The organism is Phocaeicola fibrisolvens, assembly GCF_025567125.1.
GTDB lineage: Bacteria > Bacteroidota > Bacteroidia > Bacteroidales > Bacteroidaceae > Phocaeicola > Phocaeicola fibrisolvens.
Genome location: NZ_JAOQJI010000013.1, coordinates 1 through 57,671 on the forward strand (window position 1 = coordinate 1; position 57,671 = coordinate 57,671).

Below are 57,671 nucleotides of genomic sequence, written 5' to 3' on the forward strand. Positions count from 1 at the left end.
TTTTTTTGAGGAAAATCCAAACGACTTCAATCTGATATGAAACGACAGAGGCCATCTCAATTCATTTTGAGACGGCCTCTTTTGATTTAATACTATTTGAATTGGTAAAAAAGTAAATTTTTCTGTCTTTTTTTTCTCAACCTTTATGGATGAAATCCGTTAATATAAAGGATATCTATTTTTTCACATAAAGATGATGAAGTACAAGTTGAGAAGAAGAATGCCATTGGGATGGTTTTGGCTCCTGCTTCCGTGGTGGGGAGTTTCGTGTGTGGACAGTCGTTACGACCTGGATAAGGATATCGATATGACAATAAATGTGGGAGGGGAGTACCTGACCTTTCCTGTAGGAAGTACGGATACAACTTTCTTGAGCAAGCTGATTTCCTTGGAAGAGGATGGCATGCTGCAGGTGGATGCGGTTACCCGCGTGTATCACCTCACCCATTATGGCTGGCTGAATGTGAAACCGATTACGGTTTCGCAAGTGACTCTCGGAGAAATTGTAACGGGGTTGCTTCCCAAGGAAATCGTCCAACCGGCAACTTCTTCCGAAATGGAATGTAGGGCAGATGTGTCGTCTGCCGGTTATTTTGAAGTAACGGCTAGAGGGGTAGACAATGCGTTAAAGGAATTGGGGGCATTGCGGACAAAGGTTCCGACGGAGTTGAAACTGACGTTCAATTTTGAAAGGTTGGGGCTGGATTACCGTCAGGTGAAAGCTGAAAAGCTCACTGTTGAATTTCCGGATTTTGTGGAATTTGAAGAAGGACAGGAAGGATTGTCTGGCAACCGATTGAGTCTGGATGGCCTTGTCTTGTCGGCGTACGGGGCATCGTTCTCACGTACTTTGAAGGTGACTGGCTACCGATTTGGAAATGCTGTCGGTCAAGGAGTTTCGCCGGATGAGGAACGGAACATGCGCATAGAAGGTCGTCTGTCGATGACTGGTTCCGTGGTTACTACAGGTACAATGGGGCATGGTTCGCTGGTTTTGGTACCTAATATAGCTTTGGGAGAAATGAAGATGGATTATGTGACGGGGGTAATCCAACCGGAAATAGATACAGATGTGGCTCGTATTAAATTAGAGGGCCTTCCGGATTTCCTGAGAAATGAATCTACCCATTTGGATATTACCAATCCGGTAATAGTCTTCAAAGTGGATAATCCTTTGCAGACGGAGGTGGAAATAGACGGTGTGTTTATACCGGGAAAAGGAGAGGTGGAACTGATGGAAAGAAGTGTTTTTGTGGGGCGTGGATATAATAAACAGCCTTTGTTGCTGTTTCCCGGTGAAAATGTCATTGCATTGTCGCGACTGGGACAGAGTGCTGTAAAAGGGGCGGTCAATGTAAAGGTGGAAGATATGAATGATTTGCTGGGGGTGGTCCCCGATTTTATTGATGTCATTTTGACCCCGGTAGTTAGAAATGAGGCTTATTATGAAGTGGAGTTGGGACGGAAATATGAGTTGCCGGCAAGTTATGATGTGGATATCCCATTAAGCTTTGAGCATGATTTGCAGATTGTATATACAGATTCTATTCGGAACTTGCATAAGGATTTGAAGGATCTCAATAAATTGAACTTAAAGCAGGTGAATCTGATCTTGTCGGTCCGAAATGCCATACCTTTGAGGTTGCAGTTGAGTCCGGAAAATGTACAGTTGAAAGATGTGTATGGTGAAGAACTGGCGGGCGTTGTCAAGCAAATGGAAGAAGACGAGCGATATGTGGCAGAAAGTACCGATGGAGAAACCCCTGCTGACAGTGAGATTATTTTAAGGCTACAGGCCGAGGACAAGGCATTCTTGTCCAAATTGGACCGGATTTGCTTTCGAATGACGGGTGTCTCAGGCAGTGCTACGGGAGTACCTTTGAAAGATACAAAATGGTTGAAAGTGACAAATCTGAAAGTGTCGGTTCCAGGAGGTGTGAATGTGGATTTGAATTGATAACGAACGAGGAAAAGAAAACAAATGAAGAGAATCTTTTTGTGTGCGATATTGTCTGGAGGAATTGTTTTTGTAGGCAAGAATGAAGTGATGGCGCAGTCTCAGATGAATCGTGCTGCTTACTTTTTAGAAGGAATTTCTGTTCGTCATGAATTGAATCCGGCATGGATGAGTGAAAAAGGATATGTCAGTATGCCCGGATTGGGGAATTTGTCGGTCGGCGCTCAGGGAACAGCCGGAATCGGTGATTTTCTGTTTGTGAAGTCAAATGGAGGCTTGATGACTTTCATGCACGAGGAAGTAGACCGGAAAGCGTTTTTAAACGGGTTACCCAAACGAGTAAAAATAGGATTGGAGCTGAACGAAAGTCTCTTGTCGGCAGGGTTTTATGCATGGGGAGGATTTAATACGTTGGGGCTGTCGATAAAAAGTCATGCCAATGTCTCTGTTCCCGATCAGCTGTTCCGGTTTATGAAAAATGGAGTGGATATTCCCGAAGGAAGCCATTACAGTGTGGACAACCTGCATTTGATGACTGTCAATTATGCGGAAATTGCGCTGGGACATGCTCGGCAGATTAACGAAAAATGGACGGTAGGTGTGAAGACCAAGTTGCTGGTAGGACTGGCCAGGGCTACAGTAAAAATAGATCATTTGGATATTGAGGCTACTCCGTATGCGTGGAAGATTACGCCTTCGGGGGCACAGGCTTATGTCTCGGCAAAAGGGTTGTCTGTTCCTACGCGGGGAGAGACAGGGCATTATGATTCGAGTGATTATGAACTGGATGCCAATGGAAACCGCACGGACAAATTGAAACCGGGGGCCGGACAACTGATTTCGTATGATGACTTGAGTTTTGAATCCCGGAAGATGCGACCTACGGGAGTAGGATTGGCATTCGATGGGGGAGCTACCTTTCGATGGAATGAAAACTGGACTTTTTCGGCCGCTCTCTTGGATGTGGGTTTCATTCGTTGGGAAAACACCGTGAAAGCGGGCATGAACCATGCTTTTGAATTTGAGGGCTTTCATGAGATACCCATCAAATCGGAACAGGGAGGTGAAGACCCGAATGCTATCGGACAACAAGGTGCACGGGTCGGGGATGATTTGAAGCAGATGGCTAAATTTACCAAAGAGGGAGAAGGTTTGAAACAGACTACGGCACTGGCGGCTACCCTGCATTGGGGGGCTGAATATACCTTGCCGGTTTACCGTCATCTGAAAATGGGCTTCCTTTCTACTTCTCGTTTTCAGGGCCGTCATTCTTGGACAGAAGCACGTATCTCTGCCAATGTATCGCCTTTGTCTTGGTTTGAAGCTTCTTTGAACTACGCACTTTCTAATTTTGGTTCCAGCACAGGACTGATGTTGAATTTCCATCCAGAAGGTTTCAATTTCTTTGTGGCTGCAGATGTGCCAATGGGAAAATATACACCGAAGTATTGGATTCCGATAAACCGTTTCTCTGCAAACGTGAATCTGGGCATTAATTTTTCTTTTGGTCCGAAACATAAACCTTAATATCATTGTATGGAGGTTCAGTCCTTTACATCCTCTTTGGGATATATTATTTTGATTTCCTAAGATATAAAAAGTGAGGGAGACGGCTCAGTTTGGGCTGAGCGAAGTTTGGGCTTGCCCGATTTTTTTGCAGACACAAAAAAGGCCATCTCAAATTATATTTCAATTTGAGACAGCCTCTTCTGGAGTCGTTATCCATTCTTTATTTTTGTACTTTCAAGGAGAACTTCTTGAAGTAAACTTGAGTCTCCTGTCCGGATTTATGGGTCAGACGGACATACTTCAAGGAGGTGTCAGTCGGGATGGAAGCAGTGATTTCCGTTTTTTCGGCTGCCTGTGACAGAGGAACGACCTGCCACTCCTGACCGTCACGGCTCACTTCCAGCGTGAATTGCGGAGCTACTCCCGGGGTACCTAAGTCCATGGTCAGGGCCTCGAAGTGTACCGGTTGGTCTACGGCAATCTGTAGCATGGCACCGGCTGGCCATTTGATGACCTCATTGGATGGTGACACATTCACGTTCTGATGGCGGGCGCGTACTACCTGATTCTTCAGTTGAGGTACATCACTGGTCAGCGTGTAAGGGTTGTATTCGGCCTTGGTTTCCAAGTGGGTTTTATATTGTGCATTATAGGCACTGGTTACTTGCGTGTATACTTGGTTCAAAGTAGGTAGCAGGATGAGGCTTCCCACTTTCACTCCCGGCTGGTATGGGTTTTGGTTTTCAGTCATATCCAGTTCATACATCTGCGTTTGCAAGGCGCGGGCACGGTCGTAATAGGTCTTGAAAGCAGTGTCTTTTCCATCCAGTGCTTTGACCATTTGTAGTACACACTGGCCGTATTCACCGAGTAGCTTACCTTGTTTCAGCCAAGGACGCATCTCGTGGATGAGGGCGGGATTTTCGTTGTCGGCCAAAAGTATATCGCAGGCCGTTTCCAGGCGCATACATTCCCGGAGCACACTGTCAATCGCCTCGGTATGGTGCATATCTTGTGCTAGTGCTTTCAGCATCGGCTGCAGAGGAACACTCTCGTCGCGGCGGAATCCATGCCCGTTAGGTCCTAAATCTGAACAGTGTGTGGCAAAGGTTTCCAAATAGGCGGATTTCTGGGGCAGCAGGTTCTGAATGGCGTGCTTCCATGACGGGATGCTGTCGTAAGTGTCCAGGTTCCAGGTGTAGTCGGCTACGCTGTACAACGCAATTTTGGAAGATTCCGCGTGTTCCATCGGGTTGGATACGAAGCCGGACATATCGTCCTGGATACCTTTGGCATTGCCGTATACTGGCCCTAGGAGCAGATGATCGCGCACATAGTCGTTTACCGGGAAGTTCCACCAGATATAGGCTTTACGCTTGATGAGCGGGTTGATCCAGTCCAGCGTCGGTTTGTCGATGCAGGCAATCACCCGGTCGCCGGTCCACATGACATGGATGCTGGGATTGAGTTTCTCTCCCAAGGTAGTCAGATACCCACCTTTCACGTTCGACCAACTCTTGTTGTATTCCGTAGGACACATCACCAGAGGGCTCACATCGTGTTTCTTCTGGATAAAATGGTTGTCAATGTAGTTCAGCAGTTCAGCTTGGCGTACGGGCTCTGTACCGTCGCCTGAAATATCGTCGAAGAACACGGCAAAGGAGCGTACTCCCAACTGGTACATGGCTTCGAATTTCTGAATCAGGGCATCGCGGTCGGCATCTGTCCATTTAATGTCCTTTCCCGGATGAATGGCCCATACGAAGTTCACTTCGTGGCGGGTAGCCTGCTCGATGAGCTCATGAATCTGAGCCGCTTCCTTTTCCGGATAAGGCTTTCGCCAATTGGGGGAAGAGTGATACGGGTCGTCTTTCGGGCCATAGATATACGTATTCATTTTGTTCTTTCCGTAGAATTCGATTTGGTGCATACGGGCTTCGTGGCTCCAGGGAGTTCCGTAGAATCCCTCCACCACACCACGGAAGGCAATGTCGGGATAGTCCTGAATGGTACAAATGCTCAAATCGCCTTGACGTACCATCTGTGATAAGGTCTGCACGCCGTAGAAGGTACCTCGTGCATCTGCACCGGCAATCACGATACTGTTGTCGTTCACTTCTATAAAATAACCTTCTTTGTGCGATGGAATTTTTTTTGCATATTTCTTAATAGCTTCATCGCCTTTCTTGCCGAGAATAATTTTGAATTCGGTCTTTCTCTGTTTGTTGGGGAGAAACTGTTGCAGGGCTTCGACGGCATGCGGGCAGCTGCCTTCGCTCAGGATGAGCTGGTAAGATTGCGGTACGACTATGGTTTTTCCCTGTTTGTCCGATTTAAACTCTTGGACCTTGGGCTGAAGCAAACTGGCATCGGTTTGTGCCAGAATAGGTGTGGTACCCAAAACCATGTAGAATAAAGGAAGTAAATAATGTTTCATGGATTTTATTAGATATTGGGATAATAAATGAGATTGCAAACATACATAAATTGGAGCATCCTTACAAAAAACTGTATAAAAAAAGGAAGAGGCTGTTCAACTGAAAAGCTCCTTCCTTTTGTTCGTATTATTTTATTGTATTCGTTCAAGTAGGCTTTGATGTATTTTTTATTCCCGAAGTGTACCCTTTTTCCTTAAGCAGGAATTGTTTTTTTCTGATTCAGCAGTGTGGGGCTTATCCAAACAATTCCCGGAAAGCTTCTTCCACTTTTCTGACCGGCACAAGTTCTATTTTGATTTTCTTGCGGTCAATGCCTGAAAGGTTGTGCTTGGGGATAAGCATCCGCTGGAATCCCAGTTTTTCGGCTTCACTGATGCGCTGTTCGATGCGGTTGACCGGACGGATTTCTCCACTCAGGCCTACTTCGCCTGCCATGCAAACTCCCGTTTCAATTTCAGAATCCATGTTGCTGGAAAGAATGGCACTGATGACGGCCAGGTCGATGGCCGGGTCGTTGACCTTCAGTCCTCCGGCAATGTTCAGGAACACGTCTTTCTGTGCCAGTTTGAAGCCGACCCGCTTTTCCAGTACGGCCAGTAGCATGTTCATGCGTCGGAGGTCGAAGCCGGTGGCAGAACGTTGCGGCATACCGTAGGCTGCCGTGCTGACCAATGCCTGGACTTCAATCAGGAAAGGGCGTACGCCTTCCACGGCTCCGGCGATGGCTACCCCGCTCATGCCCTCATGATCTTGGGTAAGTAGTAGCTCGGATGGGTTGCTCACTTGCCGTAGTCCGTCCTGCCGCATCTCGTAGATACCCAGCTCGGCAGTACTTCCGAAGCGGTTCTTGATGCTGCGTAGGATGCGGTACATGTAGTGCTGGTCTCCTTCGAATTGCAGCACCGTATCCACGATGTGTTCCAGTACCTTTGGTCCGGCAATGCTGCCTTCTTTGTTGATGTGTCCGATGAGGATGACAGGGGTACCGGTTTCTTTGGCAAACTTCAAGAGAGAGGCAGTACATTCTCTTACCTGTACGATGCTGCCGGGAGAGGAATCAATGTTTTCGGTAGAAATGGTTTGGATGGAGTCGATAATGACCAAGTCGGGAGCGGCATTTTTGATATGGGTGAAGATTTGTTCCAATGAAGTCTCACAGGCTATCAGCAGATTTTCATTCTCTGGATGAGGGATACGGACGGCCCGGAGTTTGAGCTGACGGGCGCTTTCTTCGCCGGATACATAAAGAATCTTTTTGTGGGCAAGCCGGAGTACGGTCTGAAGTACCAGGGTAGATTTGCCGATACCGGGCTCTCCGCCAATCAGAGTCAGAGAGCCTTGCACAAGTCCTCCTCCCAATACCCGGTTGAGTTCCTCGTCGCCCATGTCAATCCGCTGTTCCTCATCGGATGCGATATCTTTGAGAGGCTGAGGTTTGGAACGTACCGATTCAATGCCGTGCGCCACATGCTTGGCCACGGGGGCTTCTTTCCGGACCACTTCTTCTACAAATGTGTTCCACTGTCCGCAAGAGGGACATTTCCCGGCCCATTTCGGGGATTCTTGTCCGCAATTCGTGCAGACATATACTGTTTTTTCTTTTGCCATATTTGTCACACTAATTTCAGACAAAGGTACGAAAACTTATGTTTATTTCTGATTCTGCCAAAAAAATATCATTTAAATGTGCGTTTGTAGAAAAATGTTGTTATATTTGCCAGCAGAAAAACAATAATCTATGACTGAACGCTGTCTTCATATCATCTTGTTGAAGGGGCATGGGTATATGCCTTTTATTACTTCTGCCACAGGGATGACCCCTAGGGGGTAAAGGATAGTATGTTTGGTGTTTCTACGTGATACACGTCTGCGGATGCAGACAATTCAATTATTTTATTCATTCAACTTTAATTTAATTTATTGTTCCCATTCGGAAGGTGCAAGTTGCAACTGTCTCATGGGAATGAACCGGACTGTATGGGTTCGGATATAAAAAATAATGATAATCTATGAAAGTATTGAAATTCGGCGGCACATCCGTAGGTTCCGTCAATAGCATGTTAAGCGTGAAGCGTATTGTAGAAGGAGTGGATGACAAAGTGATTGTAGTTGTTTCCGCATTGGGAGGCATTACCGACAAGTTGATTTGTACTTCGAAAATGGCTGCTTCGGGCGATGATTCTTATGAAAAGGAAATGAAAGAAATCGTGAATCGCCATATAGAAATGGTGTACACGGTCATTCCGGCAGGAAGAGGCAGGGAATTGCTTCTGGATTTGGTGAATGAACTGCTAAGCGAATTGAAGGATATTTTTCAGGGGATTTATTTGATTCGGGATCTTTCTCCCAAGACTTCGGCTACTATTGTGAGCTATGGAGAACGGCTGTCTTCCATTATCGTAGCTACCTTGATTCAAGGAGCTGTGTGGTTCGACTCCCGTACATTTATCAAGACAGAGAAAAAACATAACAAGCATATTCTGGATTCGGAACTTACCAATCAGCTGGTACGTGAGACATTCAGCGAAATTCCAGACGTATCCGTCGTGCCGGGATTTATTTCGACCGACAAGAATACCGGTGAGGTCACCAACCTGGGACGGGGTGGTTCGGATTATACGGCTTCTATCATTGCGGCAGCATTGGATGCGGACATTTTGGAAATTTGGACGGATGTGGATGGCTTTATGACAGCCGATCCGAAGGTTATCAGTACGGCTTATCCGATTAAGGAGCTGAGCTATGTGGAAGCCATGGAGTTGTGCAACTTCGGGGCGAAGGTGGTGTATCCACCGACCATTTATCCGGTGTGTCACAAGAATATTCCGATTCTGATTAAGAATACGTTCAATCCGGAGGCACCAGGTACTATCGTCAAGCAGGATGCAGACCATTCTTCCAAGCCTATCAAGGGTATTTCGTCCATCAACGATACTTGCCTGATTACCATGACCGGTCTGGGTATGGTGGGCGTGATTGGAGTCAATCACCGTATTTTTAAGACCTTGGCAGAGAATGGCATCAGTGTGTTCCTCGTTTCGCAGGCTTCTTCCGAGAACTCTACTTCCATCGGAGTAAGAAATGAAGATGCAGAACTGGCTTGTGAAGTATTGAATGAGGAATTTGCCAAAGAAATAGAAATGGGAGAAATTTCTCCGATGAAGGCAGAAGGCAATTTGGCCACTGTAGCCATTGTGGGTGAGAATATGAAGCATACACCGGGTATTGCCGGTAAACTGTTCGGTACCTTGGGACGAAACGGCATCAATGTCATTGCCTGTGCGCAGGGAGCTTCGGAAACCAATATCTCTTTTGTGGTAGACGGTGCTTCTTTACGGAAAACATTGAACGTGATTCACGATTCGTTCTTTCTGTCAGAATACCAGGTCTTGAATTTGTTTATTTGTGGCACAGGAACAGTGGGTTCCAGCCTGATAGAGCAGATTCATGGTCAGCAGGAGAAATTGAAACAGGAACGGGGATTGAAACTGCATGTGGTAGGAATTGCCAACGGACATAAGGCGTTGTTTACCCGTGCAGGAATTGATTTGGAGCATTTCAGGGAGGAATTGGATGAAAAAGGTTCTCCTTCATCTCCGCAGGTGCTCCGGGATGAGATTGTAGGGATGAATATCTTCAATTCGGTATTTGTGGATTGTACTGCCAGTCCGGATATCGCGGCCCTCTACAAGGACTTGTTGAGTCACAACGTATCGGTAGTGGCTGCCAACAAGATTGCGGCTTCTTCGGAATATGATATTTATGCGGAATTGAAGAAAATAGCCCGTCAGCGGGGAGTCAAGTTTCTGTTTGAAACTAACGTAGGAGCGGGATTACCGGTTATCAATACCATCAACGACCTGATAAACAGTGGAGATAAGATCTTGAAGATTGAAGCGGTGGTAAGCGGTACGTTGAACTATATCTTCAACCGTATCAGTGCCGACATGCCGTTGAGTGCGACCATCCGTCAGGCGAAGGAAGACGGTTATTCAGAACCCGATCCGCGAGTAGACTTGAGTGGAAAGGACGTTATCCGGAAACTGGTAATTCTGGCTCGTGAAGCGGGTTATCGTTTGAACCAGGAAGACGTGGAAACTCATCTGTTCATTCCTAATCAATATTTTGAAGGTACGCTGGATGATTTCTGGAAGAACATTCCCAAATTGGATAAGGAATTCGAAGAGCGTCGCCGCGAAGTGGAACGGGAAGGAAAACGCTGGCGCTTTGTAGCCAGTCTGGAAAGCGGACATGGAAAAGTGGCTTTGCAGGAAGTGGACAGCAACCATCCGTTCTATAATCTGGCGGGTACTAATAACATTATTCTGCTCACCACCGAACGTTACAATGAATATCCGATGCTGATTCAAGGCTATGGAGCGGGTGCTAGTGTAACCGCTGCAGGAGTATTTGCGGATATTATGAGCATTGCCAATATTTAAAACAGACAGTCATGAAACATCTTATTATATTGGGCGACGGCATGGCCGACTGGGCTGTTCCGTCGCTGGGAGGAAAGACCCTGTTGCAGTATGCACAGACTCCTTATATGGACAAACTGGCACGCATGGGACGTACGGGTATGTTGAAGACCGTAGCCGACGGATTTCATCCTGGGAGTGAGGTGGCCAATATGTCGGTAATGGGATATGACCTGCCCAAGGTTTACGAAGGCCGTGGGGTGCTGGAAGCTGCTAGTATCGGAGTAGACCTTCAGGAAGGGGACATGGCCATGCGGTGTAACATCGTATGTGTGGAAGGAGATATTTTGAAGAACCATTCTGCCGGGCATATCACGACCGAGGAAGCCGATGAACTGATTCGTTTCCTGGATGAAAAACTGGGCTCCGACCGTATTCATTTCTATACCGGTGTGCAGTATCGTCATCTGCTGGTGATAAAAGGAGGAGACAAACGGCTGGCCTGTGTGCCTCCGCATGATATCCCTTTGCAGCCTTTCCGCCCGAATTTGGTGAAGGCTTTGTGTCCGGAAGCACAGGAAACAGCCGAATTGTTGAATGATTTGATTTTGAAGTCACAACAACTGCTGCCCACTCATCCGGTCAATCTGAAACGGGTGGCGGAAGGAAAGGACCCGGCTAATAGCATCTGGCCTTGGAGCCCGGGATACCGTCCGCAGATGGAACCCTTGGCCGAGAAATATCCGTCCATCCATAAGGGAGCGGTGATTACGGCGGTCGATTTGATTCGGGGTATCGGGCGTTATGCCGGTTTGCGCTGCATTGATGTGGAAGGGGCCACCGGACTATACAATACCAACTACGAAGGAAAAGCCCAGGCAGCCATTGAAGCCTTGAAAACCGACGACTTTGTGTATCTGCATGTGGAGGCCAGCGATGAGGCCGGACATGAAGGAGATGTGCCGTTGAAGTTGCAGACGATTGAAAATCTGGACCGTCGGATTGTGGGGCCGGTCTATGAGGCGGTGAAACAATGGGATGAACCTGTCGCTATTGCGGTGTTGCCCGACCATCCTACTCCTTGCGAGTTACGGACACATACCAATGAGCCTATCCCGTTTTTGATTTATTATCCGGGTATTGTGCCCGATTCCGTGCAGACCTATGATGAAATAAGCTGTAAGGAAGGCGGATACGGCTTGATGGAAAAAGACGAGTTTATGAATTTATTTATGCACATTCAGTAACAAATTGCAATATGAAGTATTACAGTACAAACGGAAAAGCGCTGGACGCTACTTTGGAAGAGGCTGTAGTGAGAGGACTGGCTTCTGATAAGGGCTTGTATATGCCTCGCGAGATAAAGGCATTGCCGCAGTCTTTTTTTGACGAGATTGATACGCTTTCTTTCCCTGAGATAGCTTATAAGGTGGCCGATGCCTTCTTTGGAGAAGATGTACCTGCAGAGACTCTGAAACAGATTGTATATGATACCTTGAATTTCGATGTGCCGGCAGTGAAGGTGAAAGATAATATTTATTCTTTGGAACTGTTTCATGGACCGACGCTGGCGTTTAAGGATGTAGGCGGTCGTTTTATGGCGCGTCTGCTGGGGTATTTTATCCGCAAGGAAGGGAAAAAGCAGGTCAATGTGCTGGTGGCCACTTCGGGTGATACGGGAAGTGCCGTGGCAAACGGTTTTCTGGGAGTAGAAGGTATCCATGTATATGTGCTCTACCCGAAGGGAAAAGTCAGCGAGATTCAGGAAAAGCAGTTTACTACCCTCGGACATAATATTACGGCCATTGAGGTGGACGGTACGTTCGATGATTGCCAGGCACTGGTGAAGAGTGCGTTCATGGATAAGGAATTGAACGAACACATGCAGCTCACTTCCGCCAACTCCATTAATGTGGCCCGTTTCTTGCCTCAGGCATTTTATTATTTCTATGCCTATGCGCAGATGAAGAAAATCGGTAAAGCCGACAATTTGGTAGTCTGTGTACCGAGTGGAAATTTCGGGAATATCACTGCCGGGTTGTTTGGCAAGCGCATGGGACTCCCCGTGAAGCGTTTCATTGCCGCCAATAACCGGAATGACATATTCTATCAGTACCTGAAGACAGGGAAATACAGTCCACGTCCTTCTGTGGCTACAATTGCCAATGCCATGGATGTGGGCGACCCAAGTAACTTTGCCCGTGTATTGGATTTGTACGACGGCAGCCATGAGGCCATCGCTTCCGAAATCAGTGGAGAAACCTATACCGATGACCAGATTCGGGAAACGGTACAGAAGGTGTATGAAGAAACGGGTTATCTGCTGGATCCCCATGGGGCATGCGGATACCGGGCTTTAGCGGAAGAACTGAAGGAGGGCGAAGTGGGTGTATTCCTGGAGACCGCTCATCCGGCCAAATTCTTGCAGACTGTAGAAAGTATCATTGGGGTAGAGGTGAAAATACCGGAAAAACTTCAGGCCTTCATGAAAGGAACCAAACAGAGCATACCGATGTCAAAAGATTTTGCGGCTTTCAAGGCTTACCTGATGAAGCAGTAATTGTTCGGACGCAGACTAGGATAAGAGTAAGTTCTCAGTACTTCCTAGGAAGTACTTTAGTACTGCCTAAGAAGTACTGCAGTACTTTCAGGGGAGTACTCCAGTACTTTAAAGGAAGTACTGAGTTGACAGCATATCATAAACTCAGCTTTTCCAACTGCTTGAATAGTAGTGGTTTGGCTGATGAAAAAAAGGAAGGGATCATTCAAATGGAAATGAACGGTCCCTTCCTTTTTAGGTTATGTTTTTTCTTTTTAAAGATGAAGCTTCAGGGTCACAAATTTCTTGATGAACTCTACGGTGCCGTCAATCCCCAATACGGAGGAGTCAATACATAAATGATAAGTAGCTGCCGCTCCCCATGTCTTGTAACTGTAATAATTGTAGTAAGACGAACGTTTCTTATCGGCTTTTTCCATCAAGTCTTCTGCATCTTCGGCACTGATGTGGTGCAGTTTCATCAGTCGTTCGATACGGGCTTCGGGAGAGGCCGAAACAAAGACATTGGCACATCGCGGGTGGTCGCGGAGAATATAATCCGCGCAGCGTCCGACAAACAGGCACGATTGCTTTTCAGCTAGCTGACGGATGACATCACTCTGAATCTTGAACAGAGAGTCGTTGCTCAAGTAGGAATTGTAGGGATAGGCTCCCTCCGTGATGAACGGGAACCGCGTGCCGAACAGTCCTCCCAAAATAGTCTGAGAGGCTTTTTCGTCTGCTTTCTCGAAAAATTCCTTGCAGAGTCCACTTTCCTCCGAAGCCAGATTGATCAATTCCTTATCATAAAAAGCAATGCCTAGTTCATTCGCCAGTTTCTCACCAATCTCTTTTCCGCCACTTCCCAGCTGACGTCCGAGATTAATCACATAATGTCCGTCCATAGTGTAACTTCTTTAGTTTGATATAAAGCAAATATAAATCATTCTACGGAAAAATGCGACTTTTTTATCGTTTATTTTCGTCAGCGCTTGGATTGGGCTGCATGTTGTTGCTTGAATTGTTTGAATTGGGCATAGAGCATGGTGCCTGCAATGATACTGGCTGTGATATCTGAAATCGGCATGCTGTACCACACGCCTTCTACTCCCCAAAAGAGAGGAAGAATTAGCAGGCAGGGAATCAGAATCAGGACCTGTCGGCTCAGAGAAAGGATGATGGCTTTCTTGGCCATACCGATGCTTTGGAAGAAGTTGGAGGTCACCATCTGAAAACCGATGATGGGGAAAAACAGGACGACCACCTGCAATCCTTTTGCGCTCAGCTGTATGAGCTGTGCATCCGTTGTAAAGGCCGATACGGCCAGTTCTGGCATCAGTTCTCCCACAAGGAAGCCGCTGGTCGTTACAATGGTGGCGGCGATGACGGTATATTTCATGACTTGGTTTACCCGATGGTAGTGCTGGGCACCGAAATTATAGCCGGCAATGGGCTGCATCCCTTGGTTCAGTCCCATCACAATCATGACAAATAAAAATACAATGCGGTTGACAATGCCAAACGCGCCGATAGCCAAATCCCCATCATACAGTTTTAATCCCTTGTTGATAAGGATGACGATGAAGCAGGAAGCCAGGTTCATGAAGAAGGGAGCCAGTCCGATACCGATGATGTTTTCCACCAGTGTTGTCTTGAGCCGATAAATCCCTCTTTTCAGATGCAGAAGTTCATTCTTGTTACAGAAAATCTTGATGAGCCAGCATAAGGAAATAACCTGAGCCAGTACAGTGGCTATGGCGGCACCTTGGATTCCCATGTGGAAGGTATAGATGAACAGTGGGTCCAGCAGCGTATTGATGACCACGGTCAGGATAGTGGCTGCCATGGCCTTTTGCGGATGTCCGGCCGAACGCAGTACGGAGTTCAGTCCCAGGTACATGTGGGTAATGACATTCCCCAGAAGGATGGTAATCATGTAGTCTCTGGCATAAGGAAGGGTAGCATCGCTGGCCCCGAAGAAATACAGAATCGGGTCCAGAAACAGCAGGCAGACAAGGGTGAACAGTATCCCGATAATCAGGTTGAGTGATACTACATTTCCCAGAATCTGCTGGGCGGTAACATAATCCTTCTGTCCCAGTTTGACAGAAATGAGGGTGGAGGCTCCGACTCCTACCAGTGAGCCGAAAGCGGCGGCCAGGTTCATCAGCGGAAAGGTGATGGCCAGTCCGGAGATAGCCAATGGCCCGACTCCATGTCCGATGAAGATACTGTCTACCATGTTGTAGAGGGAGGAGGCGGTCATGGCAATGATGGCTGGGATGGCATATTGCATCAATAGTTTTCCAATTCTTTCTGTTCCCAGCTCAGTAGCTGTTCCTTTTTGTGACGTCATACTCTCTATTCTTTTTCTTATTAATTGTTATCCAGAAATCTTTAGATTCCCTAAAAAATCGCGCAAAGGTAAGTCTTTTTCCGGAATCAGGGAAAACTTTGTGTATCTTTGCGCTTCAAAAATAAAAGCTATGTGGATGAATGTGAATAGAGTAGGATTATTCTTTTGCCTGTTGGCCTGCTTGGGGAGCGCTTCAGCAGAGACTATGTACAAATATCGGGTCCAGCTTACGGACAAGAAAAAGACCGTTTATTCTTTGGAACATCCGGAGGAATTTTTGTCGTCGCGGGCATTGGCGCGTCGGGCGCATCAGGGATTGGCCGTCGATTCGACCGATTTGCCTGTCTGCCGTGTGTATATAGACCGTCTGAAGGAGCAGGGGGGAGAATATGTTTCTTCCAGCAAATGGAACAATACGGTACTGATGGAGGTACCCGATGAGTCGGTGGCCCTCCGTTTTCTGGATAATCCTTTCGTGCGTTCCGTAAAGAAAGTCTGGGTCTCTCCGGATTCCATTCCTGCCCGGGGAGCGGGACGGAAGGAGCTGGTAAAGAACCAGTGGAAAAAACAGGACGATTATTATGGAATGGCTTCCGAACAGATTAAAATACACAATGGAGACAGCTTGCATCTGGCAGGTTTCAAGGGACAAGGCATGCAGATTGCCGTGATTGATGCCGGTTTCTTCAATGTGGATGCCATGAAGATTTTTCATAAAACCTCCATCTTAGGTACACATGATTTTGTAAATCCGGATTCGGATATTTATGGAGAGCACAATCATGGCATGAAAGTACTTTCCTGCATGGCTGCCAATATGCCCCATGTAATGGTCGGGACTGCTCCCGAGGCAAGTTATTGGCTGTTGCGGAGTGAGGATAATGATACGGAACAGCCGGTGGAAGAGGATAATTGGGCGGCTGCCATTGAATTTGCCGACAGTGTAGGGGTGGATATCGTGAACACTTCACTGGGATATTACTCTTTTGACGATCCGATTGACAATTATACTTATCGGGAACTCGATGGACATACTTCTTTGATGGCGGCTTCTGCTTCGTATGCGGCCAAAAAGGGATTGTTGGTGGTGTGCAGTGCCGGAAATTCTGGTATGGACACCTGGAAAAAGATAACGCCTCCGGCAGATGCAGAGGATATTCTGACCATCGGGGCGATAGACAATATGGGAGTGAATGCCCCATTTTCTTCCATTGGCAATACGGCCGACGGACGTGTCAAGCCGGATGTCATGGCAATGGGGGTTCATTCGGCTGTAGTGGGTATCGACGGGGGGACTTCCTTTGCCAACGGTACGTCGTTTGCTTCGCCTACGTTCTGCGGACTGGTGGCTTGTTTGTGGGAGGCTTGTCCTTGGCTTACTGTCCGCCAGTTGATTGAGATTGTACATGAAGCTAGTGACCGTAATACCTATCCGGACAATATTTTCGGTTATGGAGTGACGGATATCTGGAAAGCCTATCAGCTGGGATTGAAACTGAAGAGCGGAAACGATGGAAAATAAACCTTTGTCTTTGCTGGAGCTGAATTCACTGGTCAGGAGGAGTATTACCTCCTGCTTGCCGGATGAATATTGGGTGCAGGCGGAACTGAGCGATGTACGCGTGAACTATTCCGGGCATTGTTACCTGGAGTTCGTGCAGAAAGATGCCACAGGCAATGCCCTGCTGGCCAAGGCTCGGGGGATTATATGGGCGAACGTATTTACCAGATTGCGGGCTTATTTTGAACGGGAAACCGGACAGGCTTTTGTGTCCGGACTGAAAGTGCTGGTCAAAGTCACAGTCGATTTTCATGAACTGTATGGTTATTCGTTGACGGTAGTCAATATCGACCCTACTTATACGTTGGGCGATATGGTACGTCGCCGGAAGGAAATTCTGCGTCAGCTGGACGAAGAGGGTATCCTGACACTCAATAAAGAACTGGAACTGCCGCTACTTACCCAGCGGATTGCCGTAATTTCATCGGCTACAGCTGCGGGGTATGGCGATTTCTGCAACCAGTTACAGCACAATGCCTTCGGCTTTGTGTTTTATCCTTATCTTTTTCAGGCGGTCATGCAGGGAGAGCAGGTGGAGCAGTCCATCATTCAGGCCCTCGACCGTATCAATGCCACGCGCGATCTTTGGGATGTAGTGGTCATTATCCGAGGGGGAGGAGCCACTTCCGATCTTTCCGGTTTCGACACTTACGAGCTGGCCGCGAACTGTGCCCAGTTCCCGCTTCCCATCATTACCGGAATCGGGCATGAACGTGATGATACCGTATTGGACCTGATAGCCCATACCCGTGTGAAGACTCCGACGGCTGCCGCCGAGTTCCTGATTAATCACCTGCGGCAGACGGCACAGGAATTGGAAGGATACGAGGAAATTATTTATGAAGAAGTTCCCCGCTTGTTGCAGCAAGAAAAGCAACGGTTGGAAGGTTTTGTCACGCGCATTCCCGGACAGGTGCAGATGCGTTTGCAGCGGGAGACCTTCCGGCAGGAGCGCTTCCAGAACCGGATAAAGACGGCTTGGCAGTCGCGTTTGCTGCAGGAAAATTACCGTTTGCAACTGATGCCTCGTGTACTTTCTGCCCTGCAGAACCGGGTGCAGCGCGAAACACATCGGCTGGAACTGCTGGCGCAACGGGTGTCTTCCGCTTCGCCGGAAGTCTTGTTGAAGAAAGGGTATAGTCTTACCTTGCTGAATGGAAAAGCAGTGACAGACGCTTCCTTGCTGAAACCGGGGGATGAAGTGGAGACCCGTCTGGCAAAGGGGCGATTCAGAAGTAAAGTAATCAAATGAAACAATGATATGGCAGCAAAGAAAGAAACCTACTCAGAGGCCATGAAGCGCCTGGAGGAAATCGTGGCCCGTATTGAAAGCAACGAACTGGACATTGACCAGTTGGGCGAATACTTGCAGGAGGCCCAAAAACTGATAAAGTTCTGTAAGAACAAATTGTATAAAGCCGATGCGGAAATCAAGAAGATTTTGGAAGAAGAAAGCGACGCACAAGCTTGAGCACTAAAAAAGCCAGACCGGGAAGTCTGGCTTTTTTAGTGGATAGGGTTATCGGATAATGGTCATTTCCTTGAGCAAGTGACCGGCACCCGCAAACTTGTCGATGATGAACAAGGTATAGCGGATGTCTACGCAAGCGGCTCGTTGCAACTGAGGATTGTAGGCAATGTCGCCGGTCAAGCCTTCATAGTTGCGGTCGAAGCCTGTACCGATGAGTTCTCCTTGGGCGTTGAAGACCGGAGAGCCTGAGTTTCCGCCCGTGTTGTCGGTAGCAGTGGCAAAGCAGACCGGCATACGTCCGTCGGGCATGGCGTAGGGGCCGAAGTCTTTCTTTTCATATAGTTCCTTCAGTTTGGCCGGAACCACAAATTCCGGGTTGTTCGGGTCTTCTTTTTCCATCACCCCTTTCAGGGTCGTGTAATACAGGTATTCTTTTCCGTCGGCCGGTTCGTAGGAACCGATTTTGCCATAAGTCAGACGCAGGGTAGAGTTGGCATCCGGATAGATAGGCTGTCCGTGCGCTTTTTTCAGTTGCAGCATACCTGCCACCCAAGTCTTGTGGGCCGCATTGTAGGCATTGGTCTCTTCCTGCATGGCCTCGCTGGTTGCCTGGTAACCGTCGCGTACGGAAGCGGCGTATTTCACCATCAGGTCGTTCTCCAGTTGAGCGGCATCCGGATGTGCCAGAAAAGCTTCCAATGCTTCCTGGCTTCTGAAGATAGACCGGTCGAAGCAAGCGTCTACAAAAGCATCCGTATTTCCCTGGAAGTCCTTGTCGATGGTCTGGAAGATGTCAATCCGTTGGGCTGCCGGAATCAGCCGGGCATACAAGGCGATGAGCTGCTTGGATACCTTGCGGTCCACTTCCGGATTATAGTCCTTGTTGAAGAACTTCTTTCCGGCTTCTCTCAGGTTGGCCACGGCTTCGTCAATGTCTTTCTGTTTCTGGCTTTCCAAGGCTGCTTTCAATGCTTCCGTATCCGGCACTTTGAAGAATTCCGTGCCCAACATCAGAGCCTCGTAAATGGCTTGCTGGTGATAGACTGCCTCATGGCGCTGTGCCACTATCTGCTTGATGGTTTCGTAGGCTTTCCGGTAGCTGTCGTTGCCGATGGAATCGCCGAAGGCCAGCAGTTGCTGCTGTTCCCGTTTCTTGCGGTCGAGCACCTTCAGGCGTACCAGTCCTTCGTTCATGCCGATGGCGTTCTTCCAGTAATTGGCCGATGACGCATACTTGGCCGCATACTGGATGCGCGTGTGCGCGTCCTTGGCCATTTCTTCGCCCAACCCCCGCAAGCGCACGCCGCGGATGGTGTCGCGCATGAAGTTGGTAGTCTGCATACGTTCCTCCACTTCGTCACTGATCATGTAACGCCAGTTACGTCCCGGAAATCCCATCACGAAAGTGAAGTCACCTTCTTTCACCCCTTTCAGGTTGATGGCGATGTGTTTCTTGACTTTCAAAGGTACGTTGTCCGCACTATATTTGGCCGGTTTGCCGTCCTTGTTGGCATAGATGCGGAAGATAGAGAAATCTCCGCAGTGGCGTGGCCACATCCAGTTGTCGGTGTCTGCCCCGAATTTCCCGATGGAAGAGGGAGGAGCTCCTACCATACGTACGTCCTTGTAGGAAGTTTTGACAAACAGATAATATTTGTTGGACCCGTAGAACGGTTTCAGCTCCAGGGTGGTGAATTCGTCGGTACGGATATGTTCTTTCTTGGCAAACTTTTCGGCCACTCCCGCCAGGAAAGACGGAGAAAGATAATTCGTTCCGTCCGGGTCTTTGGACTTCTTCAGCTGTTTCTGTACGTATTCCGTTACGTCGAGTATCCGGTCGATGAACGTCACGTTCAGTCCTTCGCAAGGAAGTTCCTGCTCCCGCGTCATGGCCCAGAAGCCATCGGTCAGGTAGTCATGTTCCACCGAGCTGTGCTGTTGGATATATCCGTATCCACAGTGATGGTTGGTCAGTACCAGTCCTTCGGAAGAAATGACCTCTCCGGTACATCCTCCTCCAAAGTGTACGACTGCATCTTTCAGGCTGATATTGTCCGGGCTGTATACCTTGTCGATGGTGATATCCAGTCCCAGGTCCTGCATCACAGCCGCATTCTGCTGCTTCAGGTCGGTCAGCATCCACATTCCCTCGTCCGCATGGGCGGCGAGGGTGAATGTGGCAAATAAAGTGAGTAAAAACTTATGCTTCATTATTCTACGATGGTCATTTCGTCAATCAGGTTCTTGCAACCTCCCAGTTTTTCTACGATGAACAGCACGTAGCGGATATCTACGGCGATGCAGCGCTGGAGGTTGTTGTCGAAGTTGATGTCGCCGGAAAGAGATTCCCAGTTACCGTCGAAAGCGGCTCCAATCAGTTCTCCGTTGCCGTTCATCACCGGAGAACCTGAGTTACCGCCGGTAATGTCGTTGGTGGTCAGGAAGCAGGTCGGCATTTCGCCATTCGGCAAGGCATAACGTCCGTAGTTCTTGGTGGCGTACAGTTCTTTCAGCTTGGCCGGAACCACGAATTCCGGATTGTTGGGGTCTTCCTTTTCCATCACGCCTTTCAGGGTTGTGTAGTATTTGTAGTGGATTCCGTCTTTCGGATCGTACGATTTCACGTTACCGTAAGTCAGACGGAGGGTGAAGTTGGCATCCGGAGCTTTCGGAGTCGGTGCGTACATTTCGCAAAGACCGCGTACATAGGTTTTGTGCAGCAGGTTGATGTCGCCGTTTGCCTTGTCCAGTTGGTCGGCCAGTTCCTTGTACTTCTTGTTGACGGCATTGGCATATTCAGCCGACAAATCGTTCTGGATGGCTTCTGCAGTCGGATGTTCGATGAAGGCATTGAAATTCTTTTCATTAGCGAAGATGCTGTTATCGTAGAGGGCATCTACGTAGGCATCATAATCGCCTTTGAATGTGTTTTGAATGGTTTGATAGAAATCGGGCAGAGCTTCAGCCGGTACCTTCTCTGCATAAAGAGGCAACAAGACCTTGGCTACTTTCCGGTCTACTTCGTGGTCATAATCCTTGTTGTGGATATCGGCGTAGGCTTCCTTCAGAGTAGCGATGGCTGTGTCGATGTCTTTTTTCTTATTCTTTTTCAGTGCGGAAGCCAGATTCTGCAAAGCTTTCATCTTGGAACTGTGTGTAAATTCAATGCCGCTTCTGAAAGTTTCGGTAAAATAAGTCAGCTGGGTACGGAGCGGAGTCACACGCTTTACGTAGTCATCAATTTTGCCGACTACAGCTTCATAGTCTGCATTCTGTTTTTCTTTGGCAAAAGCAGCGAATTTTGCTTCCTGTTCAGCCTTTGTTTCCAATACGTGGTTGTCTACGATGGCCTTGTTCATGCCGATGGAGTTTTTCCAGTAGTTGCTGGAGCTGGCAAACTTGCTGGCATACTGGATACGTACCTTGTCGCTGGCAGCCATTTCCTTGCGGAGGATATTCTGGCGGGCTTCACGCACCGTGATACGCGGAATGTTGGTACCTTCCATGCGCAGACGTACCTCACTTTCAGTCAGGTAACGGCTGGTGCTTCCGGGGAATCCCATAATCATGGCATAGTCGCCTTCCTGCAGTCCCTTCAAAGAAATCGTCAGGTGTTTTTTTACTTTCAAGGGCACATTGTCCTTGCTGTATTCAGCCGGGTTTCCATTTTTGTCGGCGTAGATACGGAACATGGAGAAGTCGCCGGTGTGGCGCGGCCACATCCAGTTGTCGGTTTCTCCACCAAATTTACCAATGGATGAAGGGGGAGCGGCTACCATGCGGACGTCGCTGTAGGTCTTGATGAAGAACAGGTAGAATTTGTTTCCTTCATAGAAGGGAAGAGCTTGTGTGGAAATGCCCGGTTTCCCTTTCAGGTCACTCTTTTTCAGTTCTTCATCTGCCAGTTTCTTGAGGTATTTACTTCCGAAAGATTCGATCTCACTGACCTTACCTTTCTGTATGTCTTCGTTTACCTTATTGGTTACATCTACGATGCGGTCCACAAACTTGAAGGTCAATCCCGGAGTCGGCAGTTCTTCCTGATAACTCTTTGCCCAGAACCCGTCGGTCAGGTAATCGTGTTCCACGGAACTATGTTGTTGAATGGCATCATAGCCACAGTGATGGTTCGTCAGAATCAGTCCGTTGGGGGAAATAATTTCACCCGTACATCCACGTCCGAAGATTCCCACTGCATCTTTCAGGGTAATCTGGTCCGGGTTGTAGATATCCGCAATATCCATTTTCAAGCCTTGCGCTTTCATTCGGTCGGCAAGGTTCTGCTCCTGCATGAGTTGAAGCAGCCACATTCCTTCATCGGCTTTTGCCGGAGAGAAGACGGCACAAATAAGTGCGAGTGCGAGTACTTTAATTTTTTTCATATAGTGATGATTGTTAATATATCAAGGGACAAAAATAGTAAAAAAAAGCACAGCTTTTTCATGCAGGAAAATTAAAAGGTAATAAACCACTATCTTAGTATAAAATTTGATAATTTATTTCGACTCATCCTTGAAAGATTATACCTTTGCCGTCAAATTTAAAAGGTTAGAGCATGCATAAACTTTATTTTTTCCTGTTGTGTGCAATCCTTTGCGCCTCTTGCAGTAAGAAATATAAGATAGAAGGTACTTCATCTGTTTCAATGTTGGATGGTAAGATGTTGTTTATAAAGATTCCAGTGGGCAATCAATTGATGAACATCGATTCAGCAGAAGTAATTCATGGCTTATTCAAGATGCAGGGGAAGGTGGACTCTACGGTACTGGCCTCTTTGTTTATGGACGATGATTGCATTATGCCCTTGGTTATTGAGCCGGGTCATATCGACATTCAGATAGACAATGCCGGGATAACTATTAAGGGAACTCCATTGAACGATTGCTTTAATGATTTTGTGGTGCGGAAGAACTCGCTTGATGACCGTGCGTACGAAGTGGAGCATGAGGAGAGCCGGATGATTATGGACGGAAAGGACTTGCAGACAGTTCATGAGGAAATCCAGAAAAAACGCGAAGAGATTGCCGATGAGATGAATCAGTTGGCAAAGACATTCATCCAGGACAATTATGAAAATGTGTTGGGGCCGGGAGTGTTTCTGATGCTGGGAAACAGTATGCCTTATCCTTTCCTGACTCCACTGATGCAAGAAATTTTTGACGGTGCTCCAGAATCGTTCAAGAACAATTATATGATTCAGGAGTTTGTGTCGATGGCACGTGAAAATATGGCACGCATGCCGCAACATTAAAAGAATCGGGTAGAAAGTCTCCCTCCTACCCGACGATTCTTTTATTTCTTTTCTCTACTTTCTTCTTTATTTTGTTCCTTTGTATTTTTCCGGCAAATCCTTTTCAATGGCTTGATAAGACTCTTCCATCAGCAGGGTAAGATTTTCCTGACCTTTACCTTGTGGGTAAATAGGCTCATGGATGGTCAGTTTCAACGGATGCCACGACAGCAGTTTGCCGGTGCGGGGCAGCACGTCGAACGAACCGCTGATGGTCATGGGTACTACGGGCATTTGCAGCTGGTCGGCGATGAGGAAAGCTCCTTTCTTAAATTCATTCATGTGCCCCGTGAAAGTTCGTCTTCCTTCCGGGAATACCACGAGCGAAGTACCTCCCTGCAGTATCTTTTCGGCCCGTTTGATGGTTTCGTATACTTTTCGCGGACTGGATTTGTCGACGAAGATGAATCCGGCCGATTCACAGGCTTTACCTACAAACGGAATGTTGCGCAGGCTTTTCTTCATCATCCATTTGAAATTTCTTCCCAGAAAACCATAAATCAGGAAAATATCGAAAGCTCCTTGGTGGTTGGCTACAAACACGTACGACGTCTTGTGGTCTATATGCTGATGCCCTTCCACTTTCACCGGGAGCAGAAACAGGAAGCAGGTAAGCTGTGACCATATCTTGCCCGGGTAGTATCCCCAGAAATGGCCGTTGCCGAGCCAGCATCCCAGCATGGTGGTCAGTGCCGTCAGGATGGTCAGTACAAGAAAAATGGGTAGTCCGATACAGATTTGATAAATAATGTATAAGAATCTCATAAATGGTAGTGGTTATTTGATTGTTGTTTTGAGTTAATTCGCTTTCTTTAAAGTGATGACCGTAATCTCCGGCCAGGCTCCCAACCGCATGGGAAAGAGCACATAGCCCAGTCCGATGTTGACATACAAGCCACGATTGCCTTCCAGATACAATCCCCGGTGTTCCGGATAGATGAATTTGGATACGGAAAAGCCGAACAGACTGATTTGCATGTCGTGGGTGTGTCCCGACAAGGTCAGCTGTACGGATGTGTCCGGAAGCACTTTTCTCCGCCAGTGGGTAGGGTCGTGGCTGAGCAGCACGGTGAACATGCCGTCGGTTCCTTTCAGGGCCTTGGGCAGGTCTCCCCGGTCGGGGAAGGGAGGTTTTCCGCTGTTTTCTACTCCCGCCAGGGCAAGAGAGTCCTTACCTTTATATATAATATGTGAATCGTTCAGCAGCATTCTCCATCCCATACGGTTTTCGCGGGCAACCAGACTGTCTACATTGGCCAGGCGGTCATGCTCGGTGTCCCACTTCACGTAGGTGCCGTAATCGTGATTTCCTAATACGGCATACACGCCATCGGGCGCTTTCAGTTGGGAGAATATCGGCATGAACTCCACCAGCTCGTCGGCTCGGCTGTTGACCAGGTCGCCGGTAAATACGGCCAGGTCGGCTTTTTGTTGGTTACAGAGGGCAATGGCTTTCCGAAGCGCTTCCCCGTTGCCTTTCCAGCTTCCGGAATGAATGTCCGACAGCTGCAGGATGCGGTAGCCGTTGAAGGCTTCCGGTAGGTCGGGCGAACAGAAAGTCACCTCTTTCACCTGAAAATATTCCTTGCCTTTGAGGGCACCGAACAGGATGTATCCGAAAACGAGTACGGCTGGAATCAAGGAGATTTTCCCATGGGGAACAGGCCGGCGGATGAGTTTCTGGAGCAGTCTCAGCAAGATGCTGGTCAGCATGAAGAGGGTCTTCGGAATGGTGACACACAAGGCCACAATCAGGTACGTTCCGAAATACTCATGCAATTGGTCGTGCCCGATAAGGAATACTACCAGAATCAAGAGCAGCACGAGGGTCGGCCACCAGAATCTCTGCTTCCATTTTTTATTGTGCCAGTGCGACAGATAGGTCTTGCAGATATACCAGTCGGGCAAGAGGAACAAGGCCAGAAACAGAAGTGATACTCTTAATAGAATCATATTGGCAGGTTTAAATGGGGTTAGGATTGTAAGTTGGCAGTCAGGTATTTGCGTAACACGTCGGGCTCCATTTGCCGTCGGACAGCATAATCCATGAGCTGTTCTTCATCGATTTTTCCCACGGCAAAATAGCGGGAAGCCGGATGCGCGAACATCAGTCCGCATACCGACGCATGCGGCTGCATCATCCCGTTCTCGGTGAGGCGGATGCCGATGCGTTTCATGTCGATGAGGCGGTCGAGCAGGAAGCTGACTGAAATATCCGGCAGGGAGGGATAGCCCACGGCAGGACGGATACCCTGATAATCTTCGTTCAGAAGCTGCTTCATGGTGAGATGCTCGTCTTTGGCATATCCCCAAACCTCCTTGCGCACGGTTTCGTGTATCTTTTCGGCAGCTGCTTCTGCCAGGCGTTCTCCCAGCGTCTTGATGAGCAGGGCCTGGTAATCGTCGTGCAGGAACTCTTCTTCCATGGCCGGGTCGATGGTGGTGGCAAATCCTCCCACCGTATCCTTGATGCCCGATGAGAGCGGGCGCACAAAGTCACTCAGGCAAAGAAACGGGTCATCAGGACGTACACGGGTCTGCTGGCGAAGCAAGGGGAACGACATCCCCTCCAAAATCAGGTTGTCTCCGTCGGCATTGGCCTCCATAAGTCGGTAGATGGCATAAACGCCGTATTTTCCGTCAATGTGGTTGAGCATGCGTACAGCTTCCTTATGCAATTGCATGGCTTCGGCAGCCTTGGCACGGTCGGTTTCCGGGAAAGAAGCCAGCCAGCCGGCCCGGCAGGCATCACAGCCATGAATGTCGGCAATGGTGGCGAAACGAGGCTGGAATCCCCACGCATGGAAGAAGTAAATCCAGTTGATGTATTCAGCCAGGTCGTGTATGTCGTAACGGACGGTGGTGATGTCTGTTTTCATGCGGTTTCTTTTATCGTTCAAATTTCAGGGCTTGTCCGCGGTGAGCCTTGTCTACCTTTCCATTCTCATAAACTACCGCTCCGTTGACAAAGGTTTTCTCTACTTTCCCGTGGAACGTACGTCCTTCCATCGGGCTCCAGCCACACTTGCTTTCAATGCTGTCGGTAGTGACGGTCCATTCCTTATGAGGATTCAGCAGCACCAGGTCGGCCTGGTATCCCGGTCGGATGAAACCTCTCCGGCTGATTTGGAAGAGCTGGGCAGGCGCGTGACACATTTTCTGTACCAGTTGTTCCATCGAAAGCAATCCTTCATGCACCAGTTCATAGATGCTCACCAGCGAGAACTGCAGGGTTGGCATGCCGGAAACCGCTTTCAGCGCACCACCTTGTTTCTCCGACAGCAGGTGAGGGGCGTGGTCAGTGGCAATCACGTCAATCAGGTTCGTGGTCAATGCCTTTCTCAGGGCATCGCGGTCGGCTTTCGTCTTGATGCTCGGGTTGCATTTGATGCGGGCTCCCAAGCGGGCATAGTCCTCGTCGCAGAACATCAGGTGTGACACACAGGCTTCCGCCGTGATTTTCTTTTCGGTCAGCGGACGGTCTTCCAGCAGGCCCAGTTCGCGTGCCGTACTGATGTGCAGAATGTGCAGGCGGGCTCCGGTTTCCTTGGCCAAAGCTACGGCCAGTGAGGAAGAACGGTAGCAAGCCTCCTCATCCCTTACCAGCGGGTGGAAAGAAATGTCGAGGTCCTCTCCATATTCTTGTTTGTAGCGTTCGGTATTCTGACGGATGGTGTTCTGGTCCTCACAATGCGTGGCAATCAGCATACCCGCTTCCGAAAATATCTTTTTCAGTGCCTCCATGCGGTCTACCAGCATGTTGCCGGTGCTGGCTCCCATGAAAAGCTTCACGCCGCATACCCGGGTCTTGTCCAGTTCCTTCAGCAAGTGGGTGTTGTTGTTCGTGGCGCCAAAGTAGAACGAATAGTTCACGATGCATTTGGTGGCGGCATCCTGGAATTTGTTGTCCAGTGCTTCCAAGGTAGTGGTCTGCGGGTTGCAGTTCGGCATATCCATGAAAGAGGTGACTCCACCTGCCGCAGCCGCAGCCGTTTCGGTGGCCATATCTGCCTTCTGTGTCAGTCCCGGATCGCGGAAATGTACATGGTCGTCTATCACTCCTGGCAGCAGGAAGCATCCTTGTGCATCAATCTGTTCGTCACATTCGGTTGCAGGTTTCCCTTCTCCTTCGATAATCTCTTGGATTTTCTCTCCTTCAATAACCACGGAACCGGCAAACCGGCGTCCTTCGTTTACAATGATTGCATGATGTATCCACGTACGTTTCATAAACTCTATTTTCAATTACAATTTTTGGGGTATTTCTTGAACCAGCTGTCCCATTTCAGCTGGATGACGCCGAACACGGCCTCTCCGAAAATGCTGCTGTTCATCTTGGAAGTGCCCAGTTCACGGTTGATAAAGATGACAGGTACTTCGGTGATATGGAAGCCGCATTTGAAGGCTGTGAATTTCATTTCAATCTGGAAGGCATAACCTTTGAAACGGATGCGGTCCAGATGAATGGTTTCAAGCACTTTGCGGCGGTAGCAGACGAAGCCGGCAGTGGTGTCGTGAATGGGCAGGCCGGTGATGAACCGCACGTATTTGGAGGCGAAGTACGACATCAGGACTCTTCCCATTGGCCAGTTGACCACATTGACTCCGCTCACGTAGCGTGAGCCGATGGACACATCCGCGCCGTCGTCGTGGCAGGCTTTGTAGAGCCGGGGCAGGTCGTTGGGATTGTGACTAAAGTCGGCGTCCATTTCGAATATGTAGTCATACCCATGTTCGATAGACCATTTGAAGCCGGTGATGTAGGCTGTTCCCAGTCCGAGTTTGCCTTTCCGTTCAATCATGAACAGGCGTTCGGGAAATTCTTTTTGCAGTCGGCGAACGATGTCGGCCGTACCGTCGGGAGAATTGTCTTCGATGACCAGAATGTGGAAACATTTTTCCAGTCCGAATACTGCCCGGATGATATTTTCGATATTTTCCTTCTCGTTATAAGTAGGAATTATCACAATACTGTCACTTGTCTGCATGGTGTTTTTATTATGTCGTGCAAAGATAATAAGAACTCGTGAAATTTGTGATATAATTAGGGAAATATCGGGCTGTGTTCAGGCCTAAATTATCCTTCGCAAAAACGCTTAGGCGTTTGCTTTTAAACGTCGAAGCGTTTCATCTGAAACGTCTAAGCGTTTTACTTCAAACGTCGAAGCGTTTTGTCTCAAACGCCGAAGTGTTTTGTTTGAAACGCTTCGACGTTTTCAAAAGGGCATTTTGTGTCCTGAAAAAAGGTCGTCAGAAGGAATGAAATCTTGTCTTTCTGCATGCTTGTTGTTGGTTGTGTCATTCTTAATTTTTGTAAAAAAAGAAGGCGGTAGAAATACTTTCGCGAAAAAAGTCTTAGACTTGCGCCCATATTGTAATATACACAAAATATAGAAGATTATGATTATAGGAATAGATGTAGGGGGAAGTACAACCAAGATTGTGGGAATCAAAGACGGATGTGCTTATCATCCGATGTTTGTGACGGCTACCGACCCGGTCACTTCCTTGTTTGGAGCTTTCGGAAAATATATATACGACCATTCTATCCAGTTGTCGGAGGTGGAACAGGTGATGCTCACCGGAGTGGGAAGTTCTTACATCCAGCAACCTTTGTACGGTTTGCCCACCGCTCGGACGGACGAGTTTATTGCCAACGGGTTGAGTGCACAGTATGCCACCGGACTGGACAAACTGATGGTGGTGAGCATGGGGACAGGTACTTCGTTTGTCCGGGTGGAGAATGATACCATCTGTCATGTGGGCGGCATTGGTATCGGGGGAGGAACACTGATGGGACTTTCACGTTTGCTGCTGCATACGCAGGACATTCTGTGGGTATCGGAACTGGCTGGGAAAGGAGACTTGCGGAATGTGGATTTGCAGATACAGGATATTTGCCGGACCTCTCTTCCCGGGTTGCCGCTGGATGCGACGGCTTCTTTGCTGGGAAAACTGGATAACAATGCTTCTCCTGAAGACCTGGCACTGGGGCTGATGCACATGGTGTTGCAGTCTATCGGGCAGGCGGCTGTCTTGTCGGCTTTGGGTATGGGTATCCGCAATTTTGTGCTGATAGGTAACTTGACGCAGCTTCCGCAATGCCGTCCGGTATTTGATACCATCGGACGTATGTATGATGTGCGTTTTATTATTCCGGAAAATGCGGAGTATCAGACAGCAATCGGAGCGGCTTTGGCGTATATAAAAGAAACACACACCCGTCCGGTAAGGGGATAACCTTTCCGGACAGGTGTGCGGGAATCCTGCTTTCGCTCATCGCAGGATATCTGTGATCAGGTAAATCTGGCAGTCGGAAATGCCTTGCGTGGAAAGGGCTTCCTTGTCGGCCAGGAACAAGGATATGAACTCTTCGGTCGAGGCACAATCTGCCGCTGCCTTTCGGTAGTGTTCCAAGGCTTGTGGCACTTGTCCCATGGCCAGGTAGACGTGTCCGGAATTCAGCCAGTCGTTTGCCTGAGGTTTTTCCAGTGCCAGCAGTTTCTCGTACATTCGAATTGCTTCTTCGTGTTTCCCAGACATGAAGTAACACCAGCCGATGGCGCGCCGTGCCTTTTCGGGGTGTGATTCCAGAAATTCAACTTTAAAAAACAGTTTGATGGCTTCGGCATATTCTTTCTGTGCGGCCAGGCATTGTCCAACTTGCATCAGGGTGTTGAGGTTGTCTGGGTCGAACGCAAGAACCCGCTGGAAAACCTGAGTAGCCTTTGAAAAGTCACCAGACAGTTTGTAGCAATGAGCCAGGTGCTTGAGGGTCCACAAGTGGTCGGGCTTGATGAGGTCGGCTTGCTGGTAGGCGTTTACGGCTTTTTCGTAAAGCTTGTTCTTCTGGTAAGCGAAGCCCAGTTTCTGCCAGGTTTCTGCCTGGTCGGGTTCTTTCTGTACCAGCGTTTCATACAGGGCGGCAGCTTCCTGCATGTAGCCTTTGGAAAAGAGGTATCCCGCTATCTGTTCGTGGTATTTCCCTTTTAGAATAAGCGGACGGAGCAACGGATTGTTCCAGAAATCCAGCTTGTCTTTGAAGATATCGTGCTGTTCGGTCCTGAATCTCCATAATTTATAGAAACGGTACAAGTTGTGTACATATTGCCGTTGGATGGCATTGACCTGTCGTTCTGCCGGATTTCCGGAGCCGTCAATTTCTTTAGGAATAATTTCTTCGCCGCTCATTTTAGACAGCATGAAGGTCTGCTGGTCATGAGGAAGTGATTTCATGGCCAGGCAGAATGAATATTTGTCGGAGTCGCAGAACACTTGAGAATTGACTACCATGCCCAGCAGGGATTGCTTTTCGAATGTTTTGTCCTTGTATATTTGATACAGGTCGGGCACTTTCATGCTGAACAGATAGAACCAGTGGGCTGCTTCCTGAAAAAACGGGTAAGTCTTTAGTTGGGAAAAGGCGGTCATGTATGTATCGGCGCCTTCCATTTGCAATTCGCCCAGTTCGCGGATGTGGTCGCCTATTTTTTCCAGGTCTTTCTGCCATTCCGGGTTCAGGTCTTCGATATCTTCTATTTCGATGGCTTTCAGTTCTGGTTTCCGCAGATTGGGGTTACGCATCATTTGGGGAATGATTTCTTCACGCATTTTTTTGTCAATTTTTTCTGTTTCGCGCGAAAGGAGTAAGATAATCTGGATGTCGTGCAATTGTTTCAGGAGTACCGGATTGTCTGCCATCAGTTTCAAGGCAGAAACGAGGTTTGGATAGAGTGAAATCCGCTCGGGCTGAAAATAGGTCACCAAAGCGATGCCCGTCAATGCACGTTGGCTGACAGCCAGTTCGCCAGACATCTGGCAGGCTGAAAGCAGCAAGGTAAATTTCCGTACATCGAAAATCTGCAAGAGGTTCAGCGTGAGGGCGCTGATCATCACTGCCTTGTCGTTCGTGGCCATGGAAGGAGACGTCAGCAACAGACGTGCCTCTTGGTATTCTTCTTCACTCCATTGGGTAGATACCCATATTTTATTGAACAGTTCGTCGACTGCATTTTTATGAAGGGTGTAGTTCTGCAATGTCTGCGCTTCTTTTTCCGTTTCGTTTTCCGGCGCGGGTGAAGGATGTCCGGCCGCTTCCAGCATGAAGTCGATTTCTTTGAATGAATGTGGCGGCACCTGTGCAAACTTCCGGAATTTGTCGGCATAGTATCCGTAAGCCTTTTCCTGCTCTTTCAGAAAGAACGTTTTGTCGGTCAGTTCATAGGCTTTGCACATCAGTTGCTGGTAGATGTTTTCGCGCTGAGGGTCCTGTGTCCCCATGGCTGTATATTGCAGCATATAATTATAAGTGGTTTGCTGTGTCTCTATCTGCGACTGCAGCTCCCAGTCATTGAGTGTATTGGCTGCTTCTTTTATATGGGCAAAAGCTTCTTTCAGTCTTTTCTCGTGTAAAAGTTGGATAATCTCTTTCTGCATGATGATTTCACAATGATTAAGTCTATAACATGGAAGTATCTTCTTGAAGATATCTTTCCGTACGAGACAAAAGTAGTAATTATTTCTTAGTTTTTTGTTTTGCGATGAATCTAAATGCCCTTTTTTTGAAGAAAATGTTGCTCTCTTTCCCATTCATAATGAAATGGTTATGAAATGTTTGTAGGAAATGGATATGAAAAAGCAAATTTTTTTGTCAAAGAGATAGGGGTTTTTTGCGGTAGCTGCGTTATGTAGATGAAGTCACCTAGCTAAGTGTAACAACAAAAAAACTAAACGCAGGACTTTCGAGATACCGGAATGACACAGAAATAAACCGAAACGGCAGACCGGACCTGAAAGAACGGCATTTTAATTATGAATCATTAAAAACTAGACAGTATGAAATTTAAATTTATTGCATTATCTTTGTGTATGTTGGCAAGCGCGAACCTGGTAAAAGGACAAGAAAGTAAAGGCTTTATGCCTTCGGAAAACAAACACGACATTCGATTGTCGGTGAGCGACGGTCTGACTCAGGGATCGGTAGATGTACTGGGTATGGGATTGCTGGATGCGGTGGTTGGAACCAAACGTACGGATGCGAACTACAGTCTTGTATACGGCCTGGGCTATCGTTATTCTTTGGGCCGCTTTAGAGTGGGAGCTGATTTGGGATTCTCAAAATCGGACAACAAGCTGACGCTGGCGGGTGAGCAGACGCCTTCATTGAAGGAAAGCAATATGAACTTTCTGGTGTTGCCCGCTGCTGAGTTTGTGTACTATAAGCGAGGACTTGTAGAATTATACGGATCGGCTGCTGCGGGTGTCAACCTGAGTCGTCATAAAGAGGCCGCTCTGACAGAGGCGGGAAAAGCAGCTGCAAAAAAAGCCGATTTGAGCACTTCTTTTGCATACCAGGTAAATCCGATTGCCTTGAGAGTTGGAAATGACCGTATCGGAGGTTTTGTGGAAGCCGGCTTGGGCCACAAGGGATTCGTGACGGCTGGTGTAAGTTTGAAATTCTAATTGCTTGATTGACTTGGCATGGTAATGAAAGCCCATAGAAAGGACATATTCAAATCCAGGTTTCAGGAACATTATTCAAGGCTGTGTCATATAGCCTATGGATATGTTTCTGACAGGGATGACGCGGAAGATATTGTGCAGGAACTGTTTATCAGTGTGTGGAACAAGCAGCTGGATGCCATGCCGGAAAAGGAATTTGCGGCTTACCTGACTACCTCCGTGAAGAACAGTTGCATCTCCTTTCTGCGGAAGCGTAGAGAAGATACCGTATCGATTGAGGAGCATTCGGCTTCAACCAGTTGCATGCCGGATGAAGTGACAGATGAAGGAGAGAAATCACCGGAAGAAATTCTGCAGTCGGCGCTGGCTACCTTGCCTCCTAAGTGCAAGGAAATCTTCCTGCTGTCCAAACTTCAGGGCTTGAAATACCGTGAAATAGCCGGAAAATTAAGTTTGTCTGAGAAAACAGTGGAAAATCAGATGACAAAAGCTATTAAGTTGTTGCGTGTATATGTGGCTGAACATAGTTTTTTGCTGATTACGGTTGTCGCTGTCATTGTATCCATTATTATAAATTGTGAGTAAGACCATGAACAACAAAGAAGATATAAATGAACTGCTGGCCCGTTATTTTGCCAATGAACCACTGACTGTGGCGCAGCGTCGCGAACTGGACGAATGGATGACGGCTCACAAGCAAGAATTTGAGCAGATGCGAAAAGTGATGAATGCATCGCTGAAAACGACGGATGAGGTGGTCTTTGATGCAGAGAAGGCCTGGCAGAAAATCGAACCTCATCTGGAGGAGCGTGCAAAAATAATTCCTTTCAGGCAGAAAGCACGATGGGTCTTTTCTGTGGCGGCTTCCTTGCTGCTGTTGTTGGGAATCGGTGCTTTTTATTTCTTCCGTTCCACTTCGGATGAGCAGATGATGCGTTATGCGAATACTGGAACGACGGAAAAGCATGTGCTGCTGCCCGACAGCTCGGAAGTGATACTGTATCCGGAAGCGACATTGGCATACTGTTTTTCCGGCCGGCAGGAAGGACGACGGGCGGAATTGAAAGGAAAGGCCTTCTTTCAGGTGAAGAAAATGCACGGCATACCGTTTAAGGTGGAGACTGACTTGCTGAAAGTAGAGGTGCTGGGTACTTCTTTCCTGGTCGACGTGGCACACAGAGACAAGGCAGGCGTATTTGTAAAGACTGGGAAGGTACGCGTCAAAGAAGCTTCGGCTGGTGAAGTGGTGATTGAAGCCAATGAAAAAGCGGAATTGAAAAACGGTACGTGGCAGACTGGAGTAATCCGGAATCCGCAGAGCCTGTTTGGCGAAAAGGAACGGGTATTGGTGTTTGAACAGACTCCGATTGTGGAAGTAGTCAGGGTGGTGGCCGAGAAAACCGGCATACAAATAGATTTGGGCAAAGGCTTGGAAAAGAACTTGATTACGACTCAAATCCACATCGATGAACCGGACATAGCCGGAGAACTGGCTTTCCTTTGTGGATGTAAGTGTGAAACATTGGTGAAAGGAAAACATTACAGACTTTATGAAAAGTAAATGGCTGCTCCTCTTGCTGTGGACGGTGTGTGGAATCGGACTCCAGAAGATAGAAGGGCAGGAAGTCAAATCAGATAATACGGTAGCGGAAGAGTGGATACAGGTCCATGCCTCTTCCGCTACCGTATTGCAGTGGTTCAACTGGATAGAAAAGGAAACCGGAATCGTCTTGTCGTATAATCCGGCACAGATTGAGGTGGACAAAGTCTGCCGGGTAGAAAAAGGCGGAAGGATGACGGTCGGAGAACTGTTACATCGGATATTGGCCGGTTACCGGGTGCAGACAGCTTTTATTCCTTCCTTGAAACTGGTGATTCAGGCTAGGAAAATAGAGAACTATTATGTCAGTGGAACCGTTTGCGAAGAGGAAAGTGAAGAGCGTTTGTATGGCGCCGTGGTCACACTGGAAGACAAGGACGGGAAACAATGGCATACGATTTCGGGTGAAAATGGCGTTTTCCGTTTGTACGTACCCGAAGGAATTTATATACAAAAGACATCTTACATGGGGTATACGCCGCAGGTAAGACGTGTCAGGGTGGAAAAGGATTGCTTTGTCCGCACGTACCTGAAACCGTTGCTTTTTGAGATAGAGGAGGTGACGGTGGAGTCTGGTCGAAAGGAGAACGAGCTGAATGAGCTGACTCCTTCCAATCTACTCTCGTTTAGTGGAAATGATTTGTTTTCACAAATCTGGATCTTGCCGGGGGTAACTTCTTCCTTGGCCGGACATAACTTTATGGTAGACGGAGGGGGATACGATGAGAACCAACTGTTGTTGGACGGCGTACCTGTGTTTCATCCCGGCCATTTCAATTCGCTGCTGCCTGTATTCAACGGCGATGCGGTAAAGAACATGGTTTTTCATAAGGGCTTTTTCCCGACCCGACTGGAAGGGCGCATTTCGTCTGTCACAGAAGTAAATTTGAAAGAAGGAAATAAGGAAGAGCATGTACATACACTTACGTTGGATATGCCGGCGGCTTCAGTCACGCTCGAGGGGCCGATTATCAAGAAAAAAATGTCGTATATGGTAAGTGCTCGGCGGAGCTGGCTGGATTTCTTTGATGGCCTTTTATCGGAAGAAAACCGCCTGAACCATGCTACTTATGATTACAATGCAAAGCTGTCGTATAGTTTTTCGCCCGTCAGTACATTGAATTTTTTGGCATACGGTGCCCGAGATAATTTTCATCTTCCGGTTATGGAAAACGGTGATAATGTATCGGTGTTGCGATGGGATAACCAGGTGTATCAGTTGTCTTACAGCACGCAGAAAGGGCGGTTGGGAAATTCGACTGCGGTGTTTTATTCGGCGCATACGAACCGGGCACGTGTAGAGGAACTGGGATATGACCAGGAAGGATATGTACATAGCGGCATCAAGTCGTGGAACGTGACAACAGATTTCAGTTATTCGCTGGAAAATCTGTTCCAAGCCCGTTGGGGAGCTAAATATACGTATGAAGTATATGATTTGGCTACCATGGGGGCAAAATTGCTGGTGAGACATGAACCGGTGAGCCAGGTGTCGTTATATTATGACAATCTGTTGCGAATTTCTCCCAATTTTTCTGTACAAGTTGGAGTACATGGAGTGGGCTATCTGCCGCAGCATCATCGGTCGTACTATAGCATTCAGCCTCGGCTGTCGGTGAAGTATTTCTTGTGTGAGAAAGACCTGCTTTATCTGAATTTCTCTAAAATGGAACAGTTCTATCATTACCTCCGTTTTGATAACCTGTCATTGCCTACTGATTTTCGCATGCCAAGTATTGATGGATTCAAGCCACGTTCTTCGGAGCATTATGAGGTGGGTTGGAAGCATTTCCTTGAAGACGGACAGGTGGAGGTTTCCGTGTATTATAAGACGCGCAGGAACGTGCTGGCTCTTCGGCCGGATGCTTGGATAGAAGATAATCAGTGGCAGCAGTATCTGATGGTTGGAAGAGGAGACAGCTATGGAGTAAAAGGATATTTCTATAAAAACTGGAAGCATTGGAACTTGCAGCTTTCGTATGCTTATACCCGAAGTCGGGAATGGTTTAAAGAGTTGTCGGAAAAAGGGAAAATGCCTTCTTTGTATGATATACCTCATCAGTTGGGGGGAGCTGTATCTTATCGGGTGAATACTCACTCTTCTTTTTCTGTGGGAGGTATGCTGCGTTCCGGAAAGGTGACGCAGTTGGATGATTTTTTTGATCCGTTGTCGTTTGAAGATTTTCGTGGAAAGCGGGATCCGCTCAACTATCGGGTGGATGTGGGGTATTCCTATCGGAAATCCTTTGGCGAGAAACTGCTGTTGCTTCGTCTGGGCATATATAATGTGGTGGGAAATCCTTCAGAGGAAGACATCCTGAACTTTTATTCTGTGCATTGGCGTAGCAACTGTTTGCCGTATGGAAGTATCAGCTTTAAGTTCTGAACCGTGAATTCTTGTTCCATTCTTCGTCTTTTTGTGTGCATATTCGAACCGGATTGATTATTTTTGCAACATCTATTGATGGAACGATGAGTATAAAAGAGCTTCAAGACATCTATGCCAAACATCCCAATGTATCTGGTTTGGCTTCTTTGTGTAGGAATAAGAGTGTAAAAAATGTATTTTTGGAAGGCATGCACGGGTCGTGCGCTTCTTTGTTTGCCTCGGCTTTTGTCAAGTCGGTGCCGGGTGTCTATGTGTTTATCTTGAATGACCTGGAGGAAGCCGGGTATTTTTACCATGACATGGTGCAGGTGAACGGAGATGCAGATATCCTGTTTTTTCCGTCTTCCTACCGTCGGGCCATTAAGTACGGACAGAAGGATGCGGCCAATGAGATTCTTCGTACGGAAGTACTGAGCCGGCTGGAACGGCAAGACCCTGTGGCGGTAGTGACTTATCCGGAAGCTTTGGCCGAGAAGGTGGTTTCCCGCAAACAACTTTCGGCTTCTACGCTTACACTGAAAGTGGGGCAGAAGGAAGACACAGGAAAGCTTATGGAAAAACTTTCCAGCTATGGTTTTGAACATGTGGACTATGTGTACGAACCGGGACAGTTTGCCTTACGAGGAAGTATCCTGGATGTCTATTCCTTTGCATCGGAATATCCTTATCGAATCGACTTCTTCGGCGATGAGATTGACAGCATCCGTACGTTTGAAGTCGAGACGCAGCTGTCGAAAGAGAAAAAGGAGTCGGTGAGCATTGTACCCGAATTGTCCACTTCGGAAGGGTCGGATATTTGTTTTCTGGATTTTATACCTAAGGAAACGATTCTGTGGGTGAAAGACTTGCTTTGGGTACGAGAACACATTCAGTCTGTACATGAGGATACTCTTTCTCCTCAGGCATTGAAAGCCTACGAAGGAGAGCAGACGGAGTTGATGAATCTTTCCCAAAAACTGATTGACGGGGCCGAGTTTACGGTGCGTGCCTTGGAGTTTTTCCGGGTTGATTTCGGGCATAAGGCCATAGGAACTCCTCAGGCACGGCTTGCTTTCGAAACTTCCGTGCAGCCTATTTTCCATAAGAATTTTGATTTGGTATCTAGCTCTTTCACGGACTTTCTGCAAAGGGGATACCGTTTGTATATCTGTTCGGATAGTGCCAAACAGACAGAGCGATTGAAAGATATCTTTCAGGAAAGAGGAGATCAGATTACGTTTGAACCGGTGGACCGTACGTTGCACGAGGGATTTGTGGACCATTCTTTACGGATATGTGTGTTTACAGACCATCAGATATTCGACCGTTTCCATAAATACAACCTCCGAAGTGACAAAGCCCGTAGCGGAAAGGTGGCCTTGTCACTAAAGGAACTGAACACGTTTGAGCCGGGGGATTATGTGGTGCATATCGACCATGGTATCGGCCGTTTTGCGGGACTGGTGCGCATTCCGAACGGGAATACTACGCAGGAGGTCATCAAACTGGTGTATCAGAATGACGACGTGGTGTTTGTGTCCATTCATTCGTTGCATAAAATCTCGAAGTACAAAGGAAAGGAAGGCGAACAGCCGCGTATCAGCAAACTGGGAACCGGTGCATGGGAGAAAATCAAGGAACGGACGAAGACCAAGATTAAGGACATTGCCCGCGATTTGATTAAGCTGTATTCGCAGCGTAAACAGGAAAAAGGATTTAAATACAGTCCCGACAGCTTCTTGCAGCATGAATTGGAAGCCAGCTTCTTGTACGAGGATACACCCGACCAGCTGAAGGCGACACAGGAAGTGAAGGCGGACATGGAGAGTGACAAGCCGATGGACCGTCTGGTGTGTGGGGACGTAGGCTTCGGTAAGACGGAGGTGGCCATCCGGGCTGCTTTCAAGGCAGTGGCCGACAACAAGCAGGTAGCGGTACTGGTGCCGACCACGGTGTTGGCTTTCCAGCATTATCAAACGTTTAAGAAGCGTCTGGAGGGAATGCCTTGCAAGGTGGAATACCTGAGCCGTGCGCGGACAGCCAAAGAAACCAGCCGTATTCTGAAGGAACTGGCCGAAGGAAGCATCAATATACTCATTGGTACGCACAAGATTATCGGGAAGAGTGTGAAGTTCAAGGACCTGGGATTGCTGATTATTGACGAGGAGCAGAAGTTCGGGGTGAGCGTGAAAGAGAAACTCCGTCAGATAAAGGTGAACGTGGATACATTGACCATGACGGCCACGCCGATTCCGCGTACGCTTCAGTTCTCACTGATGGGAGCCCGTGACTTGTCGGTTATCCAGACTCCGCCGCCCAACCGGTATCCGATTCAGACAGAGGTGCATACCTTTAATGAGGAAATCATTACCGAGGCCATCAACTTTGAAATGAGCCGTAACGGACAGGTCTTTTTTGTGAACAACCGGATTCAGAACCTGGGGGAACTGAAGGCCATGATTCAGCGGAATATTCCGGACTGCCGGGTGTGCATCGGACACGGACAGATGCAACCGGAGGAACTGGAAAAGATTATCTTCGATTTTGTCAACTATGACTACGATGTGCTGCTGGCTACGACTATCATTGAGAGTGGTATCGACATTCCCAATGCCAATACCATCATCATCAACCAGGCGCAGAATTTTGGATTGAGCGACCTGCATCAGATGCGGGGGCGTGTGGGACGAAGCAACAAGAAAGCTTTCTGCTATTTGCTGGCTCCTCCTTTATCGTCTTTGACTCCCGAAGCCAAGCGCCGTTTGCAGGCCATCGAGAATTTCAGCGATTTGGGAAGCGGCATTCACATTGCCATGCAGGATTTGGACATCCGTGGGGCCGGTAACATGCTGGGAGCCGAACAGAGCGGATTCATTGCCGACTTGGGATATGAAACTTATCAGAAGATTCTGAACGAGGCGGTGACCGAATTGAAAAACGAAGAGTTTGCCGACTTGTATGCGGACGAAATCAAGGCCGGCGAAGAGAAAATCAGCGGTGAAGAGTTCGTGGATGAATGTACCGTGGAAAGTGACCTGGAGTTGCTGTTCCCGAATGAATACATTCCGAGCAGCAGTGAGCGTATGCTGTTGTACCGGGAGCTGGACAAACTGGAACTGGACAAGGATGTGGAGGCGTTCAGGGCCCGATTGCTCGACCGCTTTGGCAAGATTCCTCCCGAAGGAGAAGAGTTGCTGCGCATCGTGCCGTTGAGGCGGCTGGCCAAGCGCCTCGGAGTGGAGAAAGTGGTGTTGAAAGCCCAGCGTATGACCCTCTTTTTTGTCAGCAACCTGGACAGTCCGTATTATCAGAGTATGGCTTTTGGAAAGATTATTGCGTATATGTCCAAGAATCCTCGTTACTGCAATTTGCGGGAACAGAACGGACGTCGGAGCATGGTAGTTTCCAAGGTGACCAACGTGAAAGATGCAGTCAGCATCCTGCAGGAAATTGTCAGCCTGGACGGAGAAAAGGCTCAGTAGGCCCCGGTTGTCTCAATCGGGTGACAGTGGAATTGCATTTTTGTTTCAGTAAGCTTGGGATGATTCTTTTTCGGGTCGGAAGAGAAAGACCGGGAGGAATAAACGGCTATTTTTATGCCTCAAATTCAAAAAGGCTTATGAGAAAAATAGGATGGATACTGCCGTTTCTGGTTTTCCCTCTGTGCATGCAGGGGCAGACGGCACGTGAAGAGATTGATGAGAATCCGGCACTGGCGGGAGGAAAATACTATGCCTATGAGGCACCCGATGGGCAACTTACCCTAGCTCCCGCGGGTTATACTCCTTTTTATATATCGATGTTTGCCCGTCATGGTTCGCGTTATCTGACGAAGGAAAAGAAATACACTCAGCCTTTGTCGCTTCTCCTTGCAGCGGATGAGGCCGGGGTGCTGACCGCAGACGGAAAGCGGGCATTGAAGGTGGTGGCTGCTTTGGCGCAGGAAGCCGAAGCACGTTATGGCGAACTGACGCCGAAAGGGGCGCGGCAACACCGGGAGCTAATAGACCGGATGTACCGGCATTATCCGGAGGTGTTCGCTGACGGTGTGCATGTGGATGCACGCTCTACCTATAAGACACGTGCCTTCCTTTCCATGGCAGCGGGTTGTGTGGAATTGAAGGGGTTGAACCCCAAGCTGCACATCACCACACAGGCCAGTGAGGCAGATGCCTATTATATAAAGTACAAGAATCCTTTGTATGAAGCACAGCATTTGGAGAACAGTGACTCGGTGTATCGTGTGGCAGATAGCGTGTATGTGCATCCGGCACGCTTGATGAGACAGCTGTTTCGTGATTCTTCTTATGTAGAGGCTCATATACAGCCGGTGAAGTTGATGACAGACTTGTTTGAATTGCACGGCATCAGCCAGAGCAGCGACCGTCAGCCCGATTTGTCTTTCCTGTTCACTCCGCAGGAACGGTATGATTTGTGGCAGCGCAACAACTTTGAATGGTACTATGAGAAAGGGGCTTCCCCATTGAGTGACGGCTGCATGTACAAGCTCGAAAAAAATCTGTTGAAGAATTTCATTGAAACGGCCGATACCGTGATTGCTTCCCGAAAGAATGGGGTGACGTTGCGTTATGGGCACGACACGAACCTGGCTCCTTTGGCGGTACTGATGGGCATCAATGACTTGCAGGCTTCCACGGCAGACTGGCAGCGTATTGCAGATACGTACCGTACCTATCGTATCATTCCGATGTGTGGAAATGTGCAACTGATATTCTACCGTAAGAAAGGGGTGAAAGAGGTGCTGGTCAAGGTGCTGTTGAACGAACGCGAGGTGAAATTGCCGCTTCCCAGTGAGATAGCTCCCTATTATGCATGGAAAGAGGTACGGAGATACTGGAAAAAAGTGGTGGAAAGCATTCAGCTTCCGGCAGAGATGAAGTAGTCTGGAGGCATTATACATATTGTAAGGAGAGGTATTTCTTTTTGAAAGGGATACCTCTTTTTTTATGTACGTATCTCTTGCCTAAATGTAACAGAAAAGAAATTTCTATGCAATAAGGATGAAAATAGGATGGGATACTTTTGCGGCAAATAAGAAAAGGAAATGAAAGCAAGTATCGTTTTGGCGTTGTTGTCACTGATGTCTGCAGGTGTGCAGGCCAGTGTGGTAAAAGGAAAAATCAAGGATGCACAGACAGGAGAGGAAATTATCGGTGCATCGGTAATGGTAAAGGAAGAGCCCGGAAAGGGAGCGGTTACGGGGTTGGATGGTAGCTTTAATCTGTCTGTCAACCGAGATAAATATACATTGGTATGTTCTTATGTAGGATACAAGAAATATGAGGTGACTGTCACACCGGACAAGAAAGAAATCGTGATTCCGTTGAAAACCGATGACGTGGCACTGGATGAGGTAGTGGTGGTAGCCTCCAATCCGGGAAGAACGGAAGCTGGGGCACGCGGCATTGAACGTCAGGCCATGAATGTGGTCAACGTGATGAGTGCCAAGGCCATCGAACTTTCTCCGGATATCACGGTAGCGAATGTGATTCAGCGTATGTCAGGCGTGACCATCGAACGGAACAGCAGCGGAGAAGGTCAGTATGCGATTCTGCGTGGTATGGACAAGCGTTACAATTATACCTTGATTAATGGGGTGAAGATTCCGAGTCCGGACAACAAGAACCGTTTTGTGCCGCTGGATATTTTCCCATCGGAGATGCTCGACCGTTTGGAAGTAACCAAATCGCTGACCGCCAATATGGAAGGCGACGGAATCGGAGGAGCAGTCAACCTGATTATGAAGGATGCGCCTACGGAACGGCAGTTTACCGTGAATTTGTCGACCGGTTACAATGCCATGTATTTCGGCCGTGACTTCCAGTCGTTCAACCACGGAGCCATCGTCAAACAGTCACCGTATGAACAGATGGGGATGCCGGAGGACAACCGGGTGACCATGGATAATTTCACGACCGACAACTTACGGATGAGCTGGAAAAAGCCATTGCCGGATTTGACTGCCGGGATTTCTTATGGCGACCGTTTCTTCCAGAACAAACTGGGGGTGATGTTGGCCGGAAGTTTCCTGAACACCTATCGTGGCAAGGAAAGCCAGTTGTATTATCAGCCGGGCACCACTCACAACGGCATTGAGTATCGTAATTACTCTTCCCAGCAGACCCGTATCGGGGCGCATGCCAAGCTGGATTATTTCATCAACGAACATCATAAGCTGACCTGGTACAACGGCTACATGGATATGCGTGAGGCAGAAGTGCGCGACGGACATGACGACAAGGAAGGGGCAGTACGTATGAAGTGGAACCATCAGTATATCATCAATTCAACTTTGAAAGGGGAACATTCCTTTTTGGACGATGGGGCGCTTCGCCTGAACTGGTCGGCCGTGATCTCGAAAGCCTACAGTGAGACTCCGGACAATGCGGAAATTTTCTTTCAAGGTACCCACGTACAGACCTCAGGAGCAGCTACCCGGCGTTGGGAACACAATTCAGATAAAGATAAGGCGGGATATGTAGACCTGATGTACAAGCTGAAACTGGACGGTGGTTCTGTCTTTGATTTCTCTGTCGGAGGTATGTACCGTGACAAGAAGCGTGACAGTTTTTTCAATGAATACACCTTCAACTCGGCGACAGGAGTGAAGGACCCACAATATCAGGGGGAAGACTGGAATAATTACGATGAGATTCTGTTTACTCCCTTGAAATACGGTAACATCAGTGACCCGTTGAACTACGATGCTTCCGAAAAGATTGGCGCAGGCTACGGAATGGTGAAATACACGTATCGGAAATGGGAATTCATTGCGGGAGTCCGTGTGGAACATACTAACCAAGGGTATGTCTTGAAATTCCCTACGGAAAATGCGGATCCAGAAGGAAACCAGAAATATACGGACGTGCTACCCAGTTTTCATGCGAAATACGGGGTGCATAAGAATGCCAACCTACGTTTCTCGTACGCACGGTCTATCAACCGCCCCAGTTTCTTTGAAATTGTGCCTTACAGCATCATCAATGAAGACTACAAAGAAAAAGGTAATCCGGATTTGAAGCATACCGTGGCCGACAACATTGACCTGCGCTATGAATATTTCCCGAAATCATCCGAACAGTTTATGGTGGGCATGTTCTACAAACGGTTGCAGAACCCGATTGAATATGGTCTGTTGAACGAAGGACAGGATACCTACTACAAGCCGATGAATTTCGGAGATGCGACCAACCTAGGCGTGGAAGTGGATATCATGAAATACTTCAACTGGTTCGGTATCAAGGCCAATTATACGTATACTCACTCTACGATTACGACTGAGAAGCGTACCATGGTCGGCAACGATGTGAAGACTGTTTCGCAGACCCGTCCGTTGTTCGGGCAGGCGGCTCATGTGGCGAATTTGTCGTTGCTTTTCAAAAGCACCAAATATGGTTGGGAAGGACAGATTGCCGGAAGTTACACCGGAAAACGTTTGAGCGACATTTCCAACTGGTATAACGATGATATTTGGGAAGACGGCTACATGCAGCTGGATGCGTCTGTAGAAAAGAGTTTCAAGAACGGCATCAGTCTGTTTGCCAAGGCCTCTAATTTGTTGGACACTCCTTTGTTGAGATTTATCCAAAACGGTCCGCATACAGAAGGTGTCACTTCCGAACGAAAGGATGGCAATGTCATTGAGCGCAAGGAATGGCATGGACAGTCGTTTATGCTGGGAATCAGATATAAATTATAATCAAATATAAATATTGACTAATAACTAATTTATTACGAAATGAAACTGAAAAATTATTTGCTGGCAAGTACAGCTTTGGTAGCGTTGTCTTTTATGACCGCTTGTACGGAAGAAGATCCAATCTCTAATAGTGACGGTACCGAGAATACGGATGGAAATGATGAGAACAATGGGGGAAACAATGAAGAGAACACTGACAATGTCATTGTTTGGCCTGCCGATACAATCGTAAAACTTGAGGGACATTATACAGTGCCCGAAGGAAAGAGCCTGGTGATTAAGGAAGGTGTTCAGGTGATTGTCAGTACAGATGGTGTAGGAGCCAACCACGCTCCGATTGAGTTTACTGTCAATGGTAACTTGTATTGTGAGGGTACGGCCGAAAAGCCGGTTTTGTTCTCCATTCCGGAAAGCGAACGTACGGAGGAAAATATATTCGCAGGTATGTGGGGTGGAATTGTCGCCACTTCTACTTGTGGTGAAATGTTAATCGATCATACGATTATTGAATATACAGGAGCACAGGTAATAGAAGGTTCTCCGGCTGCCAGTGCAGGTATCTATACAGCAGGTGACGATGCTTATCCGCAGATTACAACCGATAACATCAATGGGCGTTATGTAATTACCAATTCCATCCTGCGCAATGGTTGGTCAGACGGTATTTACTTGATGGGTGGAAATGCCATTGTAGCCAATAATATTTTTGCTGCTAACGGATACGACGGGGCAGAAGCAGTCAATGTAAAAGCTGGTTGCGTAGTAGATGTGGCAGGAAATGTCATGTTCAGTCCGAATACCAATGGCTTGAAGTTATCTAGTTCTGGTCAGAGTGATGAACGTGCGATGGCTAAAATCCAGGCCTACAACAACACCATCATCAATGCCGGATGGCGTCGTGACGGTGAAAAAGGAGGATGTGTGTACGTAGAAAAGAATGCGTTGGCAAATGTCTTTAATAACCTGATGGTGAACTGTAAGTTCAGAGCCATGACTCCTAACTACAAAACTCCGAACTTGCCGGATGAAGGTTACAACGACCAGTCTGTTATTGATTATAACTATTATGCTTCTGGAACTCAGAAGAGTGACGTGGTGTTTGCAGAAGAGTCTGGTGTAGCGTATGCTTGGGAAGGATATGCATACGCACATAAAAACTATTATGAAGGCGTGGTGGATGCACACAGCGTGATTACCAAAACTGCTGAAGAATGTGCTGTTAATGACCCGAAATTCGTGAATTTCCCGATTAACGAGGTAGCCTTGACAGATTATGTATACAATAATGCATGGGATTTCCATGTGCAGGCTGGTTCTCCGGTATTGACAGGCGCCTATGACGGAAATGATGCAGCATTGGCCCCTTATTTTGGAACAGAAGGCCTGAGCGTAAATGGCAAGAGTTATACTTCTCCGAAAGTGGAAGCTCGTTTCGGGGCGTATGGTACAAAATGATAAATTCCTTTTCTAGGTTTTGTTAAGGCAGTCTGTATTGACTGTATTTTCCGAGTGGAATAAGTCCGGACAGTATGTCTCGGGCTTATTCTTTGAATTCTCAATTCGTTTAAATGCTTGATTTATGATTTCATTGAAAAAACTTTTCTGGACATGTTGTTTGTCCTTGTCTGTACTGGTGGCGTTTGCGCAGGATGCTTCTGCATGGAAGTCGTTGGAAAAGCCGGTGAGCTTTCTGTTGGCCAATGACTTGGGGCGTAACGGTTATTACGACCAGAAGCCTATCGCCGAACTGATGGGACAGATGGCAGAGAATGTCGATATTGAAGCCGTGGTGGCTGCGGGGGATGTACACCATTTTGAAGGTGTCCGCAGCGTGAACGATCCGTTGTGGATGACCAACTATGAACTGATATACAGTCATCCGGAGCTGATGATTCCCTGGTATCCGGTCATGGGAAACCATGAATATCGAGGCAATACCCAAGCTGTATTGGATTACGCCCAGGTGAGTGCCCGCTGGGAGATGCCCGCCCGTTATTATACCAAAGTGTTGGAGAATGACGATGTCACTGTGCGTCTGGTCATGATTGATACAGCTCCTTTGTTGGACAAATACCGGAAAGATGTGGAGAAATATCCGGATGCCTGCAAGCAGGACATGGACAAACAGCTGGCGTGGATGGACTCTGTGTTGACCGTCTCCAAGGAAGACTGGGTGCTGGTAGTGGGCCATCATCCGATTTTTGCAGATACCGACAAGAGCGATGCGGAACGTCTTGACATGGAAAAAAGAGTGGACACCATTTTGCGTAAACATAAAAATGTAAGTATGTACCTTTGTGGGCATATCCATAACTTCCAGCACATCCGCAAGCCAGGAAGTTCCATCGATTATGTGGTAAATTCTTCCGGCTCGTTAAGCCGCAAAGTGAAAGCGGTCGACGGAACTCAGTTCTGTAGCAGTGAATCCGGTTTCTCTTTGGTTTCGGCCGATAAGAAAGAACTGTGTCTGCACATGATAAATAAAGATGGAAAGGTGATTTATACGGTCCGTCAGACAAAATAATAAAGAGTGATTATCATTTGAATCGATGATAAAAAGAAGATTGTGAAATTCTTAAAAAAATAGAAAGACACATAGCGTATTTCATTATTTTGTAAACTCGACTTTACGTTATTGTTTGAACAGAGATAATCATCTCCTCATTTTTAGGTATTTTGGAAGGAAAAAATAGCGATTTGGCAAAAAAAGAGGCATTCGTTGGAACGGTGTCTCTTTTTTTGCTATTTTTGCACAGTTTTTGGGTTGTCTGTGCACGAGCGGAATATTCATTGCACGAATGACCTGATTATTGGACTGTATGAGAATGGTCCGGTATCATAGAAATCATAATTAAAACATAAAGCATGATACACAAAGTATTAATCGCTAACCGTGGTGAAATTGCTGTGCGCGTGATGCGCTCTTGCCGTGAAATGGGCATTCGTACCGTGGCAGTTTTTTCCGAAGCCGACAGAACGGCTCGCCACGTACTTTATGCGGATGAAGCTTGCCTGATTGGTCCTGCTGCATCGCGCGAAAGTTATCTGAACATAGATAAAATTATCATGGCGGCGAAACGTCATGGAGTGGATGCTATTCATCCGGGATATGGATTCCTGTCTGAAAATTCAGAGTTTGCACGTCGCTGCCGTCAGGAAGGTATTATCTTTATTGGTCCGGATCCGGAGACGATGGATGCAATGGGTGACAAGATTTCTGCCCGCAAGCACATGATTGCAGCCGGTGTACCGGTCGTTCCGGGTACAGAGCAGCCTTTGCAGAGTGTAGAAGAGGCCAAAGAAATCTGTAATCAAATCGGTTATCCGGTCATGTTGAAAGCTTCCATGGGTGGTGGAGGTAAGGGTATGCGCTTGATTCACAATGTGGACGAAGTGGAAGAAGCCTATAACACAGCCCGTTCGGAATCTATGTCTTCTTTTGGTGACGATACCGTTTATCTGGAAAAATTTGTAGAAGAACCTCATCATATCGAATTCCAGATTCTGGGTGATAATTTCGGAAATGCCGTACATCTTTTTGAACGTGAATGCTCTATCCAGCGCCGTAACCAGAAAATCGTGGAAGAAACTCCTTCTCCTTTTGTCACTCCTGAATTGCGTCAGAAAATGGGTGAAGCAGCTGTGGCTGCGGCAAAGGCTGTGCATTACAAAGGAGCCGGTACGATTGAGTTCCTGGTCGATAAGCACCGCAATTTCTACTTCCTGGAAATGAATACCCGTTTGCAGGTAGAACATCCGATTACGGAAGAAGTGGTAGGTGTGGACCTGGTAAAGGAGCAGCTTCGTGTGGCCAACAACGAGCCGCTCCACTTCAAGCAGGAAGACCTGCAGCAGCGCGGACATGCCATTGAATGCCGTATCTGTGCTGAGGATTCTGAAAACAACTTCATGCCTTCTCCGGGTGTCATCCGTCAGCTGATTGAGCCGAACGGCATCGGCGTACGTATCGACAGCTACGTGTACGAAAGCTACGAAATTCCTATCTATTATGACCCGATGATTGGTAAGCTGATTGTGTGGGCTACCACCCGTGAGTTTGCCATTGAACGTATGCGCCGTGTGCTGTATGAATACAAGATTACCGGTTTGAAGACCAATATCGGTTATTTGCGTCACATCATGAACGTGCCCGATTTCGTGGAAGGACATTACAATACTTTGTTCATTCCGAAACACCAGGATATGCTCCGTGAATGGGCCGGACAGAAAGAAGAAGAAACCGAAAACATAGCCATGATCGCCGCTTACATCGACTACCTGATGAACCTGGAAGAAAACAAGTCGGCATCCAGCGATAACCGTCCAATCAGCCGTTGGCGTGAATTCGGTCTGAAAAAAGGCGTATTGCGAATCTAAGCGTTTGTTTCAAATTAAGTAGAAGATTATGGAAATACATATAGGAGACAGAGTTGCGGACGTGACATTGGTCAGCAAGGAAGGCAACAAGGTGCAGCTGACCATCGACGGGGTGCCTTACGATGTAGACATCGTGATGGCCGAAAACGGAAGTTGTTCCATTCTGCACGAAGGAAAGTCGTACAACGCCGAACTGATTCGTAAGGAAGGTGGAAAGAGCTATACCGTGAACGCACATTATCAGTCATACAACATTGACATCATCGACTCGCAGGCTAAGTACCTGCGTATGCGCAAGGGTGCCGAAGAGAAGCAGCAGGATAAGATTGTTTCTCCGATGCCGGGCAAGGTAGTCAAGATTCCGGTAAAAGTGGGCGACCGTCTGCAGGCAGGCGACATCGTGGTAGTGATTGAAGCCATGAAGATGCAGAGCAACTACAAAGTGAACAGTGAATGCGTGGTGAAGGAAATCCTCGTGAACGAAGGAGACTCCGTCAACAGCAATCAGGTTATAATGACGTTGGATGTAATTAAAGAAGACGAACAATGACAACAGCAGAACAATATAAGAAATTTGAGGAACTGGACAAGCTGGCTTCTCAGGGCGGCGGTGTAGAACGCGTGGAAAAACAGCACGCCAACGGTCACATGACAGCCCGCGAACGTATCGACATGTTGCTCGACAAGGGTACGTTCAATGAAATCGACAAATTCGTAATCCACCATTGCACAGACTTTGGCATGGACAAGAAACATATTCCGGGCGACGGTATCGTATGCGGTTACGGTAAGATTGACGGCCGTCTGGTATATGTATATGCATACGACTTCACCGTGTATGGCGGTACGCTGAGTGCGACCGGTGCCCAGAAAATCGTGAAGGTACAGGAATTGGCGCTGAAGAACGGTGCTCCGGTCATTGCCTTGAACGACTCAGGTGGTGCCCGTATTCAGGAAGGTGTGGGCAGTATCTCCGGTTACGCTTCCATCTTCTATCAGAACACCATTGCTTCGGGTGTGATTCCGCAGATTTCGGCCATCTTGGGTCCGTGTGCGGGAGGTGCCTGCTATTCTCCGGCCCTGACCGACTTCATTTTCATGGTGAAGGAAAAGAGCCACATGTTCATCACCGGTCCGGACGTAGTGAAAGCCGTGACCCACGAAGAAGTGGACAAGGAAGAACTGGGTGGTGCTTATACCCACAGCAGCAAGAGCGGTGTGACACACTTCCTTTGCGATACGGAAGAAGAAACCCTGATGAGCATCCGCGAACTGTTGAGCTTCCTTCCTTCCAACAACATGGAAGATGCGCCGATGATTCCTTGCACCGACGATATCCGCCGTGCGGAAGAATCGCTGATGACAGTCATTCCGGACGACCCGAACATGCCGTACGATATCAAGAACATCATCGAACCGGTGGTCGACAACCATTATTTCTTTGAAGTGATGCCTCACTTTGCCAAGAACATCGTAGTCGGATTTGCCCGTCTGGGCGGACGTTCCGTAGGTATCGTGGCCAACCAGCCTGCTTACCTGGCCGGTGTGCTCGACATCGATGCCTCTGACAAGGCTTCCCGCTTCATCCGTTTCTGCGACTGCTTCAATATTCCTATCGTGACGTTCGAAGACGTGCCGGGCTTCCTGCCGGGATGCACACAGGAACACAACGGTATCATCCGTCACGGAGCGAAAATTGTGTATGCCTACGCAGAAGCTACCGTACCTAAGATTACCGTCATTACCCGTAAGGCTTACGGAGGTGCTTACATCGTGATGAACAGCAAGCCGATTGGTGCCGATGTGAACTTCTCTTATCCGACAGCCGAAATCGCCGTAATGGGTGCCGACGGTGCCGTAAACATCCTCTACCGCAAGGCTACTCCGGAAGAGAAAGCCAAGGCAGTGGAAGAATACAAGGAAAAATTCTCCAATCCTTACCGTGCGGCCGAACAGGGTTACATCGATGAAATCATTCTGCCGAAAGATACCCGTTACAAACTGATTCAGGCATTGGAAATGACTCAGAACAAGAGCCAGAGCAATCCGCCGAAGAAACACGGCAACATGCCGCTGTAATCAGCTGACGATTATTCAGTAAATCCACATAAGAAGCGAAGAATTCCGCCGGTCATGCGCGAGGAGTTCTTCGCTTTCTTGTATAGTTATCACATTAGATTCTGTCATTATGAAGGAAGCATTTATAAAACTGCATCTTTCCATTCTCATTGCCGGAGGGACGGGCGTGTTCGGGAGACTGATTTCCCTGAACGAAGGACTGCTCGTATGGTACCGGATGATGTTTGCCTCCGTGATGTTCTTTCTGCTGCTTTCGTGCTTGAAGAAGCTGCGGAAAGTCTCCTTTGGCGATGTGGCAAAGATTGCCTCCGTGGGGCTGCTGCTGGCCAGCCACTGGATTTTCTTCTATGGAAGCATCAAGGCCTCCAACGTGTCCATCGGTGTGGTCTGCCTGTCGCTGATGAGCATCTTTACCGCCATCTTTGAGCCCCTCATCAACCGTCACCGCATTTCCTTGCGGGAGATTCTGTTCAGCCTGGTGGCTGTGGGAGGCATCGTGCTGATTTTCCATTTCGACACCCGCTACCGGACCGGTATCTGCATGGGCGTCATCTCGTCGGCCCTGGCTTCGCTGTTTACCATTGTCAACAAGAAAGTGGCCGTGAACTATACCTCCAGCACCATGCTGATGTACGAGATGCTGGGCGGTTTTCTGGGCCTGTCGTGCATCCTGCCTTTCTACCTCCATTATTTCCCCGTGGCCTCCATTCTGCCCGGGACGCAGGATTTCATTTACCTGCTCTGTCTGGCTTCAATCTGTACCGTCGGACTCTATATCCTCCAGATTCAGGTGCTGAAAGTCATTTCCGCCTTTACGGTCAATCTGAGCTACAACCTCGAGCCGATATACAGCATCATCGGGGCCATGATTATTTTCCAGGAAGCCAAGGACCTGAACTTCAGTTTCTATCTGGGCCTGGGACTGATTGTGCTGTCGGTGGTGCTCCAGACCCTTAACGTGCTGTCGCAGCACCATAAGTTTGTACCCTCACTCTACGTCAAATGGAAACGCTGAAGAACCGTATCGAGCAACTGCTGGACACCCTCAACGAGCGGGTGTACGGCAAGGAAGAAGTCATGGCCCTGGCACTGCTTTCGGCTGTGGCTGGAGAGAGTATTTTCCTGCTGGGCCCTCCGGGAGTGGCCAAGAGTATGGTAGCCCGTCGGCTGAAACTCATGTTTCGCGGAGGTACTGCGTTCGAATACCTCATGTCGCGTTTCAGTACCCCCGACGAGATTTTCGGCCCCGTGTCCATCGCCAAGCTGAAAAATGAGGACACTTACGAACGCATGACCGAAGGCTATCTGCCTACCGCCACCGTGGTCTTTCTGGATGAAATCTGGAAAGCCGGTCCCGCCATACAGAATGCCCTGCTGACCGTCATCAATGAGAAAATCTACCGCAACGGACAGTTCTCCGTGCAGGTACCCATGAAGGGGCTGATTGCCGCCTCGAACGAACTTCCCGCTTCAGGGCAAGGACTGGAGGCCCTGTACGACCGTTTCCTGGTGCGCAAGTTGGTGGGTGGCATTGAAGACCTGTCCGAATTCGACCAGATGATTCTGACCGCCGATGAAAGCGAACCGGAGATGGAAGAGCAGCTGGCCGTGAGCGACGAAGAATACCGCCAGTGGCAGGAACAGATGAAGGCCGTTGGTCTGCACTATTCCGTGCTGGAAGTGATTCATTCCCTCAAGGATAAGCTGGAAGACTACAACCGTCAGCTGGAAAATGCCGATGTACCCGCTTCACCCGCCCTGTATGTGTCCGACCGCCGTTGGAAGAAAATCGTACGCCTGCTGCGGGCCTCCGCCTTCCTGCAAGGGAACACCGAGGTGCGCCTGTCCGACTGCCTGCTGATGGTACACTGCCTGTGGAACGAGACCGGACAGATAGACTGGGTGCGCGATGCCGTGCTGACCGCGGTAGGAGAGAGCGTGCGCGGCTATGTGCTGAACCTTTCCGGCATTGAAGCCGATTTGCAAGCCCTGAAGAAAGAACTCGACTCCGCAGGAGCCCTGCGCGAGCGGGCCGATGCCGGACTGCAACTGGTCGATGCGTATTATTACCAGGTGGAGCGCGTGCGGCTGGCCGGACGGTTGCTCCTCTTTGCTTCCGACTACCAGCAGCTGGACGATACCGGCAAGCAGTTCTACCTGCATAAGGATAAGTACAAGACCGACTGTTACGTGCTGAAGAAATACGACCCCTCGATGCGCGGCAAGGTATCCCCTTCGAAAGTCTACACCCTTCGTCGGGGCCGCCGTTCGGTGTTCATCAACGACTATGAATACCCCTTGCTGTGCACGCCCGACTGTACCGCCCTGCCCGCCATGGAAGTACAGTCGCACGAAGACCTTCCCGCCCGCTTCAGTCGGCTGGAACAGCAGCTCAGTCACGTGGAAGCCCATTGCGGCGACTGGGTGAAAGAAGAAGCCGACTATTGCGCAAGCCATCTGTTTGTCGGACGAAAAGAAAAAGAAGCCATGAGCCGGATACTGGGCGAGCCGACGAAAGCCCTGTTCCGCTATCGGAACGAATTGGAGGAAATGAAACATGCATACCGGAAAGAGAACGAGGAATATCCGTCTGAAAGACCTGAAAACAGCCTATTTGGAGCAACTTCGTGAGCGGAGCCGGGCGCGGATGGAAGAATACCTTCAGGGGCGGACGGTGCTGGAGAGCGAGCTGGAAGAATGTGTGTGGGACTATTACCGCAAGACGGTGCCCTCGCTTCAGGAATTCTATTCCCGCTATACCCCCGAATGGGAAGTCTTCTATGCAAACGCAACCCTTTCGTCGGCCGATTTCCTGACCTTCCTGCAACGGATGGAAACGGCCTTCCGCAAGCGCTATACCCTGGCCGAGCTGGATGTGTCCTATTACATCGGTCGCCTGTCCCGGCTTCCCGAAGGAAGCGAAGAACGTGCAGCCCTACAGGAACTCTTTCTGGACAAGTGGCACCATCTGCTCTCGGTGAAGGAATACGACTACCAGTACCAGCACCTCTTCCACCTGTGCGACGGGTTCGCCCTGCTGGACAAGTCGTTCGGCCTGAAAACGGAGGGCAACCTCCGGGGCTCGCGCGTGAAATGGCTGTTGCGGAACCATCCGGAACTCTATCAGAAAGTGGTGCCCTATGAGAAAGCCATGGAGCAGAACCGCCAGATACGCGAGCTGGTGCGCTGCCTGGGAAAGAACGTGGGCGGACGGAAAGAAAGTTTCGACTCCCTGTCGGGACTTCGGGCCGACAGGCTGATTCATCATGCCGCCCAAAGCGACGTGGAAGGAGTGACCTTGGGCGACGACCTCAACAGCCTGCTGCCCGTGGAGTATTGCTACCTCACGGACGAGGTGCTCTATCCCTTCTTCATGCAGCGCTATGTGGAAAAACGCCTGCAACAGTTCGACTCCTATTCCCGCGAGGACCGTTCCGACCGTTCGCCGGAGAAAAAGAAAGTCAGTGCCCAGGGCCCCTACATCATTTGTGTGGACACCTCCGGTTCCATGCGCGAAGGCCGCGAACGCTTAGCCAAGTCGGCCGTGCTGGCCATTGCCCGTCTCACGGAAGCCACCTCACGGAAATGTTACGTCATCAACTTCTCGGAAGACATCCAAACCCTTCTGGTGCGCGATTTGAAGACCGATTTCCCTGTGCTGGTGAACTTCCTGCAACGTCGTTTCGACGGCGGTACCGATGTGCGTCCGGCCTTTGCCGAAGCGCTGATGATGCTGCGTACCCACGGCTGGCATCGGGCCGACGTGGTACTGATTTCCGATTTCGAGATGCCTCCTCCCGATGACGCGCTGCTGGCCGACATCCATCGTGCCCGTTTGCGGGGGACTTCCTTCTATGCGCTGGTGTTCGGTACTCATCCGGAAACAGATTACCTTCACGAGTGTGAAAAGTATTGGGATATGTATTGAACAGGAAAATCACTTTTTTCTTGTTTTTCGCTTCTTGCTGAAAATAAGATTTAAAATGCGAAATTCTGCTTTCTTTCTGAATGGAGGAATTTCGCATTTTTTTGTGTATAATCTTGGGTTACCCCTTTCAGAAGGCTTGTAGAGGGGGTGTTTCCTGTATAAAAACGGGTATTCGGATGAATCTGGAGAAGAAAATGCGTGAAAATCGGCCTGAAAAGCCGAATTTGAAGCCAAAATGCCGAAGTGTTTGGGCGAAAGCCCCGAAGCATTTCTGGAAAAACTCTTTGACGTTTGAAGGAAAACGTAAGGGCGTTTGAGGGCAAATGTACTTGCGTTTTGGGAAAGTGGTTTTGGGGGCTTCTGGAAGGGGGTAGTGGGTGAAGACTTTTGAAGACTTTTTTTGCGAAATGAGGTGATTGGAGTGTGAAAATGGGAGTTTCTTTTTGTACGTGTTTGCTTGTGTTTTGTGGATGATGTGCGTGGTTCCTTTCTTATTTTTGTAATTTGGTTGTTGTTTATTTGAATATTGTTTCTTTTTGAATTTGCGTAGATACTTTTCCTTGGGAAAAAGGGAAGCATGGGGCCTGGAGCGACTGAATTAGAAAATTTGAATGAGGAAGGAGGGGAATTGACATTTTGTTATGTTGGAATAACTCGTGACACTGTTTGTTTTACACTACCTATTTATGTGAAAAAGCAATTATTCGTAGGGGAATGAAAAACTTCAAAAATTATGTAGTCTTTTGTTTGAAGTATTCTTCTGCATCCATTTTCAGATCCATACTGATAAGTTCCCATGCGTATCCTCTAAAGCAATCTATCCCTTCTGGACATTCTTTGATGTTGGATATTTTTTTGAATCCGGCTTCAACCTCTTTTTCTGTAAAGCTCCATTCATCACGTGTGGTAGCCCACTCAATCATGTCTTTCAGACTGAATGTGTTGGAAAGTTCATAGATGTCCCAAAAGTCCTTTTGCCTGGGTTCGTCTTGAGTCATCGCTTTTATTTTCATTGCGGCGATTTCTCTTGTGTCTGCAAGTCTGATTCCATCTATGCATTTGATGGGAAAAATAAAGTTTTCCGTATAGAAGAAGTCTACTTTTATGCAAGCAGTTGGGGATTCTCCAATTCGGACGGAGTATCCCAAGGCTGGTTGGTCTAAGGTGTCTATATTTTCTGTATAAGGAAAATTTTCTTTCAAAAAACTTTCATTGCTGCTGTATTCATGCTTCCATAATCCATGTCTGTAAATAAATCTATGTCTATGGAGCGTCTGTGTCCAAGCTGGAGACTAAGACATGTTCCTCCCACTAAATTAAAGTCTTTGAAAATATCTGATTCTGATATTTTTTTCAGACAGTTAACTAAAAGTGGGGATACAGTTTCATTGCACAAATTCTTTAAAGTTCTTTTCCCTTGTTTCCTTTTTCCATTCGCTGTTTATGGTGGGTAATATAGCTTTTAATGTATCCTTTCCATAGAATCTGATGGCTTCCTCAATTTCCTGCTGGTTGCCATATTCAAATATGCGTTGAATGACCCATTCTTTGTTTTTTATCCAGTTGATTTTTTCTATTCTTGTATCCCAGAATAAAGCTGTGCTGAATTTTGATAAGTCTGGATGCTGGGACGGTTCTTTTTCTGTAATATAGGCATAGACTTGATAATTGGCTTGTATGATGTAAAAATAGCCTTCAATGCCTATTCCTAATGCTTTTTCTATGTTTAGAGACTGCTCGATAGTGAAATCTCGCTTTCCTTTAATTAATTCATTGATTCTTTGTGGATATACACCAGTCTCGGTGGATAGTTCCTTTTGAGTGATTTTTGCTTTTCTCAAAATATGTTCCAGCACTTTTCCTGCCGGTGTCATTTTGGCTGTGATATATTCTTCATACATACTGGTTTCCTTTATGTTCTGATACAAAAATACATCAATTAAGAATGATAACCCAATTTGGTGATTGAATTTGTGGATGCTTTCCTTATTTATCAGTTATAGCATAGTAATGTTCAAAGGTGATAGTATTCGCAATATTCCGTTTTTGAAGGTTTTAGTGTGCAATGAGTTGACGGGAATGAGGATGAAAAGAAAGTGATTCGCAGTGTAAAAACCAGATTGAATGTGGCGGAATTTCAGTTTGATGAAAATCATAAATTAGAGAAAGTACCTGCCTTACAGGCAAATGGGGTGACTCTATATCCATCGTACTGTTTTGTTATGATAACTTAGCTAAAAAAGAATATAATCTGTATATTTTCCCTTTTTTATCATTGTTCAATGCTATTTATCAATATATTTGTGGGCATCTTCCTGTGTAACAAACAATGATGCGAGTTGCAAGTTTAATATATACAGGTTGAATACAGCTATGTCTTTTGACAAATGTCTGTTGTAAAATGAGACTTTAATATCTAATCCATTTAGTTGCATGATATAACCATGCAAAATAATATGAATATGAAACTGAATCACTATATGGGTGTAATAGCATGTATTTCCTTGTTATTACTTGGTTCTTGTAATTCTGAATATTCGGCGAGTAGAAATTTTGATGATATAATTTTTCAGATAGAAAATGATCCACAATCCT

Annotated in this window: 41 protein-coding genes (1 of these 41 running past the window's edge); 26 read left to right on the plus strand and 15 right to left on the minus strand. The window is 47.8% G+C overall.

Annotation, left to right across the window (positions count from 1 at the left end; translation table 11 throughout):
- The first annotated feature begins 193 nt into the window (after positions 1-193).
- Together OCV81_RS07450 and OCV81_RS07455 are read left to right on the plus strand one after the other, a co-directional pair.
- Positions 194-1,957: a hypothetical protein gene (locus OCV81_RS07450; protein ID WP_148329488.1), complete on the plus strand. Its 1,764-nt coding sequence runs from the start codon at positions 194-196 to the stop codon at positions 1,955-1,957.
- 24 nt (positions 1,958-1,981) lie between these two features.
- Positions 1,982-3,484, plus strand: a complete 1,503-nt coding sequence (locus OCV81_RS07455; protein WP_204434033.1) for a DUF5723 family protein — start codon at positions 1,982-1,984, stop codon at positions 3,482-3,484.
- 202 nt (positions 3,485-3,686) lie between these two features.
- On the opposite strand, the gene OCV81_RS07460 is transcribed toward OCV81_RS07455, so the two are convergent.
- The gene (locus tag OCV81_RS07460; protein ID WP_262640272.1) at positions 3,687-5,903 is read right to left on the minus strand and encodes a beta-N-acetylglucosaminidase; all 2,217 of its coding nucleotides are present in this window, start codon (positions 5,901-5,903) and stop codon (positions 3,687-3,689) included.
- Positions 5,904-6,138: 235 nt separating this feature from the next.
- Positions 6,139-7,512, minus strand: a complete 1,374-nt coding sequence (gene radA / locus OCV81_RS07465) for a DNA repair protein RadA (protein ID WP_148329489.1) — start codon at positions 7,510-7,512, stop codon at positions 6,139-6,141.
- 401 nt (positions 7,513-7,913) lie between these two features.
- Here radA and thrA point away from each other — a divergent pair, with 401 nt between their 5' ends.
- From thrA to thrC, 3 genes are read left to right on the plus strand one after another with little or no spacing between them, the layout of a single operon-like run.
- Positions 7,914-10,346, plus strand: a complete 2,433-nt coding sequence (gene thrA, locus OCV81_RS07470) for a bifunctional aspartate kinase/homoserine dehydrogenase I (protein WP_148329490.1) — start codon at positions 7,914-7,916, stop codon at positions 10,344-10,346.
- A gap of 11 nt (positions 10,347-10,357) precedes the next feature.
- A complete protein-coding gene (locus tag OCV81_RS07475; RefSeq protein ID WP_148329491.1) occupies positions 10,358-11,572 on the plus strand; it encodes a cofactor-independent phosphoglycerate mutase in 1,215 nt (404 codons plus the stop codon).
- A gap of 11 nt (positions 11,573-11,583) precedes the next feature.
- Positions 11,584-12,885, plus strand: a complete 1,302-nt coding sequence (gene thrC, locus OCV81_RS07480) for a threonine synthase (RefSeq protein WP_148329492.1) — start codon at positions 11,584-11,586, stop codon at positions 12,883-12,885.
- Positions 12,886-13,139: 254 nt separating this feature from the next.
- Here thrC and OCV81_RS07485 read toward each other — a convergent pair whose 3' ends face one another.
- Positions 13,140-13,769, minus strand: a complete 630-nt coding sequence (locus OCV81_RS07485) for a cytidylate kinase-like family protein (RefSeq protein WP_022353958.1) — start codon at positions 13,767-13,769, stop codon at positions 13,140-13,142.
- A gap of 80 nt (positions 13,770-13,849) precedes the next feature.
- On the minus strand, positions 13,850-15,220 hold the full coding sequence (locus tag OCV81_RS07490) for an MATE family efflux transporter (RefSeq protein WP_148329493.1): 1,371 nt from the start codon (positions 15,218-15,220) through the stop codon (positions 13,850-13,852).
- A 130-nt stretch (positions 15,221-15,350) separates the two neighbouring features.
- Between OCV81_RS07490 and OCV81_RS07495 the strand changes: the two genes are divergently transcribed.
- The 3 genes from OCV81_RS07495 to xseB are packed head-to-tail and all read left to right on the plus strand — an operon-like array spanning position 15,351 to position 18,252.
- On the plus strand, positions 15,351-16,742 hold the full coding sequence (locus tag OCV81_RS07495; protein WP_148329494.1) for a S8 family peptidase: 1,392 nt from the start codon (positions 15,351-15,353) through the stop codon (positions 16,740-16,742).
- On the plus strand, positions 16,732-18,033 hold the full coding sequence (gene xseA, locus OCV81_RS07500) for an exodeoxyribonuclease VII large subunit (RefSeq protein ID WP_148329495.1): 1,302 nt from the start codon (positions 16,732-16,734) through the stop codon (positions 18,031-18,033). The genes OCV81_RS07495 and xseA overlap by 11 nt, the downstream gene beginning before the upstream one ends.
- Positions 18,034-18,042: 9 nt before the next feature.
- Positions 18,043-18,252, plus strand: coding sequence for an exodeoxyribonuclease VII small subunit (xseB, locus tag OCV81_RS07505; protein WP_022353962.1), 210 nt, complete (start codon positions 18,043-18,045; stop codon positions 18,250-18,252).
- Positions 18,253-18,300: 48 nt separating this feature from the next.
- Here xseB and OCV81_RS07510 read toward each other — a convergent pair whose 3' ends face one another.
- Together OCV81_RS07510 and OCV81_RS07515 are read right to left on the minus strand one after the other, a co-directional pair.
- Positions 18,301-20,463 carry a S46 family peptidase gene (locus OCV81_RS07510; RefSeq protein ID WP_148329496.1) on the minus strand — a complete coding sequence of 721 codons (2,163 nt, stop codon included), beginning with the start codon at positions 20,461-20,463 and terminating at the stop codon, positions 18,301-18,303.
- Complete coding sequence (locus tag OCV81_RS07515) at positions 20,463-22,634, minus strand: S46 family peptidase (protein WP_148329497.1); 2,172 nt, start codon at positions 22,632-22,634, stop codon at positions 20,463-20,465. The genes OCV81_RS07510 and OCV81_RS07515 overlap by 1 nt, the downstream gene beginning before the upstream one ends.
- 173 nt (positions 22,635-22,807) lie before the next feature.
- Here OCV81_RS07515 and OCV81_RS07520 point away from each other — a divergent pair, with 173 nt between their 5' ends.
- Entirely contained in the window at positions 22,808-23,503 is a 696-nt protein-coding gene (locus OCV81_RS07520; protein WP_148329498.1) for a DUF4369 domain-containing protein, read from the plus strand.
- Positions 23,504-23,569: 66 nt separating this feature from the next.
- Here OCV81_RS07520 and OCV81_RS07525 read toward each other — a convergent pair whose 3' ends face one another.
- Genes OCV81_RS07525 through OCV81_RS07545 form a run of 5 tightly spaced genes read right to left on the minus strand, consistent with a single transcriptional unit; the run spans position 23,570 to position 28,530 of the window.
- Positions 23,570-24,307, minus strand: coding sequence for a lysophospholipid acyltransferase family protein (locus tag OCV81_RS07525; RefSeq protein WP_148329499.1), 738 nt, complete (start codon positions 24,305-24,307; stop codon positions 23,570-23,572).
- Positions 24,308-24,340: 33 nt separating this feature from the next.
- Positions 24,341-25,495 (minus strand): metallophosphoesterase, encoded by a 1,155-nt coding sequence (locus tag OCV81_RS07530; RefSeq protein ID WP_148329500.1) that lies wholly within the window; start codon positions 25,493-25,495, stop codon positions 24,341-24,343.
- 20 nt (positions 25,496-25,515) lie between these two features.
- Positions 25,516-26,421, minus strand: coding sequence for a vitamin B12 dependent-methionine synthase activation domain-containing protein (locus OCV81_RS07535; protein ID WP_148329501.1), 906 nt, complete (start codon positions 26,419-26,421; stop codon positions 25,516-25,518).
- A gap of 10 nt (positions 26,422-26,431) precedes the next feature.
- Positions 26,432-27,772 (minus strand): dihydroorotase, encoded by a 1,341-nt coding sequence (locus tag OCV81_RS07540; RefSeq protein WP_148329502.1) that lies wholly within the window; start codon positions 27,770-27,772, stop codon positions 26,432-26,434.
- 11 nt (positions 27,773-27,783) lie between these two features.
- On the minus strand, positions 27,784-28,530 hold the full coding sequence (locus tag OCV81_RS07545; RefSeq protein WP_148329503.1) for a polyprenol monophosphomannose synthase: 747 nt from the start codon (positions 28,528-28,530) through the stop codon (positions 27,784-27,786).
- A 412-nt stretch (positions 28,531-28,942) separates the two neighbouring features.
- Between OCV81_RS07545 and coaW the strand changes: the two genes are divergently transcribed.
- A complete protein-coding gene (gene coaW, locus OCV81_RS07550) occupies positions 28,943-29,782 on the plus strand; it encodes a type II pantothenate kinase (RefSeq protein WP_148329504.1) in 840 nt (279 codons plus the stop codon).
- Between the two features lie 36 nt (positions 29,783-29,818).
- Here the strand turns inward: coaW and OCV81_RS07555 are convergent, their stop codons facing one another.
- Complete coding sequence (locus OCV81_RS07555) at positions 29,819-31,978, minus strand: tetratricopeptide repeat protein (protein ID WP_148329505.1); 2,160 nt, start codon at positions 31,976-31,978, stop codon at positions 29,819-29,821.
- A gap of 399 nt (positions 31,979-32,377) precedes the next feature.
- On the opposite strand from OCV81_RS07555, the gene OCV81_RS07560 reads away from it, so the two are divergent.
- From OCV81_RS07560 to OCV81_RS07630, 15 genes are all read left to right on the plus strand, one after another.
- On the plus strand, positions 32,378-33,004 hold the full coding sequence (locus tag OCV81_RS07560) for a hypothetical protein (RefSeq protein ID WP_148329506.1): 627 nt from the start codon (positions 32,378-32,380) through the stop codon (positions 33,002-33,004).
- A gap of 24 nt (positions 33,005-33,028) precedes the next feature.
- The gene (locus OCV81_RS07565; protein WP_148329507.1) at positions 33,029-33,589 is read left to right on the plus strand and encodes an RNA polymerase sigma-70 factor; all 561 of its coding nucleotides are present in this window, start codon (positions 33,029-33,031) and stop codon (positions 33,587-33,589) included.
- Between the two features lie 4 nt (positions 33,590-33,593).
- On the plus strand, positions 33,594-34,565 hold the full coding sequence (locus tag OCV81_RS07570; protein ID WP_148329508.1) for a FecR family protein: 972 nt from the start codon (positions 33,594-33,596) through the stop codon (positions 34,563-34,565).
- Positions 34,555-36,990, plus strand: coding sequence for a TonB-dependent receptor (locus OCV81_RS07575; RefSeq protein WP_148329509.1), 2,436 nt, complete (start codon positions 34,555-34,557; stop codon positions 36,988-36,990). Before OCV81_RS07570 ends, OCV81_RS07575 begins: the two co-directional genes overlap by 11 nt.
- An 86-nt stretch (positions 36,991-37,076) precedes the next feature.
- Positions 37,077-40,454, plus strand: coding sequence for a transcription-repair coupling factor (mfd, locus tag OCV81_RS07580; RefSeq protein ID WP_148329510.1), 3,378 nt, complete (start codon positions 37,077-37,079; stop codon positions 40,452-40,454).
- Between the two features lie 137 nt (positions 40,455-40,591).
- The gene (locus OCV81_RS07585; RefSeq protein ID WP_148329511.1) at positions 40,592-41,875 is read left to right on the plus strand and encodes a histidine-type phosphatase; all 1,284 of its coding nucleotides are present in this window, start codon (positions 40,592-40,594) and stop codon (positions 41,873-41,875) included.
- Positions 41,876-42,037: 162 nt separating this feature from the next.
- Positions 42,038-44,692 carry a TonB-dependent receptor domain-containing protein gene (locus OCV81_RS07590; protein WP_148329512.1) on the plus strand — a complete coding sequence of 885 codons (2,655 nt, stop codon included), beginning with the start codon at positions 42,038-42,040 and terminating at the stop codon, positions 44,690-44,692.
- 39 nt (positions 44,693-44,731) lie between these two features.
- A complete protein-coding gene (locus OCV81_RS07595) occupies positions 44,732-46,147 on the plus strand; it encodes a hypothetical protein (RefSeq protein ID WP_148329513.1) in 1,416 nt (471 codons plus the stop codon).
- Between the two features lie 124 nt (positions 46,148-46,271).
- On the plus strand, positions 46,272-47,216 hold the full coding sequence (locus OCV81_RS07600) for a metallophosphoesterase (protein ID WP_148329514.1): 945 nt from the start codon (positions 46,272-46,274) through the stop codon (positions 47,214-47,216).
- A gap of 341 nt (positions 47,217-47,557) precedes the next feature.
- Positions 47,558-49,069, plus strand: a complete 1,512-nt coding sequence (gene accC / locus OCV81_RS07605) for an acetyl-CoA carboxylase biotin carboxylase subunit (protein ID WP_022354533.1) — start codon at positions 47,558-47,560, stop codon at positions 49,067-49,069.
- A gap of 28 nt (positions 49,070-49,097) precedes the next feature.
- Positions 49,098-49,619, plus strand: coding sequence for a biotin/lipoyl-containing protein (locus OCV81_RS07610; protein ID WP_022354532.1), 522 nt, complete (start codon positions 49,098-49,100; stop codon positions 49,617-49,619).
- Positions 49,616-51,148 carry an acyl-CoA carboxylase subunit beta gene (locus OCV81_RS07615; protein ID WP_022354531.1) on the plus strand — a complete coding sequence of 511 codons (1,533 nt, stop codon included), beginning with the start codon at positions 49,616-49,618 and terminating at the stop codon, positions 51,146-51,148. Before OCV81_RS07610 ends, OCV81_RS07615 begins: the two co-directional genes overlap by 4 nt.
- 109 nt (positions 51,149-51,257) lie before the next feature.
- The gene (locus tag OCV81_RS07620) at positions 51,258-52,163 is read left to right on the plus strand and encodes a DMT family transporter (protein ID WP_148329515.1); all 906 of its coding nucleotides are present in this window, start codon (positions 51,258-51,260) and stop codon (positions 52,161-52,163) included.
- Positions 52,151-53,779 (plus strand): AAA family ATPase, encoded by a 1,629-nt coding sequence (locus OCV81_RS07625; RefSeq protein ID WP_148329516.1) that lies wholly within the window; start codon positions 52,151-52,153, stop codon positions 53,777-53,779. The genes OCV81_RS07620 and OCV81_RS07625 overlap by 13 nt, the downstream gene beginning before the upstream one ends.
- Positions 53,706-55,076 carry a vWA domain-containing protein gene (locus tag OCV81_RS07630; RefSeq protein WP_262640274.1) on the plus strand — a complete coding sequence of 457 codons (1,371 nt, stop codon included), beginning with the start codon at positions 53,706-53,708 and terminating at the stop codon, positions 55,074-55,076. Before OCV81_RS07625 ends, OCV81_RS07630 begins: the two co-directional genes overlap by 74 nt.
- Positions 55,077-55,807: 731 nt before the next feature.
- Here the strand turns inward: OCV81_RS07630 and OCV81_RS07635 are convergent.
- Genes OCV81_RS07635 through OCV81_RS07640 form a run of 3 tightly spaced genes read right to left on the minus strand, consistent with a single transcriptional unit; the run spans position 55,808 to position 56,977 of the window.
- A complete protein-coding gene (locus OCV81_RS07635) occupies positions 55,808-56,278 on the minus strand; it encodes a hypothetical protein (RefSeq protein ID WP_148329517.1) in 471 nt (156 codons plus the stop codon).
- On the minus strand, positions 56,275-56,472 hold the full coding sequence (locus tag OCV81_RS17845) for a nucleotidyl transferase AbiEii/AbiGii toxin family protein (RefSeq protein ID WP_148329518.1): 198 nt from the start codon (positions 56,470-56,472) through the stop codon (positions 56,275-56,277). Before OCV81_RS17845 ends, OCV81_RS07635 begins: the two co-directional genes overlap by 4 nt.
- The gene (locus OCV81_RS07640) at positions 56,462-56,977 is read right to left on the minus strand and encodes a helix-turn-helix transcriptional regulator (RefSeq protein WP_262640275.1); all 516 of its coding nucleotides are present in this window, start codon (positions 56,975-56,977) and stop codon (positions 56,462-56,464) included. The genes OCV81_RS17845 and OCV81_RS07640 overlap by 11 nt, the downstream gene beginning before the upstream one ends.
- A gap of 561 nt (positions 56,978-57,538) precedes the next feature.
- Here OCV81_RS07640 and OCV81_RS07645 point away from each other — a divergent pair.
- Positions 57,539-57,671, plus strand: partial view of a helix-turn-helix transcriptional regulator gene (locus tag OCV81_RS07645; RefSeq protein WP_262640276.1) — the beginning only. Its footprint extends 1,508 nt past the window's final position; 133 of the gene's 1,641 nt are visible here — the first part of the coding sequence; the start codon lies at positions 57,539-57,541; its stop codon lies beyond the right edge, outside the window.

Bases quoted from the DNA above. Each gene is read 5' to 3' on its own strand.
- OCV81_RS07450 (WP_148329488.1), top strand. From the start codon at position 194: ATGATGAAGTACAAGTTGAGAAGAAGAATGCCATTGGGATGGTTTTGG.
- OCV81_RS07455 (WP_204434033.1), top strand. From the start codon at position 1,982: ATGAAGAGAATCTTTTTGTGTGCGATATTGTCTGGAGGAATTGTTTTT.
- OCV81_RS07460 (WP_262640272.1), bottom strand. From the start codon at position 5,903: ATGAAACATTATTTACTTCCTTTATTCTACATGGTTTTGGGTACCACA.
- radA (WP_148329489.1), bottom strand. From the start codon at position 7,512: ATGGCAAAAGAAAAAACAGTATATGTCTGCACGAATTGCGGACAAGAA.
- thrA (WP_148329490.1), top strand. From the start codon at position 7,914: ATGAAAGTATTGAAATTCGGCGGCACATCCGTAGGTTCCGTCAATAGC.
- OCV81_RS07475 (WP_148329491.1), top strand. From the start codon at position 10,358: ATGAAACATCTTATTATATTGGGCGACGGCATGGCCGACTGGGCTGTT.
- thrC (WP_148329492.1), top strand. From the start codon at position 11,584: ATGAAGTATTACAGTACAAACGGAAAAGCGCTGGACGCTACTTTGGAA.
- OCV81_RS07485 (WP_022353958.1), bottom strand. From the start codon at position 13,769: ATGGACGGACATTATGTGATTAATCTCGGACGTCAGCTGGGAAGTGGC.
- OCV81_RS07490 (WP_148329493.1), bottom strand. From the start codon at position 15,220: ATGACGTCACAAAAAGGAACAGCTACTGAGCTGGGAACAGAAAGAATT.
- OCV81_RS07495 (WP_148329494.1), top strand. From the start codon at position 15,351: ATGTGGATGAATGTGAATAGAGTAGGATTATTCTTTTGCCTGTTGGCC.
- xseA (WP_148329495.1), top strand. From the start codon at position 16,732: ATGGAAAATAAACCTTTGTCTTTGCTGGAGCTGAATTCACTGGTCAGG.
- xseB (WP_022353962.1), top strand. From the start codon at position 18,043: ATGGCAGCAAAGAAAGAAACCTACTCAGAGGCCATGAAGCGCCTGGAG.
- OCV81_RS07510 (WP_148329496.1), bottom strand. From the start codon at position 20,463: ATGAAGCATAAGTTTTTACTCACTTTATTTGCCACATTCACCCTCGCC.
- OCV81_RS07515 (WP_148329497.1), bottom strand. From the start codon at position 22,634: ATGAAAAAAATTAAAGTACTCGCACTCGCACTTATTTGTGCCGTCTTC.
- OCV81_RS07520 (WP_148329498.1), top strand. From the start codon at position 22,808: ATGCATAAACTTTATTTTTTCCTGTTGTGTGCAATCCTTTGCGCCTCT.
- OCV81_RS07525 (WP_148329499.1), bottom strand. From the start codon at position 24,307: ATGAGATTCTTATACATTATTTATCAAATCTGTATCGGACTACCCATT.
- OCV81_RS07530 (WP_148329500.1), bottom strand. From the start codon at position 25,495: ATGATTCTATTAAGAGTATCACTTCTGTTTCTGGCCTTGTTCCTCTTG.
- OCV81_RS07535 (WP_148329501.1), bottom strand. From the start codon at position 26,421: ATGAAAACAGACATCACCACCGTCCGTTACGACATACACGACCTGGCT.
- OCV81_RS07540 (WP_148329502.1), bottom strand. From the start codon at position 27,772: ATGAAACGTACGTGGATACATCATGCAATCATTGTAAACGAAGGACGC.
- OCV81_RS07545 (WP_148329503.1), bottom strand. From the start codon at position 28,530: ATGCAGACAAGTGACAGTATTGTGATAATTCCTACTTATAACGAGAAG.
- coaW (WP_148329504.1), top strand. From the start codon at position 28,943: ATGATTATAGGAATAGATGTAGGGGGAAGTACAACCAAGATTGTGGGA.
- OCV81_RS07555 (WP_148329505.1), bottom strand. From the start codon at position 31,978: ATGCAGAAAGAGATTATCCAACTTTTACACGAGAAAAGACTGAAAGAA.
- OCV81_RS07560 (WP_148329506.1), top strand. From the start codon at position 32,378: ATGAAATTTAAATTTATTGCATTATCTTTGTGTATGTTGGCAAGCGCG.
- OCV81_RS07565 (WP_148329507.1), top strand. From the start codon at position 33,029: ATGAAAGCCCATAGAAAGGACATATTCAAATCCAGGTTTCAGGAACAT.
- OCV81_RS07570 (WP_148329508.1), top strand. From the start codon at position 33,594: ATGAACAACAAAGAAGATATAAATGAACTGCTGGCCCGTTATTTTGCC.
- OCV81_RS07575 (WP_148329509.1), top strand. From the start codon at position 34,555: ATGAAAAGTAAATGGCTGCTCCTCTTGCTGTGGACGGTGTGTGGAATC.
- mfd (WP_148329510.1), top strand. From the start codon at position 37,077: ATGAGTATAAAAGAGCTTCAAGACATCTATGCCAAACATCCCAATGTA.
- OCV81_RS07585 (WP_148329511.1), top strand. From the start codon at position 40,592: ATGAGAAAAATAGGATGGATACTGCCGTTTCTGGTTTTCCCTCTGTGC.
- OCV81_RS07590 (WP_148329512.1), top strand. From the start codon at position 42,038: ATGAAAGCAAGTATCGTTTTGGCGTTGTTGTCACTGATGTCTGCAGGT.
- OCV81_RS07595 (WP_148329513.1), top strand. From the start codon at position 44,732: ATGAAACTGAAAAATTATTTGCTGGCAAGTACAGCTTTGGTAGCGTTG.
- OCV81_RS07600 (WP_148329514.1), top strand. From the start codon at position 46,272: ATGATTTCATTGAAAAAACTTTTCTGGACATGTTGTTTGTCCTTGTCT.
- accC (WP_022354533.1), top strand. From the start codon at position 47,558: ATGATACACAAAGTATTAATCGCTAACCGTGGTGAAATTGCTGTGCGC.
- OCV81_RS07610 (WP_022354532.1), top strand. From the start codon at position 49,098: ATGGAAATACATATAGGAGACAGAGTTGCGGACGTGACATTGGTCAGC.
- OCV81_RS07615 (WP_022354531.1), top strand. From the start codon at position 49,616: ATGACAACAGCAGAACAATATAAGAAATTTGAGGAACTGGACAAGCTG.
- OCV81_RS07620 (WP_148329515.1), top strand. From the start codon at position 51,258: ATGAAGGAAGCATTTATAAAACTGCATCTTTCCATTCTCATTGCCGGA.
- OCV81_RS07625 (WP_148329516.1), top strand. From the start codon at position 52,151: ATGGAAACGCTGAAGAACCGTATCGAGCAACTGCTGGACACCCTCAAC.
- OCV81_RS07630 (WP_262640274.1), top strand. From the start codon at position 53,706: ATGCATACCGGAAAGAGAACGAGGAATATCCGTCTGAAAGACCTGAAA.
- OCV81_RS07640 (WP_262640275.1), bottom strand. From the start codon at position 56,977: ATGTATGAAGAATATATCACAGCCAAAATGACACCGGCAGGAAAAGTG.